Consider the following 57,671-nt stretch of genomic DNA (forward strand, 5'->3'; position numbering starts at 1 on the left):
AAGGGATCCTGGCTTTTGTTGAACTCTTCGCGGAACTGATAGTAGACCTCGGCGCAATTTGTTTCGGGAACAAACAGCTCGCGGGCAGCCTGCACATACTCTTCGGTACGCGTCTTTACAATGTTGTAGAGACTAATCAGATCGCTGTTGATATCAGCAAGGATATAACGAGAAAAGTCGGTGTTAAGAAACACCGACCCGGCACCCACAAAAGGTTCAACCAGACATTCGCCCTTAGGCAAATGCCGTTTAATATCATCAAGCAAGGGATATTTGCCCCCTGCCCACTTCAAAAAAGCGCGATTTTTCTTCATGCTGACTAACTAATTACACCTTCTCCGGCTGTGGAGAAAGCTCCGACAGCATCCAGCGCTTCAGGCAGTTCCCGCAACGGTTATCCATTGCGGGAAATAGCCTTGATTACTTCAGATCGGCCTGTACCTGACGCAGCGGTTTCGCCCAAGGATTTTTGGCCTGGACATCGGCTGGCAATGTAGATACCGCTTTTTTCGCTTCTTCTTTCGAAGCGTACACGCCAGAAACCAGGACATACCACGGCTGACCATTACGCGTCGTTTCATAGACAACGTAGTTTTTCAGGTTCTCTTTCTTCGCCCAACCGTTCAGGTTGTCGTAGTTAGAGGAACTGCTCAACTGCAGAGTGTAATGGCTTGACGGTGCCGATTTCAACGAACCAACATTACCCGCGCTCTTCGCCCCAGCAGCTGGTGTTGTCGTGGTTTGCGCCGGAGATGCCGTTTGTGCCGGCTCCGTGCTGGCAGTCGCATTCGGCGCTGGCGTTGCCGCTGGCGTAGAAGTCGCAGCCGGTGCCTTCGAGCTCGCCACTGGCGCTGCTGGTTCGGTACGCTTCGGTTGCTGTGCTACCGGCTTCGGTTCGGTTTTCACAGTTGCTTGCGGTTTTTTCGGTTCAATCACTGCCTGCTGACGCGGCGGACGCGTGGTGGTCGGACGTTCAGCGGTTTGCGTTTTTGCCGTGTCGCGCGATGCATTGCCATTGCGTACTGGCGCAACCGTTGCGGGTTCGGTCGGCAATGTCGAATTTACCGCCACATTGTTCAGCTGTTGCTGATTTTGCGGCTGGGTCAGGGCATTGTTCAGATCACCCTGTACTTCAACACGCTGTTGACCATCCGTTGCCGCCGGGGTTTGCCCCTGAGTCGGCGTAGAAGAAATCGGCGGCAGAGAAACATCCTGCTGAGTATTTTCCGCAGACGTGGTTCCCGGTGCTGGCTGCACGCCATTCGCCTGATCGGTCGCATTGCCAGCAAGATCAATACTCTTCTCGCCAGACGCTGTTTGATCGCTGGAAGAGGTCGAGGGGGCTTTTAACGCAGAACCGATACCGATGATCAACAGCAACAGAACCAGAATACCGACGCCCATCATCATATACTGACGAGAAGCAGGTTTGCTGGCTGCTTTTTTGCGCTTACGCGGACGACGCTCTACGCGCTCTTCATCCACAGCTTCATCTTCGGAATCATCAATTTCTTCTTCGATTTCCGGTTCCTCATTGCGCTCTTTTTGAGCACGAGTCGGACGGCGATCGTCAGTTTCATCAAGTTCAATATCATCAAAATTGATCTGCGGTTCGCCACGTTCAGTACGTTCAGAACGCTCAGAAGATTGACGAGAACGACCAGTACGACGATCGCTGGGATCGGGTTTCAGCTCGTCTTCTGGTTTGAATTCATCCATTTAACACCCCACTAAAAGGTTAATGCTTACCACGTTGCAATTAACCTGAAGCTAATAAACCGCCGGATAAGCGGCCTGACCTTTCTTGTTGTTACGCTAACTGACAATCAGCAATGGCGTTAAGAACGATATCGTGCGAAACACCGCCGCGAACTTCGCTCTTACCAATTGCCAGCGGAAGAATTAAGCGCATTTCTCCCGCAAGAACTTTCTTGTCACGCAGCATATGCGGTAAATATGCCTGCGCGGACATTTCGCGCGGCCCATTGACCGGTAACCCAGCCCGCGTGAGCAGGGTAATAATACGCTGCGTTTCGGCAGAACTGAACTGCCCGAGACGTTCCGATGTGCGCGCCGCCATTACCATACCCGCAGCAACCGCTTCACCGTGTAGCCAATTACCATAGCCCATTTCAGCTTCAATGGCATGACCAAAGGTATGTCCAAGATTGAGTAAAGCACGTAAGCCAGCTTCACGCTCGTCAGCGGCGACAACTTCTGCTTTCAGCTCACAGCAGCGGCGAATACAGTACGCCATTGCAGGGCCATCCAGACGAAGCAGCGCGTCGAGATTCTCTTCCAGCCAGTGGAAAAACTCGCCGTCAAGAATAATGCCGTATTTGATGACTTCCGCTAGCCCTGAAGCCAACTCACGCTGAGGAAGCGTTTTCAGACAATCGAGATCTACCACCACCGATGCAGGTTGGTAAAACGCGCCAATCATGTTTTTACCGAGGGGATGGTTTACCGCGGTTTTGCCGCCAACGGAGGAGTCAACCTGCGACAATAACGTCGTTGGGACTTGAATGAAGCGAACGCCGCGCTGATAGCTCGCCGCCGCGAAACCGGTAAGATCGCCCACCACGCCGCCGCCAAGTGCAACCAGTGTAGTATCGCGTCCATGCGGCTTTTGCAACAACGCTGTAAAGACGGTGTCGAGTACTGCCAGGCTTTTATACTGCTCGCCGTCAGGGAGGATAACGCTATCGACGTTAACACCCGCCTGTTCAAGTACGCCGCGGACCTTATCGAGATACAGAGGAGCCAGGGTTTCGTTGGTGACCAACATCACCTGCTCGCCCGATTTCAGCGGTAAGAATGAAGCTGGTTCGTTAAACAAACCAGATGCGATGGTAATTGGGTAACTACGTTCCCCGAGAGTGACGACTATCCTCTCCATAACGCGACATCCACCTTAATTACTGTACCCGCAGACGAGTGTATTTAAAGCCAGAATTAGTTGCTTTCCAGCATGTTAATAATCTGGTTTGCGACCACTTTAGCGCTTTGGTCATCAGTACGAATGGTCACGTCGGCAATCTCTTCATACAGCGGATTGCGTTCATTGGCCAACGCTTCCAGAACTTCACGTGGCGGTGTTTCAACGTGCAGCAACGGGCGTTTTTTATCACGCTGCGTGCGTGCAAGTTGCTTTTCGATGGTCGTTTCAAGATAAACGACAACGCCACGAGCGGAAAGACGGTTACGCGTTTCGCGGGATTTCACAGAGCCGCCGCCAGTAGCCAGCACAATACCCTGCTTCTCGGTCAATTCATTGATGACCTTTTCTTCGCGATCGCGGAAGCCTTCTTCGCCTTCTAAATCGAAAACCCAGCCCACATCAGCTCCGGTTCGTTTCTCAATCTCTTGATCGGAATCGTAAAATTCCATATTGAGTTGTTGAGCTAACTGGCGCCCAATAGTGCTTTTTCCGGCACCCATAGGCCCAACCAGAAAGATATTGCGTTTCTCTGCCATTTTTTCGGTACTACTAAGACTATTCGTTAATGATAAACCCGCTTCGCTCAGAGAGCGCAGCAGGACATGAACTGAAACCTCATAAGATATTGCGAGAGTCAGACTGAAAATTATCTCAATACTCCAGCAGGTTTGGCAACTGAATAAATCGCCCATCCCTCTGCATATCTGGTCGCTGCAGGCATACTGCCTTGCTATCACCGCTTTGGCGATAAATCACCGGGTAAGATTAGCGTAAAAAAGACAGCAAAATGCCGCCTGAATGATAAATCATCATCATAAAACGCAGGCAGCTAAGAGCACCAACTCTCAAATCGGTACTCCTTGTATGCTAAATACCTGCGCGCGTCAAATAGATGAAACACGTTCAACGTAAAAACATCACCGCTTTTGCGGCGGTTTACTCACTGGAAACCAGTCGTGGCGTGATAAACACCACTAACTCACGTCGTTCATCTTCTTTTCCGTCATGACGAAATAATTGCCCGAACCAGGGAATGTCACCCAACAGCGGTACGCTATCCTGACCCGATTTATTTTTACGGGTAAAAATGCCGCCTAGCGCCAACGTTTCTCCGCTTTTGACCTCGACTTGCGTTTCGATCTCCTGCTTATCAATTGCCAACACTTCGCCATCGGCTTGTTGAAGGACCTGCCCCGGAACGTTCTGGCTGATGTGTAACTTCAGCCGGATGCGACCTTTTTGTAACACCGTGGGCGTGACCTCCATTCCCAGTACCGCCTCTTTAAACTCCACCGATGTTGCACCACTTTCACCACTGGAAACCTGATACGGAATTTCGCTTCCCTGTTTAATGCTGGCAGGCTGGAGATGCGAAGCCAGTAAACGTGGACTAGCGATGATATCCAGTTGCTGTTTCTGTTCTAGTGCGGAAAGCTCCAGATCCAGCAAACGTCCGTTGATCCGCCCAATGTTAAAACCGATATGCGTCGTCGCCGTCGCCACCGCGAGATCGCTACCGAGCGTAGTCACTTGCCCAACGCCGCCAGCTTGTTGCGCATCGGCCAGCGTCCATTTCACGCCTAACTCGCGCAGACTTTTTTCATTAATGGTGACAATGTGTGCCGACAGTTCAACCTGGCCAACCGGCAAATCCATTTGCATGACCCACTGTTCCAGTGCAGTTAACGCCGCCTGGTTATCGCGCAGCAAAAGGCGATTGGTGCGTTTATCAACGGTCATGCTGCCTTTGGCGCTAAGTAGCTTCTCCCCCACTTTCGCCAACTCTCCGGCATCGGCGTATTGCAGGGTAATGCTGCGATTTTCCAGCGGCAGGTTTGCCTGCGCCCGAGCCTTCTCTGCCTCCTGGCGGGCGATATTTTCATTTTGCCAGGCAACGGAATGCACTGAAAGAATATTGCCTTCCTGACGCGTTATCAGCCCGGCGCTTTTCACTACGGTTTGTAGCGCCTGCTTCCAGGGAACATCCGTTAAATGTAGCGATACCGTACCGCTGACGTCTGGCGACACCACCAGGTTTAGCTTCTCCTGTTCGGCCAGCGCCTGCAAAACCTGAGCCACCGGAACGTCATCCACCATCAGCGTGACTTTTTGCGGCTTTGCCGCCTGCACGATGGGCATCATCATCAACAGTAGTGCGGCTATCCATTGCTTCATTTGTATCTCCTTGCCGTTGCCACAACCACTGTGGCGGTTCGCAATTTGTCCCGGTTCCCAGCGTTAGTGTGTCTGGCGTCAGCTGTAAAATTGTCCAGCCGTTTTCCAGCACATCGTTTTGCTGCACCCGTCGCCATTTCTTTTGCCCATCTTTTATTACGCCGATAACGCGCTCGCCTCTTCCTACCATTCCCTGATAGCGCCACTGGGTAAGTTCGCTAATCCGGCATAAATCTTCCGGTGGTTTAAACGGGTCGCGCATGCCGGTTAATAGCCATAATGCAACACCAGCCAGCAGCCAACGTTTAGCCATCATTCGCCCCCTCCAGTTGGAGCGTGAACAAGAGTTCATTACCTTCCACGCTTAACGAAAAACGGCTTACGCTGACATTGCGCTCTGCCAGTCGTGTAAATGCCGACGGCACCGCTTCCCAGAGCGTTTTCAACGCCAACTCGCCTCCCAGGGCTGACGGATGCCAGTAAACCAGTTGCGCGCCAGGCAACTGAAAATCCAGCGGCGAAAAGGGCAACGTCTTTTCTTCGCGGATGGGCGTGGTGTCTACCAGGCGATGCAGTGCAGCCCACTGCTGGTGATTACTTGCCCGCAATCGAATTAATGCGTCGCTCTCTTCCTGATGGGCCAATGAAAGAACGATGATTGTGAATAACACCAGCAACCAGACTGCCCAGCCAAACTGACGGGTACGAGGCGATGTGGCAAACCACCAGTCAAAGAGCGAGTTCATCGCTAACCTTCCTTGTTAACTGATACTCAAATTGCCAGCGCCCTTGTGCATCCTGCTGCGTGGCCCCTCGCTGGTTGAGCTGAAAAGAAGCATCCTGACGTAGTGACTTCTCCAACACATTTAGTGCGGTGATGTTCGACGTAAGTCCTTTGACTTCCAGCGTTCCCTGCTGCCAGCTCAGCGTGGTCAGCCAGGCTTTTTCTGGTAAAAGCGTCGCCAGCGCTTCCAGCGCTGGTTGCCAGTCGCGGGTAAATTGTCGCTGACGCTGACGTCGCAAATGCTGTTCGCGTAACTGTTGGCGTTCCAACAAACGTGGCTTAGTGACCTGTAAGCTACGGGCGAGTTGTTGTTCTCCCTCGAGCAAAACGGCGTCTACGCGTGCTTCGGCGTTATATGCCAGACGCTGCATTAGGGTTATCCCTACGGTCAGCAGCAGAGGGGCAACAAACATCTGCAACCAGAAGCGAAAAAAGGCCGCACGGCGTTGCTGTCGCCAGGGCAAAAAATTGATTGGTGGGTTCATTAGCGACTCTCCCCAAGCGCCAGCCCCAGCGCAATGGCGAAGTCTCCACCTGGTGGCGGCAGCGGCGGCTGACGAACAGAAACCGCCTCCCAGGGGTCAAATCCGCCTTCTCCGCATATTGCGATACTGTCGGGGTCCACAGATAACATCGCTGCAAGGTCATTCGCGCTTGTCATCCCCACCACCAGCTTGCGCCCCCAGCTATAACGCGTCGCCCACAACCACTGTTCGTGGTCACACCAGGCCAGACATTGCTTGTGAGGGGGTAAAAAAGGCAGAAATCGTTGTAAAGCGCAGGCATCCGGGGTAATCGCGCTAACGTGAACACGCAATCTTTCTGCCAGGGTAAGTAACGTTGCCAACTCTTTGCTTTGCGCGGCGGTCACGTTATAGGCCGGGCTTAGTGAATCTTCGCTATAATCGAAGCGCAGAGAGTCCGGTTCCATATCCAGCTCGCGTGCCATTGTGCCTGCCAGCCATGCCGTTTGCTCTCGCTCACCGAGAGACATAGCCGGGCGTGGAAATGCCCTCTGTAACGTTCGACCAGCAGGAAATGCCAGCATAATGTGATGTCGATGCGGCAGTTCACGACTCCACGGTAACAACGTTTTTGCCAGCCGCTCTGTATCGAGAATGCGTCCATCTTTGATAATGTCTGTCGCCAGCGGCAAACGCCACCAACGTTGCAAAAAGCATTCTTTAGCGCCACGCACGATAGCAACCGCCACCGCTTCTTGCTGTTGTAAATGCAAACCAATTTGCCAGATCTTAAATGCCATTGTGATGATCTCCTTATCACCCGCCACTCTGGCGGGTATATCAATGCGTCTGGCTTGCCTTTATACTACCGCGCGTTTGTTTATAAACTGCCCAAGTGAAACTAAATGGGAAATTTCCAGTGAAGTTCGTAAAGTATTTATTGATCCTTGCAGTCTGTTGCATTCTGCTGGGAGCAGGCTCGATTTATGGCCTCTACCGCTACATCGAGCCACAACTGCCGGATGTGGCGACATTAAAAGATGTTCGCCTGCAAATTCCGATGCAGATTTACAGCGCCGATGGCGAGCTAATTGCGCAATATGGTGAAAAGCGTCGTATTCCGGTTACGTTGGATCAAATTCCGCCGGAAATGGTGAAAGCCTTTATCGCGACGGAGGACAGCCGCTTTTATGAGCATCACGGCGTTGACCCGGTGGGGATCTTCCGTGCGGCAAGTGTGGCGTTGTTCTCTGGTCACGCATCACAAGGGGCGAGTACCATTACCCAGCAACTGGCGAGAAACTTCTTCCTCAGTCCGGAACGCACGATGATGCGTAAGATTAAGGAAGTCTTCCTCGCGATTCGTATTGAACAGTTGCTGACTAAAGACGAGATCCTCGAGCTTTATCTGAACAAGATTTACCTCGGTTACCGTGCCTATGGTGTCGGTGCTGCGGCACAAGTTTATTTCGGTAAAACGGTCGACCAACTGACGCTGAACGAAATGGCGGTGATTGCCGGGCTGCCAAAAGCTCCATCCACTTTCAACCCGCTCTACTCAATGGATCGCGCCGTCGCGCGGCGTAACGTTGTGCTGTCGCGTATGTTGAGCGAAGGGTATATCACCCAGCAGCAATACGATCAGACGCGTAGTGAGCCGATTAACGCCAATTATCACGCGCCGGAAATTGCGTTCTCGGCGCCGTATCTCACCGAAATGGTGCGTCAGGAGATGTATAGCCGTTATGGCGAAAGTGCCTATGAAGACGGTTATCGCATTTACACCACCATTACCCGCAAAGTTCAACAGGCCGCGCAGCAAGCGGTGCGTAACAACGTGCTGAACTACGACATGCGTCACGGTTATCGCGGCCCGGCTAATGTGCTGTGGAAAGTGGGTGAGACGGCGTGGGACACCAAAAAGATAACCAATACTCTGAAAGCGTTGCCGACTTACGGTCCGCTGCTGCCTGCCGCAGTTACCAGCACCAATCCGCAGGAAGCGACAGCGATGCTGGCTGACGGAACGTCCGTAACGTTGCGTATGGAAGGCGTTCGCTGGGCGCGTCCTTACCGTTCAGACACTCAACAGGGACCGACGCCGCGTAAAGTGACTGATGTGGTGCAAACGGGTCAGCAAATCTGGGTTCGCCAGGTTGGCGATGCCTGGTGGCTGGCGCAGGTGCCAGAGGTGAACTCGGCGCTTGTGTCGATCAATCCGCAAAACGGTGCCGTCATGGCGCTGGTTGGTGGCTTTGACTTCAACCAGAGCAAGTTTAACCGCGCAACTCAGGCGCTGCGTCAGGTGGGTTCGAATATCAAACCGTTCCTCTATACCGCCGCAATGGATAAAGGTCTGACGCTGGCAAGTATGCTGAACGATGTGCCGATTTCCCGCTGGGACGCCGGTGCTGGTTCTGACTGGGAGCCGAAAAACTCACCGCCGCAATATGCCGGTCCAATCCGTTTACGTCAGGGACTGGGTCAGTCGAAGAACGTAGTGATGGTGCGTGCAATGCGGGCTATGGGCGTCGACTACGCTGCAGAGTATCTGCAACGATTCGGATTCCCGGCGCAAAACATTGTTCATACCGAATCGCTGGCGCTGGGTTCCGCGTCCTTCACGCCGCTGCAGGTGGCGCGCGGCTACGCAGTAATGGCGAACGGTGGCTTCCTGGTGGATCCGTGGTTTATCAGCAAAATTGAAAACGACCAGGGCGGCGTGATTTTCGAAGCGAAACCGAAAGTAGCTTGCCCGGAATGCGATATCCCGGTGATTTACGGCGATACGCAAAAATCGAACGTGCTGGAAAACAGCGACGTTGAAGACGTGGCTATCTCCCGCGAGCAGCAAAATGTTTCGGTGCCGATGCCGCAACTAGAGCAAGCTAATCAGACATTAGTCGCGAAGACCGGCGCGCAGGAGTATGCACCGCACGTTATCAGCACTCCGCTGGCATTCCTGATTAAGAGCGCACTGAACACCAATATCTTTGGTGAACCAGGCTGGCAAGGTACTGGCTGGCGCGCAGGTCGTGATTTGCAACGTCATGATATCGGCGGGAAAACTGGGACCACCAACAGCTCGAAGGATGCATGGTTCTCGGGTTACGGACCAGGCGTAGTAACCTCAGTATGGATTGGCTTTGACGATCACCGTCGTAATCTCGGTCATACCACGGCTTCCGGGGCAATTAAAGATCAGATCTCTGGTTATGAAGGTGGTGCTAAAAGCGCGCAGCCTGCATGGGACGCTTATATGAAAGCCGTTCTGGAAGGCGTACCGGAACAACCGCTGACGCCGCCGCCGGGTATTGTGACGGTGAATATCGATCGCAGCACTGGGCAACTGGCCAGCGGCGGCAACAGCCGCGCAGAGTACTTCATTGAAGGTACACAGCCTACACAGCAGGCGGTGCGCGAGGTGGGAACGACCATTATCGATAATGGTGAGGCACAGGAATTGTTCTGATTAAAAAGGCGCTTCGGCGCCTTTTTAGTTTGCTGGCAAAGTGCGCGTTGTTCATGCCGGATGTGGCATGCAACATCTTGAAAACTCAATATATTGCAGGAATCCCGTAGGCCTGATAAGCATGGCGCATCAGGCAAGCTCTACGTATTTACAACCGTCCCTGCCCCTTTAACCACTCGCGCACCAGGAACAACGCGCTGACATTGCGCGCTTCATTGAAGTCAGGATCTTCGAGCAAATCCATCATATGCGCCAGCGGCCAGCGAACCTGCGGTAGCGGCTCTGGCTCATCGCCTTCCAGCGATTCCGGGTAGAGATCTTGCGCCACCACAATATTCATTTTGCTGGAAAAGTAAGACGGCGCCATGCTGAGTTTCTTCAAAAAAGTCAGATCGTTCGCACCAAATCCCACTTCTTCTTTTAGCTCGCGGTTAGCTGCTTCGTAGACGCTTTCACCGGGATCAATCAGCCCTTTCGAAAACCCTAACTCGTAGGATTCAGTTCCCACCGCGTACTCACGAATCAGGATCAGATGGTCGTCCACAATAGGCACAATCATCACCGCTTCCCTGTTGGTTGGACGCATTCGTTCATAAACACGCCGCACGCCATTGCTGAACTCCAGATCCACGCTTTCGACGGTAAACAGTCGGGAACGGGCTACAGTTTCAACATTCAGAATGGTGGGTTTTTGTAATGATTTTCTCATTGTGGAATCTTTGCAGTGAAATCAGTATTTATTGTGCGATATCGGACACCGTTTCGGCAATGTGAATTGCATGTTATTTACATTTATGCAACCTGATAAATAATCGTTCTCAAATCAAATTAAAAGTCAATAGGTTGAAATAACTCCAGGAATTTGCTGATATTCCGCCCTCAGAGGGTTTGCTATGATCAGCGGTTACTGGGATGCGCTTAATGATGCTCAAGTTCAACTCCACGCTTGCCGATAGCCAACCGCAGAATCCTATATTGTGTCCAGGGTGCGAATAATCACGCCTGACAAATTAAGTAAGATGGGGAAAGCATGAGCACCATTGTGATTTTTTTAGCTGCTTTGCTGGCCTGCTCACTACTTGCGGGATGGCTGATAAAAACCCGCACCAGGCGGCGACAATTGCCCTGGGCTAACGCCTTCGCTGATGCGCAAACGCGCAAACTTACTCCGGAAGAACGTAGCGCTGTTGAAAATTATCTCGAGAGCCTGACACAGATTTTGCAGGTTCCCGGCCCGACGGGTGCCAGCACGGCGCCTGTCTCTCTGACGCTGAACGCCGAAAGCAATAATGTGATGATGCTGACGCACGCTATCACACGTTATGGCATCTCTACCGACGATCCCAATAAATGGCGCTACTACCTTGACTCGGTAGAAGTCCACCTGCCGCCTTTCTGGGAGCAGTACATCAACGACGAAAACACCGTTGAACTGATTTATACCGACTCACTCCCATTAGTCATTTCACTCAACGGCCATACGCTGCAAGAGTATATGCAGGAGACTCGCGGTTACACGTTACAACCTATACCATCAACGCAGGCATCGATTCGCGGTGAAGAGAGCGAACAAATTGAGTTGCTCAACATTCGCCAGGAAACGCACGAAGAGTATGCACTTAGCCGCCCACGAGGATTGCGGGAAGCGCTGCTGATTGTCGCCTCATTCCTGATGTTCTATTTCTGCCTGGTGACCCCAGATGTATTTGTCCCGTGGTTGGTTGGCGGCGCGCTACTGCTGCTGGGCGCGGGCCTGTGGGGATTATATGCGCCACCTGCCAAATCTTCCCTAAGGGAGATTCACTGCCTGCGCGGGACACCGCGTCGCTGGGGGCTGTTTGGTGAAAACTCTCAGGAACAGATTAACAATATTTCGCTTGGTATTATCGATCTGGTCTACCCCGCGCACTGGCAACCTTACATTGCCCAGGATCTCGGACAACAAACCGATATCGATATCTACCTCGACCGTCACGTCGTGCGCCAGGGGCGCTATCTTTCGCTGCATGACGAAGTAAAAAACTTCCCGTTGCAGCACTGGCTACGCAGCACGCTTATCGCAGCCGGTTCGCTGATAGTCTTGTTTATGCTGCTGTTCTGGATCCCACTGGATATGCCGCTGAAATTCACTCTCTCGTGGATGAAAGGCGCGCAGACTATTGAGGCCACCAGTGTTAAACAACTTGCGGACGCTGGCGTACGCGTAGGCGATACCTTACGTCTAAGTGGTACAGGCATGTGTAATATCCGCACTTCCGGCACCTGGAGCGCGAAAACCAATTCACCGTTTTTGCCGTTTGACTGCTCGCAAATCATCTGGAATGACGCCCGTTCATTGCCATTACCGGAATCGGAACTGGTTAACAAAGCTACGGCGTTGACCGAAGCAGTAAACCGCCAGTTGCACCCGAAACCGGATGATGAATCTCGCGTCAGCGCCACATTGCGTTCAGCAATTCAGAAATCCGGCATGGTTTTGCTTGATGACTTTGGCGACATCGTACTGAAGACCGCAGATCTCTGTGCCGCCAAAGATGATTGTGTTCGGTTGAAAAATGCTCTGGTGAATCTCGGCAACAGTAAGGACTGGGACGCACTGGTGAAACGCGCCAACGCAGGAAAACTTGATGGTGTGAATGTATTACTCCGCCCGGTGAGCGCAGAATCGCTGGATAATCTGGTGGCGACTTCCACCGCACCGTTTATCACTCATGAAACGGCGCGAGCGGCACAATCACTGAATAGCCCAGCGCCTGGCGGCTTCCTGATTGTCAGCGACGAAGGCAGCGATTTTGTCGATCAACCGTGGCCAGCAGCCTCGCTTTATGACTACCCGGCGCAAGAACAATGGAACGCTTTCCAGAAGCTGGCGCAAATGTTGATGCATACACCGTTTAACGCCGAGGGGATCGTCACCAATATTTTCACCGATGCCAACGGCACGCAGCATATCAGCTTGCACCCTATTCCGGACCGTTCTGGCCTGTGGCGCTATCTCGGCACCACATTACTGCTACTGACGATGTTCGGCTGTGCCATCTATAATGGCGTGCAGGCCTGGCGTCGTTACCAGCGTCATCGCACCCGCATGATGGAGATTAAGGAATATTACGAAAGCTGCCTGAATCCGACGCTGCTCACGTCTTCAGAAAGCCTCATCGAATAACACGTTTGCGCGGCAGGTTATGCTACCCTGTCGCGCAAATTGCTTCACTCTGGAGATTTCCCCCATGCATATCAACATTGCCTGGCAGGACGTAGACACCGTTCTGCTGGATATGGACGGCACGTTGCTCGACCTCGCCTTCGATAACTATTTTTGGCAAAAGCTGGTGCCTGAAACATGGGGCGCGCAAAACGGTGTTACGCCACAGGAAGCAATGGAATATATGCGCCAGCAATATCACGACGTGCAGCATACGCTAAACTGGTACTGTCTTGATTACTGGAGCGAGCAACTGGGTCTGGATATCTGTGCGATGACCACCGAGATGGGGCCACGTGCTGTGTTGCGTGAAGATACTATTCCGTTTCTCGAAGCGCTGAAAGCCAGCGGCAAGCAGCGAATTTTGCTCACTAACGCCCATCCACATAACCTGGCCGTTAAACTTGAGCATACGGGTCTGGACGCACACCTTGATTTATTACTTTCCACCCACACATTTGGTTATCCGAAAGAGGATCAGCGGTTATGGCATGCGGTGGCCGAAGCTACGGGTCTGAAAGCTGAAAGAACGCTGTTTATTGATGACAGCGAAGCCATTCTCGATGCTGCCGCGCAATTTGGTATTCGTTACTGTCTCGGCGTCACCAACCCTGACTCTGGAATAGCCGAAAAACAGTATGAGCGCCATCCGTCACTGAATGACTACCGCCGCCTGATCCCCTCGCTAATGTGAAGGAGACGCCATGAAAGAAAAACCGGCTGTTGAGGTTCGACTGGATAAATGGCTATGGGCCGCCCGTTTTTATAAAACCCGCGCGCTGGCCCGCGAAATGATTGAAGGCGGTAAGGTGCATTACAACGGGCAACGCAGCAAGCCGAGTAAAGTCGTCGAACTGAATGCCACGCTCACTCTGCGCCAGGGAAATGACGAACGAACGGTAATCGTGAAGGCGATTACTGAACAGCGTCGCCCCGCCAGCGAGGCTGTCTTGCTGTATGAAGAAACTGCAGAAAGTGTAGAGAAACGCGAAAAAATGGCGCTGGCACGTAAACTTAATGCCTTAACCATGCCGCACCCGGACCGGCGCCCGGACAAAAAAGAGCGCCGTGACCTGTTACGATTTAAACACGGCGACAGTGAATAACTGTCACCTGCAAGAGAGATGATTATGCCGCAACATGACCAATTACATCGCTATCTGTTTGAAAACTTTGCCGTTCGCGGCGAACTGGTAACCGTTTCGGAAACCCTGCAACAGATCCTTGAGAATCACGATTATCCGCAGCCCGTTAAAAACGTGCTGGCAGAACTGCTGGTTGCAACCAGCCTGTTGACCGCTACGCTGAAGTTTGATGGTGATATCACCGTACAGCTGCAAGGCGACGGTCCGATGAATCTGGCGGTTATTAACGGTAACAACAAACAGCAGATGCGCGGTGTGGCGCGCGTGCAGGGCGAAATTCCAGAAAATGCCGACCTGAAAACGCTGGTCGGCAATGGTTACGTGGTGATCACGATTACCCCGAGCGAAGGTGAACGCTATCAAGGCGTGGTTGGTCTGGAAGGTGATAACCTGGCGGCCTGCCTGGAAGATTACTTTATGCGTTCTGAACAGCTGCCAACGCGTCTGTTTATTCGCACCGGCGACGTAGATGGCAAACCGGCTGCGGGCGGTATGTTGTTGCAGGTAATGCCTGCGCAAAATGCCCAGCAAGACGACTTCGACCACCTGGCGACGCTGACCGAAACCATCAAAACCGAAGAGCTACTGACCTTACCGGCAAACGAAGTGTTGTGGCGTTTGTACCACGAAGAAGAGGTGACGGTTTACGATCCGCAGGATGTTGAATTCAAATGCACCTGCTCGCGTGAACGTTGCGCAGGCGCGCTGAAAACGCTGCCGGATGAAGAAGTTGATAGTATCCTCGCGGAAGATGGCAAAATTGACATGCATTGTGATTACTGTGGTAACCACTATCTGTTCAATGCAATGGATATTGCCGAGATCCGCAACAATGCGTCTCCGGCAGATCCGCAGGTTCATTAATCGCCATGTCCGGCAGAGATGACTCTGCCGGATTTCATGACGCAATTGCCTGATGCGCTGCGCTTATCTGGCCTACGGTATAAATCGCAAGTTATTGTAGGTCGGCTAAGGCGCCGCATCTGACAAAAATCAGATGCGCGTTGTCACTCATTCAGATTCAAATCCAGCGTTTCACCATCCACCGTAAGATTGCGCCACGTTTTAGGCTTCGTCCCCAGTTTTCCTTCCTTCGCGGCAGTGAGTAATTTCTCTTTCGTTATTTCACGCGGAAGTAAACTCATCGCAAGCTCTTGCCATTCTTTCTTTTCAGAATCAAAGCCATAAACAATATATCTTTCGTCATTAAAAGCGAAAAGAATCCCCTCTGCCCTGCCATCACTATTCAGATCTTGCTCGACCAGTACGCAGGCATCTTTTTCAATACAGGTCATCACGTTATAGCGTTCTTTGATTAAGGCCGACCAGAATGTCGCATCCGGTTTACCTGAACCTGGGGCAATTAACACATTATCGGCTAATGCTTTTTCCGATACCTGCTGCTGAAGATGTTGCTCCCCATCAAACGCCATTAGCAGATTCCATGCGCGTTTCGGGTCTTTCATATACTCGGCATCGCTTTTCAGCGACTCAAACGCTGCACGTCCATAGCGACCGCTATGTTCGAGCATGTAGATACTTACCTGGTCTGGCGTGTTCTTGCCACTCTGATAACGCGCCATATGGCTGTTCACGCTAATGCGCATACTGTCCAGCACCGGCGAATTAAGAAGCACCAGTATCACCAGCACCAATAACGAAACCACAAGGTTCACCTTGCCCTGAAGAACAAGGGGATTTTGCCCTTTACGCCAGACAATACTGACGAAATACCCCAGCGACCAAACCAGTAACACCACCACAACCAACACGCCATGCAAGCGTTCCGTAGTCCAGCCGTACTGAGCGACCCGCAGCCATAACGCCCAGGCGGCGACTAACACATACAATGGGGCGACCAGCAGAGCGGTTTTAATCAGGCAACGCAACGGACCAGTCCAGGGAAGTGACGCTTTTTGCGGATCGCGGACAATGGTCATTAAGAGCAATTGCAAAAAGGCCAGCGTCAAAAGCAACCCGGCAGCAGAGATGTGGCGAGAAATCGCGTTCAGGCCCGCGAACGGTAGGGTGATAATAAACAGCAATGTCAACAATGACACCAACGGCAGCAAACCCGTGGCAATTAACGTGAACAGCTTTTGAATAGAATCGATTAAACGTGACTGTGTCCGCGCGAGGATCACCGCCAGCGCGGTAACCAGACCTGACGTAAGATAAATAAACCAGTCTGTTGCAAAAAAGAGCGTTTTGAAAAACGTGATGCCAACGAGTTTAAATAACTCACTCCACAGTAAAAGCACCAGCCACGTCAGGGCATTGGCGATAAAAATAACCAATAATATAAGTACATTATGCCATACCGACTGGTAAAAATAGCTATAGCGGGTACTGTCATTACGCTCACGCAGACTCTGTTGTATCCACGGCAGCAACATCATTCCCATCAGCAGCAGATAACACCCAAAATCCCAAAGCGCCTTTTCCGCTCTCCAGGGACTCATGCCATCAATTTGCCACTTCAGCCAGCCGCTCATCCCGAGAGTGGCAATCAACACTATCGCCAGCCATCCCCAAAGTCGCTTTTGTTTGAAGGACACTACAGAAAATAACAAAACGGATGAAAGCGCCACGGTTGCAGGCACGCCATAAACTATCCAACTGTTATTTTTACCGGCGAGCCAGGAGATCAGCAGGTAGCAAACTAAGCCCTGGAGTAATCCGGTAGCAACCATTCCTCTGCGTGTTGCGGGTGAAAGCTCAACGTTTTCCATGTTGGTTATCCAGAATCAAAAGGAGAGGTAATTATCGCATTCAGGCAGGACTAATTTGTTTTTTTCAGAAAATAATCAAAAAAAGTTAGTGTGGTGAATCGATACTTTACTCATTGAATTTGCATTAATTTCACTCAAGAATGTGATATCACTCGCAACATTTTCGCCATATAAACTAAGTTTTAACCTTTTAAGAACATTTTCCACACCTAAAATGCTATTTCTGCGATAATAGCAACCGTTTCGTGACAGGAATCACGGAGTTTTGTCAAATATGAATTTCTCCAGATGCGTAAATCTATGAGCCTTGTCGCGGTTAACACCCCCAAAAAGACTTTACTATTCAGGCAATACATATTGGCTAAGGAGCAGTGAAATGCGCGTTAACAATGGTTTGACCCCGCAAGAACTCGAGGCTTATGGTATCAGTGACGTACATGATATCGTTTACAACCCAAGCTACGACCTGCTGTATCAGGAAGAGCTCGATCCGAGCCTGACAGGTTATGAGCGCGGGGTGTTAACTAATCTGGGTGCCGTTGCCGTGGATACCGGGATCTTCACCGGGCGTTCACCAAAAGATAAGTATATCGTGCGTGACGATACCACTCGCGATACTTTCTGGTGGGCAGACAAAGGCAAAGGTAAGAACGACAACAAACCGCTCTCCCCTGAAACCTGGCAACATCTGAAAGGCCTGGTAACCAAACAGCTTTCCGGCAAACGTCTGTTCGTTGTAGACGCGTTCTGTGGCGCTAATCCGGATACTCGCCTTTCCGTACGTTTCATCACCGAAGTGGCCTGGCAGGCGCATTTCGTCAAGAACATGTTTATTCGTCCGAGCGATGAAGAGCTGGCTGGTTTTAAACCTGACTTTATCGTCATGAACGGCGCGAAATGCACCAACCCGCAGTGGAAAGAACAGGGTCTGAACTCTGAAAACTTCGTGGCGTTTAACCTGACCGAGCGCATGCAGCTGATTGGCGGCACCTGGTACGGCGGAGAAATGAAGAAAGGGATGTTCTCGATGATGAACTACCTGTTGCCACTGAAAGGCATTGCCTCCATGCACTGCTCCGCCAACGTTGGCGAGAAAGGCGATGTTGCGGTGTTCTTCGGCCTTTCTGGCACCGGTAAAACCACCCTTTCCACCGACCCGAAACGTCGTCTGATTGGCGATGACGAGCACGGTTGGGACGATGACGGTGTGTTTAACTTCGAAGGCGGCTGCTACGCGAAAACCATCAAACTGTCGAAAGAAGCGGAACCTGAAATTTACAACGCCATCCGTCGCGATGCGCTGCTGGAAAACGTCACCGTGCGTGAAGATGGCACCATCGACTTTGATGATGGTTCAAAAACCGAGAATACCCGCGTTTCTTATCCGATCTACCACATCGAAAATATCGTTAAGCCAGTTTCCAAAGCGGGCCACGCGACTAAAGTTATCTTCCTGACCGCAGATGCTTTTGGCGTACTGCCGCCGGTTTCTCGCCTGACTGCCGATCAAACTCAGTACCACTTCCTCTCAGGCTTCACCGCCAAACTGGCTGGTACAGAGCGTGGCATCACCGAACCGACGCCAACCTTCTCTGCCTGCTTCGGCGCGGCGTTCCTGTCGCTGCACCCGACTCAGTACGCAGAAGTGCTGGTGAAACGCATGCAGGCGGCAGGCGCGCAGGCATATCTGGTTAACACCGGCTGGAACGGCACTGGCAAACGTATCTCCATTAAAGATACCCGCGCCATTATCGACGCCATCCTGAACGGTTCGCTGGATAACGCAGAAACCTTCACTCTGCCGATGTTTAACCTGGCGATCCCGACCGAACTGCCGGGCGTTGATACGAAGATCCTCGATCCGCGTAACACCTACGCCTCTCCGGAACAGTGGCAGGAAAAAGCCGAAACGCTGGCGAAACTGTTTATCGACAACTTCGATAAATACACCGACACCCCTGCGGGTGCCGCGCTGGTAGCTGCTGGTCCGAAGCTGTAATCGGTTAAGTTAAGTGACGAAATCCCCCGTTTCGCGAGATACGGGGGATTTTTTATTGTCTGTCTGAATTAAATGGGCCAAACATATAATCCAGCGATTGACGCGTTTCACGAAAAAACGTATCCAGTTCAGGCTGCGCTTTTATCGCGTTGGCGGGAATAAAAATATCACTAAACTCTTTCGTCGCTTCTCTGGAAAAACTCTTTGGTAAATGTAGAAAAAGCCACAAGTAATCTTCTTCGTAGTGAATACCATAAAAATCTCCCCAGCGAAGTATGCCCTGCTGATGTGATTCATAAAAAACAATCCCCTCGCTATAAAGCTCATAACGTACGGGGTTCGTAAAAGTAACTTGCTTTGTTTTTGATTTAAAATCGTTAATTCTTCGGCTGATTAACAGGAACATTGACCAGAGGAAGGCCAACGTGAACACGAGAATTAACGCACTGATCCCGTTGATTTTAAAGTCATGAGAAGGATTCAACCATTGCGGGATCATGGGCAGGATTGCCAGCAAGCCCGCGGCCCCAATTCCCCATTTAAACCATTTAAAACGCTTTTTAATGTAACAGGTATAATGCTTAACGGCAGCGTTGAAGGTGGTTGGGGTGTAGTGGATTTGCACTGTGCCGAGGTAATGCGCGGTTTGTTGATCAAACTTGCTGATGCTCATCACATACGCAATACGCTTAAGTCGATAAAGCATCTCTTTGCGGATACCTTCATCTGAATGAGACGTGTATTCCTGAATCAATGCCAGCGCCTCTGGCGTGCCAATTTTCCATAATAGATGGCTGAACCATTTCGCAATTGCGCCAGAATCCGACCATGTATAATCGAGGTAATCAAACCCGTGGGCAAATACCTGCCTGACATAAGGAATCGTGGACGGATCTCCAATTTGCTGAAGTTTCATCGCCACTTCCTGATGATGGTAATGACCAGATGTAACTAATAGCAAATTAAGGGCATCAAGATGAAAGCGTGGATTATTCGCTGACAGAAGTTGTTCAGTAACAGTATTAATTCTTTCATAGTCCTGACCAGCAATGGCTTCCTGCACTACATCCCTGACAGATTGCGAATTAAGCATAATGATTCCATTCTTATTAATTATTTAAAAAAACGGGAGGCACCTTCGCCTCCCGTTTATTTACCCTTCTTTTGTCGCACCCTGCGCCCGCGTTACCGGCAATGGCAGCCAGGCGCGAATGGAAAGCCCGCCCCGCTCGCTGGTGCCAAGTTCCAGCATCCCGTTATGGTTATCGATAATCCGCTGCACAATCGCCAGCCCTAACCCCGTGCCGCTAATGGTGCGCGCGCTGTCACCACGGACAAAAGGCTGGAACAGATGCTTACGCTGTTCAGGCTCGATACCCGGACCGTCGTCTTCCACCTGGAACCAGGCGCGATTCGGCTCCGTTCCGCTGCTGACTTTGATCCAGCCATTGCCATAGCGGGCAGCGTTCACCACCATATTCGCCACCGCACGTTTGATTGACAGCGGATGCATTTTCACTTCTATGCAGCCAGGATAAAGCGCGGTATCTATTTCCCGCTCATAGCCACTTTCGGCAGCAATCACTTCACCAAGCACCGCATTAAGATCCGCTAACTCCATCGGCATTTCCTGCCCGGTGCGCAGATAGTCGATAAATTGCTCAATGATGGCGTTGCACTCTTCGATATCTTTATTGATTGATTCTGCCAGGTAGCCATCCTGCTCGCTCATCATCTCCGTCGCCAGACGAATACGCGTCAGCGGCGTGCGCAGGTCATGACTTACCCCCGCCATCAGCAGCGTGCGGTCATCCGCCAGTTGCTTAACGCCTGCCGCCATGTGGTTAAAGGCGCGGGTAACCGAACGCACCTCCGAAGCGCCATATTCACGCAGCGGCGGCGGAATAATCCCTTTACCGACCTGCAAAGCAGCATGTTCGAGATCGACCAACGGTCGGTTCTGAATACGAATAAACAGCCACGCGCCGCCTATCGCTAACAGCATTATCGCTAGCGTATAGCGGAATAATGGGGAGAAATCACCTTGATGAATTTCAGTTAGCGGCACACGCACCCAAATATTGGGCGACAGCCAGGTTTTCAGCCAGACGACAGGCGAGCTTTTGTTGACCTCGACGCGAACTTCCGTCGGACCACCGAGCTGCTGCGCCATCTGATGGCTTAAGAATTCGTAGTGTTGAGCCCAACGCAGCCCGGCTTCTTCTGCAGCTTCGTTGGAGTAGAGAGAGATCCCCAGCTCACGGTAGATCTCCCGACGAAAAGCGGGAGGCACAACCAACTGCGTGCCGTCCTCCAGTTGCAGTTTGTCGGTCATCAACATACGCACTTCGTACGCGAGGACTTTATTAAACTGCTGGAGGCTCGGCAAAATCGCGAAGTTCAGCACCACCAGATAAGTCGTCACCAGGCTGACGAACAGCAAGGTGACGATGAGCAATAACGTGCGGGCAAATGAACTTCGTGGCGAGAAGCGCAATCGCCTCATGCTTTAGAACCGTCCGGCACGAAAACGTAGCCCAGACCCCAAACGGTCTGAATGTAACGCGGATGCGCCGGATCTTCTTCCACCATACGGCGCAGACGAGAGATCTGCACGTCGATGGAACGTTCCATTGCAGAATATTCACGGCCACGGGCAAGGTTCATCAGCTTATCGCGGGAGAGCGGCTCACGCGGATGGCTGACTAGCGCCTTCAGTACCGCAAATTCACCGCTGGTGAGCGGCATCGGCTCATCTTCACGGAACATTTCGCGCGTACCGAGGTTTAGTTTGAACTTACCGAAAGCAATTACGGCTTCTTCCTGTGACGGCGCGCCCGGCAGTTCGTTCGCCTGACGGCGCAGCACTGCACGAATACGAGCCAGCAGTTCACGCGGGTTAAACGGTTTTGGAATATAGTCGTCAGCGCCAATCTCCAGGCCAACGATACGGTCCACTTCTTCCCCTTTCGCCGTCACCATAATGATCGGCATTGGGTTACTCTGGCTACGAAGACGTCGGCAAATCGACAAGCCATCTTCACCAGGTAACATCAAATCCAGTACCATAAGATGGAAAGATTCACGAGTCAGCAGGCGATCCATCTGTTCTGCATTAGCGACGCTTCGAACCTGGAAGCCTTGTTCGGTGAGATAACGCTCCAGCAGCGCGCGCAGGCGCATGTCGTCATCGACCACCAGAATCTTGTAGTTCTCTTGCATTCTTTGTACTCCCAAAGGTTCGCAACAATTTGTAAGCGTGTATTCTTAAAAAAGCTTACGTCTGTCACCAGCTAAATCTGGTATGAATTTCAGCCTAAATTGTTACAAAGCATATTAAACAGCAGCTTAAGTATACAATTTATTCGGCGAAACATTATTGATTCTGTTGATATGATCACGTTATACCCAATGTGCGCATTATCAAACAGACAAAGGGAATCAACGAGATGAAAACGCCCCTGGTTACCCGGGAAGGGTATGAAAAACTCAAACAAGAGCTAAATTATCTCTGGCGTGAAGAACGCCCGGAGGTCACAAAAAAGGTGACCTGGGCTGCAAGTCTGGGCGACCGCAGCGAAAATGCTGACTATCAGTATAATAAAAAGCGCCTGCGTGAAATCGACCGTCGCGTGCGCTATCTCACTAAATGCATGGAAAATCTCAAAATCGTCGATTATTCCCCACAGCAGGAAGGCAAAGTCTTCTTTGGCGCATGGGTAGAGATTGAAAACGACGATGGCGTGACTCACCGTTTTCGAATTGTCGGCTACGATGAAATTTTTGGTCGTAAAGATTACATCTCTATCGATTCCCCGATGGCCCGCGCATTGCTGAAAAAAGAGGTGGGCGATCTGGCGGTGGTGAATACCCCTGCCGGGGAAGCGAGCTGGTATGTTAATGCTATCGAGTACGTGAAACCGTAAGGAAGAGTCTTAACCTCCTGCCGATGGCTGGCATTTTTGCCAGCCAGTCCGTATAACTATCCCCTGATTTTTGATCCGAAAAGATGAACTCAAACCATGATGAATGATTCGTTCTGCCGCATTATTGCGGGTGAAATTCAGGCGCGCCCGGAACAGGTTGAAGCCGCCGTTCGCCTGCTTGACGAAGGGAATACCGTGCCGTTTATCGCACGTTATCGTAAGGAAATCACCGGCGGTCTGGATGACACGCAGCTGCGTAATCTGGAAACGCGTCTGGGATATCTGCGCGAGCTGGAAGAGAGACGTCAGGCTATTCTCAAGTCCATTTCTGAGCAAGGTAAACTCACCGACGAGCTGGCGAATGCCATCAACGCTACCTTGAGCAAAACCGAACTCGAAGACCTCTACCTGCCTTACAAACCGAAACGTCGTACCCGCGGGCAAATCGCCATTGAAGCAGGGCTTGAGCCGTTGGCTGACCTGCTGTGGAGCGATCCATCACACACGCCAGAAGTCGCCGCTGCACAATATGTTGATGCCGATAAAGGCGTGGCAGATACCAAAGCCGCGCTGGACGGCGCGCGTTATATCCTGATGGAACGCTTTGCCGAAGATGCCGCGCTGCTGGCGAAAGTGCGTGATTATCTGTGGAAGAACGCGCATCTGGTGTCGACCGTAGTGAGCGGTAAAGAAGAGGAAGGGGCAAAATTCCGCGACTATTTCGATCATCACGAACCGCTGTCAACGGTGCCTTCTCACCGCGCGCTGGCGATGTTCCGTGGTCGTAACGAAGGCATACTCCAGCTTTCGCTGAATGCCGATCCGCAGTTCGATGAGCCGCCAAAAGAGAGCTATTGCGAGCAAATCATCATGGATCATCTCGGCCTGCGCCTGAACAATGCCCCGGCGGATAGCTGGCGCAAAGGCGTGGTGAGCTGGACCTGGCGCATCAAGGTGCTGATGCATCTGGAAACAGAACTGATGGGGACCGTGCGCGAACGTGCGGAAGATGAAGCGATTAATGTCTTTGCCCGTAACCTGCACGATCTGCTGATGGCGGCCCCTGCCGGACTGCGTGCGACGATGGGCCTCGATCCGGGTCTGCGCACCGGGGTAAAAGTCGCGGTGGTCGACGCAACAGGCAAACTGGTAGCAACCGATACCATTTATCCGCACACCGGACAGGCCGCAAAGGCGGCGATGACCGTTGCCGCCCTGTGTGAAAAACATAATGTTGAACTGGTAGCGATCGGTAACGGTACGGCTTCCCGCGAAACCGAACGTTTCTATCTTGATGTCCAGAAGCAGTTCCCGAAAGTTACCGCGCAGAAAGTGATCGTCAGCGAAGCAGGCGCATCGGTTTACTCAGCTTCCGAACTGGCAGCGCAGGAGTTCCCGGATCTCGACGTTTCTCTGCGTGGCGCAGTATCTATCGCCCGCCGTTTGCAGGATCCGCTGGCGGAGCTGGTGAAAATCGATCCGAAATCTATCGGCGTGGGTCAGTATCAGCATGACGTCAGCCAGACGCAACTGGCCCGCAAGCTGGATGCAGTAGTAGAAGACTGCGTAAACGCCGTTGGCGTTGATCTGAATACCGCTTCTGTTCCGCTGTTAACTCGCGTAGCGGGCCTGACGCGCATGATGGCGCAAAACATCGTGGCCTGGCGCGATGAGAACGGCCAGTTCCAGAACCGACAGCAACTGCTGAAAGTCAGCCGTCTGGGGCCGAAAGCCTTCGAGCAGTGTGCGGGCTTCTTGCGCATTAACCACGGTGATAACCCGCTGGACGCGTCTACCGTTCACCCGGAAGCCTATCCGGTGGTGGAACGCATTCTGGCAGCAACGCAGCAGGCGCTGAAAGATCTGATGGGTAACAGCAGCGAACTGCGTAACCTGAAAGCGTCTGACTTTACTGATGAGAAATTCGGTGTGCCGACAGTAACTGACATCATCAAAGAGCTGGAAAAACCGGGTCGCGATCCGCGTCCGGAATTTAAAACCGCTCAGTTTGCTGATGGCGTCGAGACAATGAACGACCTGCAACCGGGTATGATCCTCGAAGGCGCGGTGACCAACGTCACCAACTTTGGTGCTTTTGTTGATATCGGCGTACATCAGGACGGACTGGTTCACATCTCTTCTTTGTCGAACAAGTTTGTGGAGGATCCGCATACCGTGGTGAAAGCGGGCGACATTGTGAAGGTGAAAGTGCTGGAAGTGGATCTTCAGCGTAAACGTATCGCCCTGACTATGCGTCTGGACGAGCAGCCTGGCGAAACCAACGCTCGTCGCGGCGGCGGTAACGATCGCCCGCAAAACAACCGCCCGGCAGCCAAACCGCGTGGGCGTGAAGCGCAGCCTGCCGGTAACAGCGCGATGATGGATGCGCTGGCGGCAGCAATGGGTAAAAAGCGTTAAACACCCTGATTGGCCTACTGTTCAAATTTTCACGAAATCGTAGGCCAGATAAGGCGTTCACGCCGCATCTGGCAACGAACGCCTTGCCTGACATAAAAGTGCCGGAGATATTCTCCGGCATATTTATTCCACAGCCAAACTCACAATATATTCCGTTAATATTTATCACCTCATTAACAACTGAAACCTTAATCAAACATTAACCCGCCCTAATAATTCGTCATTCGAATTATATTTTGGCTGCGATATAACCTTGAGCCACATCAACATTGAGTCAGATTATTATCTAAACCAACATTCGCACACATTTTAAGTATTGCTGATAGAAACCATTCTCATTATCATTGTACTGTTGATTATTTAATCTCTCCTTCGTTGGCAAATCATCTGGTCTCATGTCGCTGTCAAACGCCCCATGAGGTAGTTATCCAGTTAATGAGAAACAAGTAGGCACCTATGCAATACACTCCAGATACTGCGTGGAAAATCACTGGCTTTTCCCGTGAAATCAGCCCGGCATATCGCCAAAAACTGCTTTCTCTTGGCATGTTACCTGGCTCCTCTTTTAATGTGGTGCGCGTCGCTCCACTCGGCGATCCCATTCATATCGAAACCCGTCGTGTGAGCCTGGTATTACGGAAAAAAGATCTGGCCTTATTAGAAGTGGAAGCGGTTTCCTGTTAATACGGTGAGAATAACAATGAAAAAATTAACCATTGGCTTAATTGGTAATCCAAATTCTGGCAAGACAACCTTATTTAACCAGCTCACCGGAGCACGTCAGCGTGTAGGAAACTGGGCTGGCGTTACCGTCGAACGTAAAGAGGGTCAGTTCTCCACCACCGATCATCAGGTCACGCTGGTGGATCTGCCCGGTACTTATTCTCTGACTACTATTTCATCGCAGACGTCGTTGGACGAGCAAATCGCCTGCCACTACATTTTGAGTGGCGACGCCGATCTGCTGATTAACGTGGTGGATGCGTCTAACCTTGAGCGTAACCTGTACCTGACGCTACAGCTGCTGGAACTCGGCATTCCCTGCATCGTGGCGCTGAACATGCTCGACATTGCCGAGAAACAAAATATTCGCATTGAAATTGATGCGCTGTCGGCGCGTCTTGGCTGCCCGGTAGTTCCACTGGTTTCCACGCGTGGTCGCGGTATCGAAGCTCTGAAACTGGCAATTGACCGCTACAAAGCCAACGACAATGTAGAACTGGTGCATTACGCCCAGCCGCTAATCAATGAAGCCGACTCGCTGGCGAAAGTGATGCCTTCCGACATCCCGCTGAAACAACGTCGCTGGCTGGGCCTGCAAATGCTGGAAGGCGATATTTACAGCCGCGCCTACGCCGGTGAAGCGTCGCAGCATCTGGATGCAGCCCTTGCCCGTCTGCGTAATGAGATGGACGATCCGGCACTGCATATTGCAGATGCGCGTTACCAGTGTATTGCTGCTATCTGCGATGTGGTAAGCAACACCCTGACGGCAGAACCCAGCCGTTTCACCACTGCGGTAGATAAAATCGTGCTCAACCGTTTCCTCGGTCTGCCGATTTTCCTCTTTGTGATGTACCTGATGTTCCTGCTGGCTATCAACATCGGCGGGGCGTTACAGCCGCTGTTTGACGTCGGTTCCGTAGCACTCTTTGTGCATGGTATTCAGTGGATTGGCTACACGCTCCACTTCCCGGACTGGCTGACTATCTTCCTCGCCCAGGGCCTGGGCGGCGGTATTAACACCGTGCTGCCACTGGTGCCGCAGATCGGCATGATGTACCTGTTCCTCTCCTTCCTCGAGGATTCCGGCTATATGGCGCGTGCGGCGTTTGTGATGGACCGTCTGATGCAGGCGCTGGGCTTGCCGGGGAAATCCTTTGTGCCGCTGATCGTTGGTTTCGGTTGTAACGTACCGTCGGTAATGGGCGCGCGAACTCTTGATGCGCCGCGTGAACGCCTGATGACCATTATGATGGCACCGTTTATGTCCTGCGGCGCGCGTCTGGCTATCTTCGCAGTATTTGCGGCAGCCTTCTTCGGGCAGAACGGCGCGCTGGCGGTCTTCTCGCTGTATATGCTGGGTATCGTGATGGCGGTGCTGACTGGCCTGATGCTCAAGTACACCATCATGCGCGGTGAAGCGACGCCGTTTGTCATGGAGCTGCCGGTCTACCACGTACCACACGTTAAGAGTCTGATTATCCAGACCTGGCAGCGTTTGAAAGGCTTTGTCCTGCGCGCCGGTAAAGTGATTATCATCGTCAGCATTTTCCTGAGCGCCTTCAACAGCTTCTCGCTGAGTGGGAAAATCGTCGATAACATCAACGACTCGGCGCTGGCCTCTGTCAGCCGGGTGATCACTCCAGTCTTCAAGCCGATTGGCGTACATGAAGATAACTGGCAGGCAACGGTTGGCCTGTTTACTGGCGCAATGGCGAAAGAAGTGGTGGTCGGTACGCTCAACACCCTCTACACCGCAGAAAATATTCAGGATGAAGAGTTCAATCCGGCAGAATTTAACCTCGGTGAAGAGCTGTTCAGCGCGGTAGATGAAACCTGGCAGAGCCTGAAAGACACCTTCAGCCTTAGCGTACTGATGAACCCCATTGAAGCAAGCAAAGGCGACGGCGAAATGGGTACCGGGGCGATGGGCGTGATGGATCAAAAATTTGGTAGTGCAGCTGCCGCCTACAGCTACCTGATTTTCGTCCTGCTGTATGTACCATGTATCTCGGTGATGGGAGCCATCGCCCGTGAATCAAGCCGTGGCTGGATGGGCTTCTCCATCCTGTGGGGGCTGAATATCGCTTACTCGCTGGCAACATTGTTCTATCAGGTTGCCAGCTACAGCCAGCACCCAACTTACAGCCTGGTGTGCATTCTGGCGGTTATCCTGTTTAACATCGTGGTTATCGGTTTGCTGCGCCGCGCGCGTAGCCGGGTGGATATCGAACTGCTGGCAACGCGCAAATCGGTAAGCAGTTGCTGTGCAGCCAGCACCACTGGCGATTGCCACTAAGGATACAGCAATGGCTTCGCTCATTCAGGTGCGTGATTTGCTGGCGTTACGGGGCCGTATGGAAGCGGCCCAGATAAGCCAGACATTGAACACTCCACAGCCAATGATTAACGCCATGCTGCAACAACTGGAAAGTATGGGCAAAGCAGTTCGGATTCAGGAAGAACCCGACGGCTGCCTCTCCGGCAGTTGTAAAAGCTGCCCGGAAGGAAAAACCTGTCTGCGCGAGTGGTGGGCGCTGCGTTAACCTTGTTCCATCGCCTGTTTTGAAAAGCCCGGTATGCGTTTGCTACCGGGCTTTTTTTGCGTGCGGCTTTCCATAAACATGCAACTCTTGCAGCACGGCGTAAGTTCCTCTGAAAGTGTCTCGCAGGGATGAAAACTGGCTAATGCACAGGTGTGGAGTGGCGCGTAGAGTCGCGGCATTCAAACAACAGGTGAAGGAACGCCATGAGCAAAAAGCAGAGTTCCACCCCACACGATGCACTGTTCAAACTCTTTTTACGCCAACCGGACACGGCACGCGATTTTCTTGCGTTCCATTTACCGGCCCCCATTCACGTGCTCTGTGATATGAAAACCCTCAAGCTGGAGTCGAGCAGTTTTATTGATGACGATCTGCGTGAAAGCTACTCCGACGTGCTGTGGTCGGTGAAAACCGAGCAAGGACCAGGATACATCTATTGCCTGATTGAACATCAAAGTACCTCAAACAAACTGATCGCATTTCGTATGATGCGCTACGCCATTGCCGCAATGCAAAACCACCTTGATGCCGGATACAAAACGTTGCCGATGGTGGTGCCGTTGTTGTTTTACCATGGTATTGAAAGCCCCTATCCCTATTCGCTTTGTTGGCTGGATTGTTTCGCCGATCCCAACCTGGCCAGGCAGCTTTACGCCTCTGCATTTCCGCTGATTGATGTCACCGTCATGCCTGATGATGAAATCATGCAGCACCGACGCATGGCGCTGCTGGAGTTAATTCAAAAACATATTCGTCAACGCGACCTGATGGGGCTGGTAGAGCAAATGGCCTGCTTATTAAGTAGTGGATACGCTAATGACAGACAAATCAAAGGGCTGTTTAATTACATACTACAAACCGGCGATGCGGTACGTTTTAACGATTTTATCGACGGTGTGGCCGAACGTTCACCGAAACACAAGGAGAGTTTAATGACTATTGCGGAACGATTGCGGCAGGAAGGGGAACAATCCAAAGCCCTGCATATAGCCAAAATAATGCTTGAATCCGGAGTCCCGCTTGCAGACATCATGCGCTTTACCGGGCTGTCAGAAGAAGAGTTGGCGGCGGCGAGTCAGTAAAGTTCTGTCTCGCCATTTCAAAAGCCACCTACACCCTCTGCTTCAACGCCACCAGCAGGTGACAAAACTCGTCCGGATGTGAAATAAACGGCGCATGCGCCGCTTTGGCGAAGATGTATGACTCGCTGTGCGGCCAGAGTTTATCCAGCATCGGCACCACTTTGCGCGGCACCAGACCGTCGAGATAGCCATACAATCGCAAAAACGGCATGGGTACGTTTTGCAGCGGCTGACGGAGATCGACCGTTTTCAGAATTTCCAGCCCACCATTAAGCACGTCAACCTCCGGCATCGGTAACGCCAGAATGGTTTTCTTCAGCGCTCGCGCATCCTGGCGTGCCGTTTCTGTACCCATGGTTTGTAACGCAAGGAACCGTTCTACTGTGCGCTGAAAATCTTCACTCAGTTGCTGCTGGAAACCTGCCAGCACGTCCGGTTTTATCCCCGGCCAGCCGTCACGAGCGCTGAAACACGGTGACGATGCCACGGTAACCAACGCCTGAACACGCTCGGGATGGGTTAACGCAATCTGGCTTGCCACCAGTCCACCCAGACTCCAGCCCAGCCAGATGGCCTTATCCGGTGCCTGTCGCAGCACGACTTCGGTCATCTCAGCAAGCGACATCGCACCAAATCCCTGGCTGCGCCCGAAGCCGGGCAGGTCAACAAGGTGCAGCGTAAAATGCGAGCTAAGTTCCTCGTCAATGCAACGCCACACTTCGGCATTCAGTCCCCACCCGTGCAGTAGCACAAGATGAACATTCCCCTGACCTTTGGTCTGCCACCAGATGTTATTCATCCGCTATTGTTCTCTTTTTACTTACAAGGATGAACATATGCTAACAGTACCGGGATTATGCTGGCTATGCCGAATGCCGCTGGCGCTAGGTCATTGGGGGATTTGTTCGGTCTGTTCACGCGCCGCCCGTACAGATAAAACGTTATGCCCACAATGTGGATTACCCGCCACACACTCCCATCTTCCCTGCGGCCGCTGCCTGCAAAAACCGCCGCCCTGGCAAAGACTAGTCACGGTCGCCAACTATGCGCCGCCATTAAGTCCGCTTATCCACCAGCTTAAGTTTTCCCGGCGCAGCGAAATCGCCAGCGCCCTGGCACGTCTGTTACTATTGGAAATCTTACACGCCCGTCGGACTACCGGATTACAACTGCCGGATCGCATCATCAGCGTTCCGTTATGGCAGCGGCGTCACTGGCGTCGGGGATTTAATCAGAGCGATTTGCTGTGTCAGCCGTTATCACGCTGGTTGCACTGCCAGTGGGATAGCGAAGCCGTCGCACGAACACGGGCCACCGCTATCCAGCATTTTCTCAGTGCCCGGCTGCGCAAGCGCAACCTGAAAAATGCTTTTCGCCTTGAATTGCCTGTGCAAGGTCGCCATATGGTGATTGTGGATGATGTCGTTACCACCGGAAGTACCGTCGCAGAGATTGCGCAGCTGCTTTTACGCAATGGTGCGGCGACAGTCCAGGTCTGGTGCCTTTGTCGAACCTTGTAGAGCCTCGATGATGGGCGTATTATAACCAACTAAAATAGTCAACTATTAGGCCATTACTATGATCCGTATTTCCGATGCTGCACAAGCGCACTTTGCCAAACTGCTGGCAAACCAGGAAGAAGGGACACAAATCCGCGTATTTGTGATTAACCCTGGCACGCCTAACGCTGAATGTGGCGTTTCTTATTGTCCGCCGGACGCTGTGGAAGCCACCGACACCGCCCTGAAATTTGACCTGCTGACTGCGTATGTTGATGAGTTGAGCGCGCCATACCTGGAAGATGCTGAGATCGACTTTGTTACCGACCAGTTGGGTTCCCAGTTAACGCTGAAAGCCCCGAACGCCAAAATGCGTAAAGTGGCTGACGATGCGCCGCTGATGGAGCGTGTGGAGTATATGCTGCAATCGCAGATCAACCCGCAACTTGCCGGTCACGGTGGTCGCGTTTCGCTGATGGAAATCACCGAAGACGGTTACGCCATTCTGCAATTCGGCGGCGGCTGTAACGGTTGTTCTATGGTCGATGTGACGCTGAAAGAAGGGATCGAGAAGCAGCTGCTGAACGAATTCCCGGAGCTGAAAGGTGTACGCGATCTCACCGAACACCAGCGCGGCGAGCACTCTTACTACTAAGTTACCCTCTCTTTTGTAGATTGCCCGATGCGACGCTAAAGCGTCTTATCGGGCCGTCTGCCAGGCATTGGATCTACATTGACTCGGCAAATCCATCCCTTCGTTTCCCCGCGATAATATGACCAACCTCTCATAATTTAAATTTACCCCGCTCTGGTGATTCTCAAGCACACAATGTTACCCGTATCATTTACATGGGCACCAAACACACTCATAACATCTGACTACACTAATTAGTTTTAGAAGTCGTCAGCCATGGTGCTGTTATATCTCTGTTCCCAGTTGGGACGATCAGAATTTATCGTCAGAAGCCTGACGTTACCCATAACAAATGAAAGGCCAGGTAAATCATGCCATTAGTCATTGTTGCTATCGGTGTAATCTTGTTATTACTCCTGATGATCCGCTTCAAAATGAACGGTTTCATTGCTCTCGTCCTGGTGGCGCTTGCTGTTGGATTAATGCAAGGTATGCCACTGGATAAAGTTATTGGCTCTATCAAAGCCGGTGTCGGCGGTACGCTCGGCAGCCTTGCCCTGATCATGGGTTTTGGCGCGATGCTGGGCAAAATGCTGGCAGACTGCGGTGGTGCACAACGTATCGCCACCACGCTGATTGCCAAATTTGGTAAAAAGCACATCCAGTGGGCAGTGGTACTGACCGGTTTCACCGTTGGTTTTGCCCTGTTCTATGAAGTGGGTTTCGTACTGATGCTGCCTCTGGTGTTCACTATCGCTGCAGCGGCGAATATTCCACTGTTGTACGTTGGTGTACCGATGGCTGCTGCGCTGTCTGTTACTCACGGTTTCCTGCCGCCGCATCCGGGTCCGACCGCGATTGCCACCATCTTCCAGGCCGATATGGGTAAAACCCTGCTGTACGGCACCATTCTGGCAATCCCGACCGTGATTCTTGCTGGTCCGGTTTACGCTCGCGTGCTGAAAGGTATCGATAAGCCAATTCCGGAAGGTCTGTACAGCGCGAAAACCTTCAGCGAAGAAGAGATGCCGAGCTTTGGCGTCAGCGTCTGGACTTCTCTGGTGCCAGTTGTGCTGATGGCGATGCGTGCGATTGCCGAAATGATCCTGCCGAAAGGTCACGCTTTCCTGCCGGTGGCGGAGTTCCTCGGTGACCCGGTAATGGCAACGCTGATAGCTGTGCTGATTGCGATGTTCACTTTTGGTCTGAACCGTGGCCGTTCAATGGATCAGATTAACGACACGCTGGTTTCTTCCATCAAAATCATTGCGATGATGCTGTTGATCATCGGCGGTGGCGGTGCGTTCAAGCAGGTGCTGGTAGACAGCGGCGTGGACAAATACATTGCTTCCATGATGCACGAAACCAACATTTCTCCGCTGCTGATGGCCTGGTCGATTGCTGCCGTACTGCGTATCGCGCTGGGTTCCGCAACCGTTGCGGCAATCACTGCGGGTGGTATCGCTGCGCCGCTGATTGCAACGACAGGCGTTAGCCCGGAGCTGATGGTTATTGCGGTTGGTTCCGGTAGTGTGATTTTCTCTCACGTGAACGATCCGGGCTTCTGGCTGTTCAAAGAGTACTTTAACCTGACTATCGGCGAGACCATCAAATCCTGGTCGATGTTGGAAACCATTATCTCAGTGTGTGGTCTGGTAGGCTGCCTGCTGCTGAATATGGTGATTTGATAATACTGATGGCCGGATGCGGCGTGAATGCCTTATCCGGCTGCTCTAATTAGTAGGCCGGATAAGACGCGTCAAGCGTCGCATCCGGCATCAACCGCACTCTACTTCTTCTTCGCTGCCGCCCTGCGCCGCTTGTCCAGATCCTTCAGCAACTTGTTCACCCCATCATCGGCAAACATCGTCTCAAGCGTTGCGGAAAGCTTGCGTCGCCAGTTTTTGTACTGGTAGCTGGTTCCAGGAATATTTACCGGTTCGGCCATATCCAGCCAGTCTTCCGGCTGTAGCCCTAACAGGGCGCTGTTGCTGTCGGCAATATAGCGCTGCAAACCACGATTAAGCGTCGGCGTCATCGCCATCAGCGATGCCTTATGCCCGGCACGTTTAGGCAGACAACCGTATTTATGCAGTGCATCCAGCAGCCCCTGCTTCGCCAGTTCGCGATCCTGATACAAACCGCGTAGCACCTCTTCATCCGGATACAGGCCCAGCGTTTTGCCCAGCGTTAAATCACCGCTCTCCCAGTAACCGCGAAGCGTTGGCAGGTCGTGTGTCGCCGCAACTGCCATCGACTGCTCCGGGTACGCTTTCGGCGCGCGGAATGTCTTCTCGTGGTCGCTTTCGAAATAGAGCACTTTATAGGAGTAAACACCGCTACTGTGCAGCTTACCGACAATCTCTACCGGCACCGTGCCAAGATCTTCGCCAATCACCATGCAGCGATGGCGTTTACTTTCCAGCGCCAGAATAGCGAGCAGATCATCCACCGGATAATGAACATATGCCCCCTGATCCGCCGTCTCGCCATACGGTATCCACCACAAACGCAGCATCGACATTACATGGTCGATACGTAGCGCGCCGCAGTTTTGCATGTTCGCGCGCAGCAGCTCGATAAACGGTTCATAGGCGCGCGCGGTGATGATATGCGGGTCCATCGGCGGCAAGCCCCAGTTCTGCCCCAGCGGGCCGAGGATATCCGGCGGCGCGCCAACCGACGCTTTCAGGCAATACAGTTCACGGTCGCACCAGGTTTCAGCTCCGCCTTCCGCTACGCCAACTGCCAGGTCACGATACAAGCCAATCGGCATTTCATAGCCCTGGCTTATCTCCCAGCAGGCGGCAAACTGGCTGTAAGCCAGCCACTGCAACCAGAGATAAAAATCGACGTCATCGCGATGTTCTTCGCAGAACTGACGCACTTCTGGCGAATCCACGTTCTGATACATCTCAGGCCATGCTGGCCAGCCCCAGCGCATTTCGTCTTCTTTCACTTGCTGGGCATGTAGCGCATCAAAGGCTGCCTGCCAAAACAGGCTGTCGCCTTGCTCTGAAACAAACTGGCGAAACGCGGTCATCTGCTCATCATCACGTTGCGCGAAACCTTTCCACGCCATGCGCAATGCTGTCATTTTTAGGGCGGTAACCGTGGAGTAATCTACCCAGTCGGCATCCCGCGCCTGTTGCAGCGTCTGCTGCGTCGTCGGCATGTGCCACCAGGTTTGCGCCTCTTCGCTAAGCTGAAAATCTTCAACGGCGTTGACGTCGATATAAATCACGTTCAGCCAGCGGCGAGAAGACGGGCTATATGGGCTGGCGCTTTCCGGGTTTGCCGGATAGAGCGCATGAATCGGGTTCAGACCGATGAACGACCCGCCACGTTTTGCTACATCCACCAGCATCGCTTTGAGATCGCCAAAATCCCCAATACCCCAGTTTTTTTCCGATCGCAGCGTATAAAGCTGAACGCAGGCCCCCCACAGCTTTTGCTTGTTGAGCAATGCCTGCGGTTCGTAGCAGCGTTTCGGGGCGACAATCACCCGACAATGAGCACGCTGTTCATCCTGGGTGAGTGTCAGCGTGTGATAACCTTCCGGCAGCTTCGTCGGTAGATTGAACGCGTTACCACCGCTCACGTGGCCTTTGTACTGCGTACCTTCTTCGGTGGTCAGCAACCAGCTAAATTCGCCGCTGCCCTCTACCGCCATTGGCATTTTTTTCCCGGCGGTATACACCATGACATTTGGCACTGGTGTTACCGCCACTTTCGTGGCGGCACTTTGATGCATCGCATCAAGCAAACGCCGTTTGGTTTCGGCGCTAATCGACTGCGGTTTTCCGTGGGCATTGATGTAATTGGGGCTGATCCCCGCCGCCAACGCGGCTTTATCCAGACGTTTGCTTTCCATCGCGCTTCCTTAGCGTTTTGCCTGCCAGATACGAGCCTGATAATCACGGATTGAGCGATCCGAGCTGAACATACCGCAGCGAGCGGTATTGAGGATCGCCGCGCGAGTCCAGGCTTCCTGGTCGCGGTACAGCACATCCACGCGTTTTTGCGCTTCAACATAAGCCGCAAAGTCCGCCATTACCAGATACGGATCGCCGCCCTGCTTACCGAGGCTATGCAGCATCTGGTCAAACGCGTGTTTATCGCCATCGCTATATTTGCCGCTTTCCAGCTCCTTCAATACCGCATCAAGGACCTTATCTTTCTTCCGCCATTTCACCGGGTCATAGCCCTTCGCTTTCAGCGCCTTAACCTGCTCCACGGTATGACCAAAGATAAAGATATTCTCTTCACCGACTTTCTCGGCGATCTCCACGTTTGCGCCATCCAGTGTGCCTACAGTGAGCGCACCGTTAAGCGCCAGTTTCATATTGCCAGTACCAGAAGCTTCTTTACCTGCGGTGGAGATCTGTTCGGAGATATCCGCCGCCGGGATCAGCATTTCCGCAGCAGATACACAATAATCTGGCAGGAATACAACCTTCAGCTTGTCGCCCACCTGCGGATCGTTGTTGATCACGTCAGCCACTTTGTTGATCGCAAAGATAATATTCTTCGCCAGGTAGTAGCCCGGTGCCGCTTTCGCGCCGAAGAGGAAGACGCGCGGTACGCGGTCAGCCTGCGGGTTTTCACGAATTTCTTTGTACAACGCCAGAATATGCAGCAGATTCAGGTGCTGGCGTTTGTACTCGTGCAGGCGTTTGATCTGAATATCGAAAATCGCCTGAGGATTGATTTCAATACCGGTACGAACTTTCACAAACTCCGCCAGACGGACTTTATTCGCCTGTTTGATCTCGCGATATTGCTGACGGAATTTCGCGTCATCAGCGAATTTTTCCAGATTAATCAGTTGATCAAGATCGTTAGCCCACTCTTTTTTCAGTGATTTATCCAACAATGCTGCCAGTGCCGGGTTGCACTGTTTGATCCAGCGACGTGGCGTAATACCGTTGGTGACGTTATGGAATTTTTTCGGCCATAGCTGGTGATATTCCGGGAACAAGTCTTTCACCACCAGATCCGAGTGCAGCGCCGCCACACCGTTCACCGCAAAGCCGCTTACCACACAAATATTGGCCATGCGAACTTGTTTGTCATGCACCACCGCCAGCTTTGCCCACACCGCTTTATCGCCCGGCCAGGTTTTTTCCACCAGTTTCTTAAAGCGATTGTTGATTTCATTGATTATCTGCATATGGCGCGGCAGCAGGGCTTTTACCAGTTTCTCATCCCAGCACTCCAGAGCTTCTGGCATTAGGGTATGGTTGGTATACGCAAAGGTATTGCTGGTGATTGCCCATGCGTCATCCCAGCTCATCTGGTGCTCATCGATTAGCACACGAAGCAGCTCCGGAATAGCGATAGTCGGGTGGGTATCGTTCAGCTGAATAACTTCGTAATCCGCCAGTTCGTGCAGTTTACGCCCCGCCAGATGGTGACGACGCAGAATGTCGGCAACCGAACAGGCACACTGGAAATATTGCTGCATCAGACGCAGTTTTTTACCGGCAGTATGGTTGTCGTTTGGATAGAGAACTTTAGTCAGTTTTTCAGCGTCAATGCCCTGTTGTTCAGCACGCAGGAAATCGCCGTCGTTGAATTTGGTGAGGTTAAACGGATGCGCATGTGTCGCTTGCCATAAACGCAGCGGCTGCGCCACACCATTTCGGTAGCCCAACACAGGTAAATCCCACGCCTGGCCGGTAATGGTAAATGCGGGCTCCCAACGTCCGTCTTTCGTGACCTTGCCACCAATCCCAACCTGCACGTCAAGCGCTTCATTATGGCTGAACCACGGATAGTTACCGCGATGCCAGTCATCTGGCGCTTCCATTTGTTGACCGTCAACAAATGACTGACGGAACAGACCATATTGATAGTTCAGACCATAGCCTGTTGCAGACTGTCCGACGGTCGCCATTGAGTCGAGGAAACATGCCGCCAGACGGCCCAGACCGCCGTTGCCCAGCGCCGGGTCAGTCTCTTCTTCCAGCAAATCTGTCAGATTGATGTCATAAGACTTCAGCGAATCCTGAACAGCCTGATACCAACCGAGATTTAACAGGTTGTTCCCCGTCAGACGACCAATCAAAAACTCCATTGAGATGTAGTTGACATGGCGCTGATTCGTCGTCGATTTGGCAAAAGGCTGGGCGCGCAGCATTTCCGCCAGCGCTTCACTCACTGCCTGCCACCACTGGCGAGGGGTCATCTCAGCTGCCGAAGTTAAACCATAACGCTGCCATTGACGTGACAGGGCTTCCTGAAATTGCTTTTCATTAAAAATGGGTTGTGACATAGGAGTTCCAGTTTTCTTAGACATTAAACACAACGTTATCGTTAGTTTGCCAGGCTCCATGTTGACCTTCCTCATCCTACTGGGGATTAGGCGGGGAGGAGTGACGGGGATGAGCAAGAAAATGTGATCGCGAACACTTAAAGGTAGTGCAATCAACTGCAAAAGCACTGGCCCAGTGCCAAAGGGCGCAAAAAACCGACTATTAACAGTAAGAAAGGGCCGTTGCGTATTATCAAAAAGCGGAAAGTCACTCTATAAATTAAGTAAAGCAGCGAAATAGTTTCAGCAATGAAATACTAATCGTGATTCATCTCATTCTTAATAGATTTATTAAGATCATCTTTTTAGATAGACCTTTCATCATGAATTAAGGAAGCATCATTGCTTTAATAACGCTTTTGAACCACGAGAAAACACCATAAGATCCAGTATCTACGCTGAATCAGCGTAGTTTTTAGGTGAACCATTAATAAAGGTTTTGAATTGTGACAGAGTGCAAATTCAGACACATAAAAAACCGTCATCGCTTGCATTGCACAGATTTCTGGCCGACCTTATAACCATTAATTACGAAGCGCAAAAAAAATAATATTTCCTCAATTTCCACAGTGAAGTGATTAACTATGCTGATTCCGTCAAAATTAAGTCGTCCGGTTCGACTCGACCATACCGTGGTTCGTGAGCGCCTGCTGGCTAAACTTTCCGGCGCGAACAACTTCAGGCTGGTGCTGATCACAAGTCCTGCGGGCTACGGAAAGACAACGCTCATATCCCAATGGGCGGCAGGCAAAAACGATTTGGGCTGGTACTCGCTGGATGACGGCGATAACCAGCAAGAACGTTTCGCCAGCTACCTGATTGCCGCAATTCAACAGGCCACCAACGGGCATTGCCCCGCCAGTGAAGTGATGGCGCAAAAGCGGCAATATGCCAGTCTATCCTCACTTTTTGCCCAACTGTTTATCGAACTGGCAGAGTGGCACCAGCCGCTCTACCTGGTTATTGACGATTATCATCTGATCACTAACCCAGTGATTCACGAGTCAATGCGCTTCTTTATTCGTCATCAACCGGAAAATCTAACCCTGGTGGTTTTGTCGCGCAATCTTCCGCAACTGGGTATTGCCAATTTGCGTGTACGTGACCAACTGCTGGAAATTGGCAGCCAGCAACTGGCGTTTACCCACCAGGAAGCCAAGCAGTTTTTTGATTGCCGTCTGTCTTCGCCCATTGAAGCCGCTGAAAGTAGCCGGATTTGCGATGACGTATCTGGTTGGGCAACGGCTTTACAATTAATCGCCCTCTCCGTCCGACAGAATACCCACTCTGCGCACAAATCCGCACGTCGCCTGGCGGGCATTAATGCCAGCCATCTTACTGATTATCTGGTCGATGAAGTGTTGGATAACGTTGATCTGGCGACGCGCCATTTTCTACTGAAAAGTGCCATTTTACGCTCGATGAACGATGCGCTAATCACCCGCGTGACCGGTGAAGACAACGGGCAAATGCGCCTCGAAGAAATTGAGCGTCAGGGACTGTTTTTGCAACGGATGGATGATACCGGCGAGTGGTTCTGCTATCACCCGTTGTTTGGCAACTTCCTGCGCCAGCGCTGCCAGTGGGAACTGGCGGCGGAACTGCCGGAAATTCACCGTGCTGCCGCAGAAAGCTGGATGGCGCAAGGTTTTCCCAGCGAAGCTATTCATCATGCGCTGGCGGCAGGCGACGCTTTGATGTTGCGTGATATTCTGCTGAATCACGCCTGGAGTTTGTTCAACCACAGCGAACTGTCGCTGCTGGAAGAGTCGCTTAAAGCCCTGCCGTGGGACAGCCTGCTGGAAAATCCACAACTGGTGTTATTGCAAGCCTGGTTGATGCAAAGCCAACATCGCTATGGCGAAGTGAACACCCTGCTGGCGCGTGCCGAGCATGAGATCAAGGATATCAGGGAAGGTACCATGCACGCAGAATTTAACGCTCTGCGCGCTCAGGTGGCTATTAACGACGGCAATCCGGATGAAGCCGAGCGGCTGGCAAAACTGGCGCTGGAAGAACTGCCTCCGGGCTGGTTCTACAGTCGCATTGTCGCAACCTCCGTACTCGGCGAAGTGTTGCACTGCAAAGGCGAATTGACCCGTTCACTGGCGTTAATGCAGCAAACCGAACAAATGGCGCGTCAGCACGATGTCTGGCACTACGCTTTGTGGAGTCTGATTCAGCAAAGTGAAATTCTGTTTGCCCAAGGGTTCCTGCAAACTGCATGGGAAACACAGGAAAAAGCGTTCCAGTTGATAAACGAGCAGCATCTGGAACAGTTGCCGATGCATGAGTTTCTGGTGCGCATCCGTGCACAGCTGCTATGGGCCTGGGCGCGACTGGATGAAGCCGAAGCGTCGGCGCGTAGCGGGATTGAAGTCTTGTCGTCTTATCAGCCGCAGCAACAGCTTCAGTGCCTGGCAATGTTGATTCAATGCTCGTTGGCCCGTGGCGATTTAGATAATGCCCGTAGCCAGCTAAACCGTCTGGAAAACCTGCTGGGGAATGGCAAATATCACAGCGACTGGATCTCTAACGCCAACAAAGTTCGCGTAATTTACTGGCAGATGACCGGCGATAAAGCGGCTGCCGCCAACTGGCTGCGCCATACTGCGAAGCCGGAATTTGCCAATAACCACTTCCTGCAAGGTCAATGGCGTAACATCGCCCGTGCGCAAATCTTGTTGGGCGAGTTTGAACCTGCGGAAATAGTCCTCGAAGAACTGAACGAAAACGCCCGCAGTCTGCGGTTAATGAGCGACCTCAACCGTAACCTGCTTTTACTCAATCAGTTGTACTGGCAAGCCGGGCGTAAAAGCGACGCCCAGCGTGTGTTGCTGGATGCATTAAAACTGGCGAATCGCACCGGATTTATCAGCCATTTTGTTATTGAAGGCGAAGCGATGGCGCAGCAGTTACGTCAGCTGATTCAGCTCAATACGCTGCCGGAACTGGAACAGCACCGCGCGCAGCGTATTCTGCGGGAAATCAATCAACATCATCGACATAAATTCGCCCATTTCGATGAGAGTTTCGTTGAACGTCTGCTAAATCATCCGGAAGTACCAGAACTGATCCGTACCAGTCCGCTGACCCAACGCGAATGGCAGGTACTGGGGCTGATTTACTCCGGTTACAGCAACGAACAAATTGCGGGTGAACTGGAAGTGGCGGCGACCACCATCAAGACGCATATCCGTAATCTGTACCAAAAACTCGGTGTCGCCCACCGTCAGGCTGCCGTACAGCATGCACAGAAACTGTTGAAGATGATGGGGTATGGAGTGTGAGTTTAGCCGGATAACGCGTCGGATCCGGCTTACATCTTTACATCATTCAACGCTAACCCGCGTTACGCCATCTGTTTTTATCAGACTAAACTGCACCGGCAAGAAACGCTCCACCACGGTGATATTGGTCAGCAGATGGCATGAGGGATGGGCGACCGTAAACTCTCCCGCGCCCGCCAGCGCCATCGGCAACACTAGCTGGTCAGCGAGATATTCCCCCACCGCCGCCGGGCTTGCCAGGTAACGTTTCACCTCTTTCACCAACTGCGCGGCTACCACTTCGGCACTGACACGTTTTTCACCAACGGCAAAAAAGCGCTCGGTAATGTGTTCACTAACGACCTCAAGCGAGACGGTATTACCCGGCCCCTGCTCGCGCGGCAATGACTGAATAGACTGCTCATGCAGAGAAAAACTTGCTGCCAGCGTAGCGATTTCACGCTCACCAACATGGCGCGGCACGCCAGCTAATAACACCTCACCACGCAGTCGCATAATGTTCCCGCGCTCGCCAAGTTGCAAAGTGTTAAACGATGCCACGGGCAAGACTTCCGTTGCCACTACACCGCCTCCGGCGGGGTAAAAACCGTGGCGTAATAGTGTGGTTTGCTGATGAACTCCTATTTTCGCCAGCAGCGGCTCCAGCACCCGGCGGATAAAATCCGCAGGCGGCGCCGACGGGTTATCGGTGCCTCCGCTCACTTCAACACGCGATGGCCCATCGGCAAACCACAGCGCGGGCAGCACCGTTTGCAGCACCAGCGTACAACTTCCGGCGCTACCGATAGCAAAGCGGTAATCGCCACCGCGCACGGTGCCGGGCCGGAAGACCAGACGCTGCGACCCCAGTTCCGCGCCTTCTACCGTTGCCCCGCAAATTTCCATCGCCGCCTTTACCGCGGTCAGATGCTGGCGCAACAGCCCCGGTTTCGCCCGCCCGGCACGAATGCCGGTGATGGTAAATGGCTTGCCGGTTATCATCGACAGACTCAGCGCCGAGCGCAGGATCTGCCCGCCCCCTTCTCCCTGTGCACCATCCAGCGCAATCATCCTTTTCATCACTTATCCTTTTACGCACACTACCTGACGCAGGGTGTAAACCACTTCCACCAAATCGCTTTGTGCCGCCATCACCGCATCAATATCTTTATACGCCATCGGAATTTCGTCGATTACTTCGGCATCTTTACGGCATTCCACATGAGCGGTGGCACGAATCTGATCTTCCACGCTAAACAGTTTTTTCGCTTTGGTACGGCTCATCACGCGTCCGGCACCGTGGCTGCATGAGCAAAATGACTCTTCATTTCCCAGTCCTCGGACGATAAAGCTTTTCGCCCCCATCGAACCGGGAATAATTCCATACTGCCCGGCACGTGCAGACACCGCGCCTTTACGCGTCACATAGATCTCTTCGCCAAAGTGTTGTTCTTTTTGCACATAGTTGTGGTGACAGTTGATCTCTTCCTTCGCCTGAGTTTGCGGCAGTCTTACCGTTTTCTGCGTAATGCTCTGCAACGCCGTTACCACGTTTTCCATCATCGCATCGCGGTTGAGGCTGGCAAAAAGCTGCGCCCAGGCCACGGCTTTCAGGTAATCATCAAAGTATTCCGTACCTTCCATAAAGTACGCCAGATCACGCGACGGCAACGTTTCAAGCTGGTCCTGCATCTCTTTTTGCGCCAGATCGATAAAGTAAGTCCCGATGGCATTACCAATTCCGCGTGAACCGGAGTGCAGCATAATCCACACCTGATCCGACTCATCAAGGCAGATTTCAATAAAGTGGTTACCCGTTCCCAGCGTTCCCAGGTGTTTGTAATTATTGGTGTTCAGGAAACGCGGATATTTTTGCGTTAACCACTGATAACCGGCTTCCAGCTCGGCCCATTTAGCGTCGACGTTAACAGGAGGATTTTCCCATGCGCCTTTATCACGACGGCTACGATTATTGGAACGCCCGTGCGGCACGGCAGTTTCAATCGCCTGACGCAGCTCCGCCAGGTTTTCAGGCAGGTCCGCTGCCGTTAACGCGGTACGTAGCGCGTTCATTCCGCAGCCGATATCCACACCCACCGCCGCCGGAATAATCGCCCCTTTGGTCGGGATCACGCTACCAATGGTGGAACCTTTACCCAGGTGTACATCAGGCATTACCGCAATATGTTTGAAAATAAACGGCATCTTCGCCGTATTAATAAGTTGCTGACGCGCATCGACTTCTACCGGTACGCCTTTGGTCCACATTTTTACCGGGGCATTTTCAGTGGTCAGTAATTCGTAATTCATTATGTTTTTCTCTTTTCGTTGTTTGCTGTCCTGATAATTGCAACCGTCGTGCCAGAAAATTAAATCAGCGGATTAAATTTATAATTGATTGTTTTTATTTAATTAAAAGTACAAAGTCCGTAAACGGAGATTTTCTATAAAGTCACTTAACCGATAATGAAATATCGTCTTTTATAAGGATATCTAAGATGCGTAAAACAGTGGCTTTTGGCTTTGTCGGAACCGTACTGGATTATGCCGGGCGCGGTAGCCAACGCTGGTCAAAATGGCGCCCGACGCTCTGTTTATGCCAGCAAGAATCGTTGGTCATCGATCGGCTGGAATTGTTACACGACGCCCGCTCGCGCTCGCTATTTGAAACGCTTAAGCGCGATATCACCAGCGTTTCGCCAGAAACAGAAGTAGTGGGCGTTGAGATTGAACTGCATAACCCGTGGGATTTCGAAGAGGTTTACGCCTGCCTGCATGATTTCGCCCGGCATTACGCTTTTCAACCTGATAAAGAAGACTATTTAATTCACATCACCACCGGCACGCACGTGGCACAGATTTGCTGGTTTCTGTTGGCAGAAGCGCGTTATCTACCCGCCCGGCTGGCGCAGACCTCGCCTCCGCGCAAAAAAGAGCAGCCCGATAGTCCAGGCGCGGTGACGATTATCGATCTCGATTTAAGCCGTTATAACGCCATCGCCAGCCGCTTTGCCGAGGAACGCCAGCAAACGCTTGATTTTCTTAAGTCCGGCATTGCCACGCGTAACCCCCACTTCAACAGCATGATTGAGCAGATCGAAAAAGTGGCGATCAAATCCCGCGCACCGATCCTGCTTAACGGCCCGACCGGCGCAGGTAAGTCGTTTCTGGCGCGACGCATCTTCGAGTTAAAACAGGCACGGCATCAGTTTAGCGGCGCGTTTGTAGAAGTGAACTGCGCCACCCTGCGCGGCGATACCGCAATGTCTGCGCTGTTTGGTCATGTGAAAGGCGCGTTTACCGGGGCGCGGGAATCGCGGGAAGGTTTATTACGCAGCGCCAACGGCGGTATGTTGTTTCTCGATGAGATCGGCGAACTGGGCGCAGACGAACAGGCAATGCTGCTGAAAGCCATTGAAGAGAAAACCTTTTACCCGTTTGGCAGCGATCGCCAGGTGAGTAGCGATTTTCAGCTTATCGCCGGAACGGTGCGCGATTTGCGCCAGTTGGTTGCCGAAGGCAAATTTCGCGAAGACCTGTACGCGCGGATCAATCTCTGGACCTTCACCCTGCCGGGGCTGCGCCAGCGTAAGGAAGATATTGAACCTAACCTGGATTATGAAGTGGAGCGCCACGCCTCACTCACCGGCGACAGCGTGCGCTTTAACACCGAAGCGCGGCGCGCCTGGCTGGCTTTTGCGACATCGCCTCAGGCGACATGGCGCGGTAATTTTCGCGAACTTTCTGCCAGCGTTACGCGCATGGCGACATTTGCCGATAGCGGACGTATCACTCTTAAAGCCGTAGAAGATGAGATTAACCGTCTGCGCTATAACTGGCAGGAAAGTCATCCTTCGGCACTTACGCACCTGTTGGGCGCAGAGGCGGAAAACATTGATCTCTTCGACCGGATGCAACTGGAAAACGTCATTGCCGTTTGTCGCCAGGCGAAATCACTTTCCACCGCTGGTCGTCAGCTTTTTGACATTTCGCGCCAGGGCAAAGCCAGCGTCAACGACGCGGATCGGCTACGCAAATACCTGGCGCGTTTTGGTCTGACCTGGGAATCTTTGCAGGATCAGCACAGCTCCAGTTGAATATGGTGGTCCGTCAGCACCTGCATCACGCCCGCAGGAGGCATGGTGTCGGTGTAGACGGCATCGACCATGCTGATGCTGCCCATATTGACCATTGCGTTACGGCCAAATTTCGAGTGGTCGACAACCAGCATGACGTGGCGCGAGTTCTCAATAATGGCGCGTTTGGTGCGAACTTCGTGGTAATCGAACTCCAGCAGCGAGCCGTCGCTGTCAATACCGCTGATCCCGAGAATGCCAAAGTCCAGACGGAACTGGGAGATAAAATCGAGCGTTGCTTCACCGATTATCCCGCCATCGCGGCTGCGTAATTCGCCACCGGCGAGAATGATGCGAAAATCGTCTTTCACCATCAGCGTGTTAGCGACATTGAGATTGTTGGTGACAATGCGCAAATTGCTGTGATTAAGCAGCGCGTGCGCCACCGCTTCCGGCGTGGTGCCAATATCGATAAACAGCGTCGAGCCGTTGGGGATTTGCTCCGCCACTTTACGGGCGATGCGCTCTTTTTCTTCGGTCTGGGTGGCTTTACGATCGTGCCACGGCGTGTTAACCGAACTGGAAGGCAGCGCCGCACCGCCATGATGGCGCAGGATCAGGTTTTGCTCTGCCAGTTCGTTGAGGTCGCGACGAATAGTCTGCGGGCTGACGGAGAAGTGCTCCACCAGTTCCTCGGTGCTGACATAACCCTGCTGTTTAACCAGTTCGATAATACCGTTGTGACGTTGTGTTTGTTTCATTTATAAATCCCTGGAATTATTTTCGTTTTCGCGCATTGAGCGAATCAACAAAAGCCATCGCTAAACCCACGGCTAACCCGGCGATGTGTGCTCCGTTCGCCATCGACATCCCAAACAAATCAAACCATCCGGCGACAATCCAGATCAGCGCAAAGATAATTAACCCACGTTGCAGGTAAATGCCACTTTGCGGATCGCGTTCGCCACGTAGCCAGACGTAGCCCATCAGCGCATACACCACGCCAGAAAGCCCGCCAAACCACGGCCCGCTGAATTTTTGCTGCACATAGCCGCTTAACAGGGCGCTAATTAGCGTAATGACAATTAACTTACCGCTACCGAGACGTTTTTCCACCGCGCCGCCAAGATACCACCACCAGAGCAGGTTAAAGAGGATATGCATTAGTGAGAAGTGCATTAACGCATGGGTGAAGTAGCGCCAGAACTCAAATTTCAGTGTCGGATCAAATGGCCAGGCCAGCCATAACATCACTTCCTGATCGCCGAGAATTTGCATGGCGATAAACACCACCACGCAGGCGATCATCATCACCCAGGTTACCGGGCCAGCACGTTCACGCAAGGTGGCAAAGAAAGGAAAGCGACGATAGTGCAGACCACTACCAGTATGGCCTGACTGCCAGCTGGCGGCGAGATAACGCGGATCTGCCGGGTTTTCGAGAAAACGCGCCAGCTCCGCCCGCACACGTTCGGCCTGGGATTCATCCGCCAGCCAGACATCGCTTTGGTTATGTTGCTGAATCGTGAGGATAACACCCTGCGTCGCCATGTAATCGACAAACGCCTGCGCCACGCGGGGGTTAGCAAAAGAGGTAATCATCAACATTGTTGCTGTCGCTTATTCCACACAAAAGGGGACAGTATAAAGCCTTACGCGCCGTACGCCACCTCTGTGGGAAACTGACGCTGCCAGGCTTCAAAACCGCCATCAATGCTGTAGACCATATCGTAGCCCTGTTGCAACAGATACTGCGCCGCGCCTTTGCTGCTATTACCGTGGTAACACATCACCATTACCGGAGTGTCAAAGTCGTTATCACGCATAAACGCGCCCAGCGTATCGTTGGTCAGATGAAAAGCCTGCGCCGCATGCCCCATTGCGAAACTCTGTGGATCGCGAATATCGACCAGCACCGCCTCTTTTTCCTGCAACTTCTGGTACGCGTCGGCAACGTTAATACATTCGAACTGATCCATGCGTCTCTCTTTCTTTACAAACAAGTGGGCAAATTTACCGCCCAGTTTACGTCGAAGCGGCAGATAAACGCCATAATGTTATACATATCACTCTAAAATGTTTTTTCAATGTTACCTAAAGCGCGATTCTTTGCTAATATGTTCGATAACGAACATTTATGAGCTTTAACGAAAGTGAATGAGGGCAGCATGGAAACCAAAGATCTGATTGTGATAGGTGGCGGCATCAATGGTGCTGGTATCGCGGCAGACGCCGCTGGACGCGGTTTATCCGTGCTGATGCTGGAGGCGCAGGATCTCGCTTGCGCGACCTCCTCCGCCAGTTCAAAACTCATTCACGGTGGCCTGCGCTACCTTGAACACTATGAATTCCGTCTGGTCAGCGAGGCGCTGGCCGAACGTGAAGTGCTACTGAAAATGGCGCCGCATATCGCCTTCCCGATGCGTTTTCGCTTGCCGCATCGTCCGCATCTGCGCCCCGCGTGGATGATTCGGATTGGTCTGTTTATGTACGATCATCTGGGAAAACGCACCAGCCTGCCGGGATCAACCGGTTTGCGTTTTGGCGCAAATTCAGTGTTAAAACCGGAAATTAAGCGCGGATTCGAATATTCCGACTGTTGGGTAGACGACGCCCGTCTGGTACTCGCCAACGCCCAGATGGTGGTACGTAAAGGCGGCGAAGTGCTTACCCGTACTCGCGCCACCTCTGCTCGCCGCGAAAACGGCCTGTGGATTGTGGAAGCGGAAGACATCGATACCGGCAAAAAATATACCTGGCAGGCGCGCGGTCTGGTGAACGCCACCGGCCCGTGGGTGAAACAGTTCTTCGACGACGGGATGCATCTGCCTTCACCTTATGGCATTCGCCTGATCAAAGGCAGCCATATTGTGGTGCCGCGTGTGCATACCCAGAAACAAGCCTACATTCTGCAAAACGAAGATAAACGTATTGTGTTCGTGATCCCGTGGATGGACGAGTTTTCCATCATCGGCACCACCGATGTGGAATACAAAGGCGATCCAAAAGCAGTGAAGATTGAAGAGAGTGAAATCAATTACCTGCTGAATGTGTATAACGCGCACTTTAAAAAGCAGTTAAGCCGTGACGATATTGTCTGGACCTACTCCGGCGTGCGCCCGCTGTGTGATGATGAATCCGATTCGCCGCAGGCCATTACCCGTGATTACACACTTGATATTCATGATGAAAACGGCAAAGCGCCGCTGTTGTCAGTATTTGGCGGCAAGCTGACGACCTACCGCAAACTGGCGGAACACGCGCTGGAAAAACTGACGCCGTATTATCAGGGTATTGGCCCGGCGTGGACGAAAGAGAGCGTGTTACCGGGTGGCGCCATCGAAGGCGACCGCGACGATTATGCCGCCCGCCTGCGCCGCCGTTATCCGTTCCTGACCGAATCTCTGGCACGTCATTACGCGCGCACTTACGGCAGTAACAGCGAGCTGCTGCTCGGCAACGCGGGGGCTATAAGCGACCTCGGGGAAGATTTCGGTCATGAGTTCTACGAGGCGGAGCTAAAATACCTGGTCGATCACGAATGGGTCCGCCGCGCCGACGATGCCCTGTGGCGTCGCACGAAACAAGGTATGTGGCTGAATGCGGAACAACAGTCTCGTGTGAGTCAGTGGTTGGTGGAGTATACGCAGCAGAAATTGTCGCTGGCGTCGTGATTTAACGTAAGCGGGCTAGACTGATGACAAACACAAAAACTGCCTGATGCGCTACGCTTATCAGGCCTACGTGGTTTATGCAATGTATTGAATTTGCATGGTTTTGTAGGCCGGATAATGCGTTCACGCCGCATCCGGCATGAACCAAGCGCACTTTGTCAACAATCTGACCTACTTTTGGATTCAGGGAATTACCGCAAAGCCCACGCCATCATACCCAACGTAACAAAACTAAGACACGTTCCCCACTCACTCCACTTCCGTATCTGGCTTCTATTTTTGCTGCGCCACTGGCAGTAATATCCCAACGCAAAACCAAGCTGCGCGCTTATTGGACCGACAAAGCCGGTCCAGGGCTGGGACCAAAATGGCGAAAAATTCAGGGGTAGCCAGACAACACTCAGAAAGAACTTGCGGATATTTTCCAGCAAAGCTGATTTCTCTGGCGCAATATAAAAAATAATATTCCAGAGAATTAACCAGAAATAGACCGGTGTGAATACCAGCCAGCAGTGAGGTCTGTTTTTTAGTTCCGATGGTGTTCTGCGGGCAAATTGCCAACCGACGTAACACATTGCACAGAAAGCAAGCGTATATTCAGCCAATAACCAAAGTTGTAATTCCAGAAGTGAAATACGCCTGATCATGAGCGGGATAGAGAACAGTATCTCCCCCAGAAAACTCAATGTGATAACACAAGCAGCCAGCGCAACCACCGTCGGCCATATCAATAACGGTACAATAATAAAGCCGAGAAATAGCGGAGAAATATGAAGTCTGATTTTATTCATCTTTATTGGCCTGATGATTCGGGTGATGCGTCATACATCGCGCATAAACACTCATCAATCATCCAGTCGTCTTCCCAGACCTGATATCGCGTACCCTGTTCGGGCTGCTTAAGCGGGTTCTCAATCGCTTGCCGCGCGCGTTCTTTCAGGATGGATTGATTGTTGACGGCCCAGGTATTGATTTGGGCGGTAATAGCTTTATCGTCATCATCCTGCTCAAAGCTACTATTCTGGATATTCTCTTCCCTGTTATGCCACAGTAAACATGCCACTGACACTGTGGGCTGGTAACCGGGTACAGTGATAACGGCATCAAGCAATGGCGCAAGGGCGATATCGGCACGGAAAAACATCTCCAGTATGAACTGTAATTCGACTGCTTCATCGCCAGATACCCAATCAGCCATATACTGGCAGGCAAATCGCTGGAATATCGCCAGTTCATCTGCACGCCAGTTTGCTTTATTAGCAAGATTTATACGGCGTAGAGTAAATACTTCGTGAATATTGTCAAAATACCCCTGCGCAACAAATTCCAGTAAACGCGGCAGAAAATAACGGACTTCATCGCTGTTTTGCGGATCAGGTCCAGGACTACTATTCCAGGCATTGATTAAGGAATACGGGATCGCTCGTAACGATGTATTCCTTAATGCCTTTTGTTCCTGCTTACTCAGGCAATATTCACAACAAACCACAAATTGCTTCGGCACCGGATAACGGCGAAAGGTGTGATAAATCTGCTCAATTAATGCCTGCATGGCGGGACTGGGTTGCATTGTGAATCTCCTTATTCATTACGGTCCATCGTCCACAGCAATTGATAATCAACAAGCGCACAAAGACTTTCGTCAATCAGATAGCCCAACTCCGTGTGTCCACCGCTGGTAAGCGATGGGGAGCATTCAATCACCGCCGCTGCACGTTCTGCCAGCGCGTGACATGTTTGTGCAATCCAGGCGTTAATTTGCTGCGTTATCACTTCGCCATCCGGCTTACGCGAGATAAAAGCGTTACGTAATTCACCGTTTGGGCGCTTGATATACAAAAAATAGGCCAGCGAAACGATAGCCCAATAGCCAGGCGTGTTCAGCGCCTCATCTAATAAGGCCGTTATAGGTAGTCCAGCAAAATGAAACATTACGAGGGCAGATTCAAGATCGGTCAATGTTGGGGTAAGTAATAGATCGTGAATATACTGGCGGGAAAAATCGGTGAGTACATCACGCTCCTCCGACTGCCAGGTGTCCAGGGAAATTGCGCCAATACGTTTCAGGCATAACTCTTCATTTATGGCAGGACTATGACCGTGAGCCAGTAATTCCAGCAGTCTCGGAAGTAGGTAGCGGATTTCATCATTCTGTTGTTCAAAGGGCCTCGCGCTACTGTTCCATTCATATATCATTTCAACGGTTAATTGACGTAATGGTGTTTGCCGTAACGCCTGCGCCATCTCTTCGCTGACACAGCAAGGAACGCAAATATTGAACTGCTGCGGTGCAGGATAAAAATGAAATATCTCCCAGGCATGGGCAATAATATTCTGCATGGCGGGGCTGGGTTGCATAATTACCCCCTCGCCCGCTGGTCGCATGTAAACGGTTGATAAACAAAACGAGCATTCGCCGCGTTCAGACGAATAATGGCGCTACGAGAGAGGGAAAAGCTGGGGCGAATGCAATAATTACAGTCCCGACAGCTTTCTTCTGTGCAATTTTCCACTGTGTAATGACGAGCGTAGAGTTTCAGTTCGGCCTGCTTATCGCGGAAACCGCGTAAGCTGTTATCGTTATGAAATTTCCAGGCTTCTTTAAAGACCTGAAAGATATAGACATCCTCAATCCAGGAATCACATTGTTTAAGCGGGCGCTTTGCTATGATCATCCGCTCATCCGGGTTTAGCATCGCCGTAAAATGAACGGTGAAGTCATTTGTTGTGTTCAGGTCACATTGAACATCGGGTACATCACTGATATAGGGGTCAAATCCAAAGTCAGCACCACAGGCACTAAGACGACTGATCGTAGCGGTATCGAGGTAAAATCCCGGCCATACATTTCTGGACGTTAAGCCAATATTTAATGTGACATTATATCGAAGCAATCCCCCAAGACCGGCAGCACCGGCGAACTTTTCCCCTTCGTCCAGGACCTGGTTTATGAGTTGCTGAACAATGCCTTCATCCCAGTATGCCGATTTGCAGTTGGCAATCGTAATATCCACGCCTGTGAAAGGATCAGTACCGGCGAGGCTTGCAAATAATGTATCAACTAACTTCATTTTTATTACCCGCCTTAATGCAACGTTTTATACATCGGCACATATCCCACGTCTTCCACCAGGCTCTGCCCCTGTGGCGTTAAAAACCATTCGACCAGTTTTTGTGTTTCTGACGTTGTATTTTCTCTCGTCACCATTAATGCATCGACGATATATGGATATTTTCTGTTGCGAATGTTTTCCACCGTGGGTGCAATACCATTAATCGCTAGCAATTTTATATTTTTATCAGTGTTCATTTGCGTGGCGTAATAGCGGAAGGTGTAGCCTATTGCGTTGTTTGTATTACGGTATTCGGCAACGACTTTAATCATGCCTTCCATCACGCTTGCCACTTCTGTTTCCTGCGGCGAGATCATGCGTACATTTTTCATCACCAGTGATTGCATCACCGTCTGACTGCCTGAGTCTTCCGGGCGTTGCCAGGTCTGGATCTCTTGATCATCTCCCCCAACAATACGCCAGTTAGTAATTGCGCCACTGAAGATGTCTCGCACTTGTTGTTCTGTCAGGGAATTAACTGGATTATCTGCATTGACGATAAAAACGAACGCTTCGCGGGCAAAGGGGGTGTATATCAAAGTGATGCCCGATTCCTCTGCACGTTTTTTCTGCCCACCGGAAGGTTGCGCCACGAAAATAATATCAGCATCACCTTTAACAATCCTGTTATATGCATCGGGGGTACGAGAGTTCTCCAGATATTCCCTGGTGTGGAAATCTTCCGGTATAACGCTTAACGCATAAAAGGCAGAAGCATAAATTGGGTACGCTGCTGTGGCACCATCGAGTCGCGGCCAGTTTTGTGTAAACTGAATTTGTGGTTTACCACGCAGTGGCGTCAGTTGATTATTGAGTTTATCGGGTCGCCAGGCCCAGATATCAATATCTTCGCGAACACCGACGCCAGGATTAAGCTGTTTGTATAAATGAGCCTGATAACCAGCGACAAACCCCAGCAGGAGAAGAATAAACAGGAGTGAATTACGGCAACGTAGCCCGAATGTGCCGGTTAAAGGATGTCTTGTCGGCCAGGCGTATCCCAGCACAAAACTGATATGCGCCCCAACGGGAATAATGACCATCCACCAGTACTCACCACCGACTAATGAGACTAACAAAACGCCCAGCCAGGGAAGCATAAGATCTGCCAACCAGCCTGAACCCATCTGGCGAAATTGATAATCTGCCAGATGTAGCATGATTATCCAGCCAACCAGGGTTAATAGTGCGGGTAAGAGAAAAAAGCATTGTCGCCAGACGGCTATTTCTCTGTTTTCTGGTGCGCTATCGCCCGCCCACACTCGACCCGAGAAAAATATCACTATCGCGCCCAGCGCCAGCATAAAAACGTTGAGCAGAAGGTAAATTGTTGGTGTGAGGAGTAGATTACAAAACTCAAGAATAGTGGCAACCCCGGCGCCCAGCATGGCAATAACCGCTGCCAAAAATTGCGTCAGTATGGGAATACCAAAAAAAGTCATTACCAACGAGGTCAAAATCCATTTTCTGTTTTGCATCATTCTGTCCATTCTTTCTGAATGGCGAAATTATACTCCTCCAGTATCCTCGCCCCCGCTGGACACTTTTCCGAAATAAAGGCGAAAAAAACGGGACCTTTTGGCCCCGTTCTATTTTTAGCGAAATTACAATCTCACCGGATCAATATGCCAGATAAGATCGGCGTACTCTTTGATAGTCCGGTCAGAAGAGAAATAGCCCATATTGGCGATGTTCAGCATCGCTTTGGCTGTCCACTCTTCCGGACGCTCGTACAGTTCGTCAACTTTATCCTGACAATCGACATAGCTGCGATAATCCGCCAGCACCTGGTAGTGATCGCCAAAGTTGATCAGCGAATCAACCAGATCGCGGTAGCGACCCGGATCTTCCGGACTGAACACGCCGCTGCCAATTTGCGTCAGCACCTGATGCAACTCTTCATCTTTCTCGTAGTATTCACGCGGTTTGTAGCCCTGACGACGCAGTTCTTCCACTTCTTCCGCAGTGTTACCAAAAATAAAGATATTGTCCGCACCGACATGATCCAGCATCTCGACATTCGCACCGTCCAGCGTACCGATAGTCAACGCACCGTTAAGCGCAAATTTCATGTTACTGGTGCCGGAGGCTTCCGTCCCAGCCAGCGAAATTTGTTCGGAAAGATCGGCTGCCGGAATGATCAGCTGCGCCAGGCTGACGCTGTAGTTCGGGATAAACACCACTTTCAGCTTATCGCCAATCTGTGGATCGTTGTTGATCACTTTCGCTACGTCATTGATCAAATGGATAATGTGCTTCGCCATGTAATAAGCCGAAGCCGCCTTGCCGCCAAAAATATTCACACGTGGAACCCACTTCGCATCTGGATCGGCCTTGATACGGTTATAGCGGGTGATCACGTGCAACACATTCATCAATTGACGTTTGTATTCGTGAATACGTTTGATTTGCACATCAAACAGCGCCTTCGGATTCACCACCACATTCAATTGTTGGGCGATGTACTCCGCCAGACGCTTTTTGTTATCCAGCTTCGCCTGATGAACAGCATGATTGACCATCGGAAAATCACAATGCTGTTGCAACTCGTTTAATTGACTCAGATCGGTACGCCAGTTACGACCGAGGTGTTGATCCAGCACGCCTGAAAGCGACGGATTCGCCACCGCCAGCCAGCGACGCGGAGTCACACCGTTGGTAACGTTGGTGAAACGTCCAGGGAAGATCTTTGCAAAGTCAGCAAACAGCGATTGCACCATCAGATTAGAGTGCAGCTCCGATACGCCGTTAACTTTGTGACTGACCACAACAGCCAGCCAGGCCATCCGCACACGACGCCCATTCGATTCATCAATGATCGACGCCCGTCCCAGCAGGTCGGTATCGTTCGGATACTGCTCCTGCAAGGTTTTCAGGAAGTAGTCGTTGATTTCAAAGATAATCTGCAAATGGCGCGGCAGAATTTTACCCAGCATATCGACCGGCCAGGTTTCCAGCGCCTCGCTCATCAGCGTGTGGTTGGTGTATGAGAAGACCTCGCAGCACACTTCAAAAGCGTCATCCCAGCTAAATTTGTGCTCGTCAATCAGCAGACGCATCAGCTCAGGAATCGACAGTACCGGATGGGTGTCGTTGAGGTGAATCGCGATTTTATCCGCCAGATTATCGTAGGTTTTATGCAACTGATAATGGCGACTTAAAATGTCCTGAATAGTCGAAGATACCAGGAAATATTCCTGGCGCAAACGCAGTTCACGTCCGGAATAAGTGGAGTCATCCGGGTACAGTACGCGGGATACGTTCTCGGAGTGGTTTTTATCTTCCACTGCCGCGAAGTAGTCACCCTGGTTAAATTTACCAAGATTAATTTCGCTACTGGCTTGTGCGCTCCACAGACGCAAAGTGTTGGTCGCGTCAGTATCATAACCGGGGATGATTTGGTCGTAAGCTACGGCCAGAATTTCTTCGGTTTCAATCCAGCGCGTTTTCTTACCTTCTTGCTGAATACGTCCGCCAAAACGCACTTTGTAGCGCGTATTGTGGCGTTTAAATTCCCACGGATTGCCGTACTCCAGCCAGTAGTCCGGAGACTCTTTCTGACTGCCGTTAACGATGTTCTGTTTGAACATACCGTAGTCATAACGGATGCCGTAACCGCGCCCCGGCAACCCTAAAGTCGCCAGCGAATCCAGGAAGCAGGCCGCCAGACGTCCCAGGCCACCGTTACCGAGACCTGGGTCATTTTCTTCATCAATCAACTCTTCGAGATTCAATCCCATCGACTCCAGCGCCCCCTGGACATCGTCATAAATACCTAACGACAGCATGGCGTTGGAGAGAGTACGACCAATCAAAAATTCCATCGACAGGTAGTAAACCTGGCGAGTTTCTTGCGACAGCTGGGCGCGATTCGAGCGTAACCAGCGCTCCACGAGACGATCGCGCACAGCAAATAACGTTGCGTTCAGCCATTCATGTTTATTGGCGACGACCGGGTCCTTTCCAATCGTAAACATCAGCTTATAAGCGATAGAATGCTTAAGAGCTTCTACGCTAAGCGTGGGCGATGAATATGTAAACGGAGCATTCATATAGGCGTTTCCTGAAAACTATTTCAAGCGATAGTAAAGCTCACGGTACGACTTCGCCGCGACCTGCCAGCTAAAATCCATTGCCATAGCCTGACGTTGCACAAACCGCCACAGTGAAGGGCGAGACCACAGAACAAAAGCGCGTCGAATAGCCCGTAACAGCGACCAGGCATTACTATCTTCAAAGACAAACCCACTGGCGACGCCATCTGCAAGGTTCTCAAGAGAACAGTCAGAAACCGTATCAGCAAGCCCACCGGTACGCCGCACCAGCGGCAGCGTACCGTACTTCAATCCATAAAGTTGCGTTAAGCCGCACGGTTCAAAACGGCTGGGAACCAGAATGACGTCCGCGCCGCCCATAATGCGATGCGAAAATGCTTCGTGATAACCAATCTGCACACCAACCTTGCCGGGATGTTCCGCCGCTGCAGCAAGAAAACCTTCCTGCAATACCGGATCGCCCGCGCCGAGCAGCGCCAGTTGTCCGCCCTGTTCCAGAAGACCCGGTAAGGCTTCCAGCACCAGATCCAGACCTTTCTGGCTGGTCAGACGGCTCACCACTGCAAAAAGCGGCACTTTATCGTCAACCTTAAGCCCCATTGCGATTTGCAACTGGCGCTTATTCTCCGCTTTATCCTCCAATGAATCGCGGGTGTAACGCGAGGCTAAAAGTAAGTCCGTCTCGGGACTCCATATTTTCTCGTCCACGCCGTTCAGTACGCCGGAAAGTCGTCCTTCACGATGACGCTGCTGGAGTAAACCTTCCATACCGTAGGCAAACTGTGGTTCAGTAATCTCACGAGCGTAGGTCGGACTAACCGCTGTAATGTGGTCGGCGTAATACAATCCGGCCTTCAGGAAAGAGATCTGCCCGTTGAACTCCAGCCCGTGAACATTAAAGAATGACCATGGCAATTGGATGTCATTCATGTGATGTGCATAAAACATGCCTTGATAGGCCAGGTTGTGCACAGTAAACACCGACTTCGCCGGACGCCCATTTGCCGCCAGATACGCAGGCGCAAGACCTGCATGCCAGTCGTGCGCGTGCACAACATCAGGGCGCCAGAATGGGTCAAGCCCGCTTGCCATCTCCGCTCCAACCCACCCGAGCAGTGCAAAACGCAATACGTTGTCGGTGTAAGCAAATAAGTTGGTATCGTGATACGGGCTTCCGGGACGATCGTAGAGATGCGGTGCATCAATCAGGTAAATGCCAACCCCGTTGTAATGCCCAAACAGCAGCGTGAAATGTCCGGCAAAGGTATCACGGCGAGATACCACCTTCGCATCGGTCACGCCACGGCGAATATCGGGAAATGCAGGCAACAGTACGCGAGCGTCAACGCCGTCTGCGATTTGTGCTGCGGGTAATGCCCCAATAACATCAGCCAGACCGCCGGTTTTAAGCAGCGGGAACATC

47 protein-coding genes (2 of these 47 cut by a window edge) are annotated in these 57,671 nt (G+C 51.8%); 18 read left to right on the forward strand and 29 right to left on the reverse strand.

From position 1 onward, the window contains the following. The 9 genes from dam to hofM all read right to left on the reverse strand — a co-directional run. Window positions 1-314 carry the 5' portion of an adenine-specific DNA-methyltransferase gene (gene dam, locus FEM44_RS07885; RefSeq protein ID WP_130217642.1) on the reverse strand. Its footprint begins 523 nt before the window's first position, so 314 of the gene's 837 nt are visible here — the first part of the coding sequence; it begins with the start codon at window positions 312-314; the stop codon falls past the left edge of the window. Between the two features lie 106 nt (window positions 315-420). Then, entirely contained in the window at window positions 421-1,719 is a 1,299-nt protein-coding gene (gene damX, locus FEM44_RS07890) for a cell division protein DamX (protein WP_135522511.1), read from the reverse strand. A 91-nt stretch (window positions 1,720-1,810) separates the two neighbouring features. Continuing rightward, the gene (gene aroB, locus FEM44_RS07895; protein WP_130208963.1) at window positions 1,811-2,899 is read right to left on the reverse strand and encodes a 3-dehydroquinate synthase; all 1,089 of its coding nucleotides are present in this window, start codon (window positions 2,897-2,899) and stop codon (window positions 1,811-1,813) included. Between the two features lie 56 nt (window positions 2,900-2,955). Further along, entirely contained in the window at window positions 2,956-3,477 is a 522-nt protein-coding gene (gene aroK, locus FEM44_RS07900; protein ID WP_001507994.1) for a shikimate kinase AroK, read from the reverse strand. A gap of 400 nt (window positions 3,478-3,877) precedes the next feature. Beyond that, window positions 3,878-5,116, reverse strand: a complete 1,239-nt coding sequence (gene hofQ / locus FEM44_RS07905; RefSeq protein WP_135522510.1) for a DNA uptake porin HofQ — start codon at window positions 5,114-5,116, stop codon at window positions 3,878-3,880. Further along, the gene (locus FEM44_RS07910; protein ID WP_130221396.1) at window positions 5,028-5,432 is read right to left on the reverse strand and encodes a DUF2531 family protein; all 405 of its coding nucleotides are present in this window, start codon (window positions 5,430-5,432) and stop codon (window positions 5,028-5,030) included. Before FEM44_RS07910 ends, hofQ begins: the two co-directional genes overlap by 89 nt. Next, entirely contained in the window at window positions 5,422-5,862 is a 441-nt protein-coding gene (locus FEM44_RS07915) for a HofO family protein (RefSeq protein ID WP_135522509.1), read from the reverse strand. The genes FEM44_RS07910 and FEM44_RS07915 overlap by 11 nt, the downstream gene beginning before the upstream one ends. Then, window positions 5,846-6,385, reverse strand: coding sequence for a PilN domain-containing protein (locus FEM44_RS07920; protein ID WP_135522508.1), 540 nt, complete (start codon window positions 6,383-6,385; stop codon window positions 5,846-5,848). Before FEM44_RS07920 ends, FEM44_RS07915 begins: the two co-directional genes overlap by 17 nt. Beyond that, window positions 6,385-7,164 carry a DNA utilization protein HofM gene (gene hofM, locus FEM44_RS07925; protein WP_135522507.1) on the reverse strand — a complete coding sequence of 260 codons (780 nt, stop codon included), beginning with the start codon at window positions 7,162-7,164 and terminating at the stop codon, window positions 6,385-6,387. The genes FEM44_RS07920 and hofM overlap by 1 nt, the downstream gene beginning before the upstream one ends. 119 nt (window positions 7,165-7,283) lie before the next feature. Between hofM and mrcA the strand changes: the two genes are divergently transcribed. Next, the gene (gene mrcA, locus FEM44_RS07930) at window positions 7,284-9,836 is read left to right on the forward strand and encodes a peptidoglycan glycosyltransferase/peptidoglycan DD-transpeptidase MrcA (RefSeq protein ID WP_135522506.1); all 2,553 of its coding nucleotides are present in this window, start codon (window positions 7,284-7,286) and stop codon (window positions 9,834-9,836) included. Between the two features lie 148 nt (window positions 9,837-9,984). Here the strand turns inward: mrcA and nudE are convergent, their stop codons facing one another. Next, window positions 9,985-10,545, reverse strand: coding sequence for an ADP compounds hydrolase NudE (nudE, locus tag FEM44_RS07935; RefSeq protein WP_126511443.1), 561 nt, complete (start codon window positions 10,543-10,545; stop codon window positions 9,985-9,987). A gap of 321 nt (window positions 10,546-10,866) precedes the next feature. Between nudE and igaA the strand changes: the two genes are divergently transcribed. From igaA to hslO, 4 genes are all read left to right on the forward strand, one after another. Beyond that, on the forward strand, window positions 10,867-13,002 hold the full coding sequence (gene igaA / locus FEM44_RS07940) for an intracellular growth attenuator protein IgaA (RefSeq protein ID WP_138158957.1): 2,136 nt from the start codon (window positions 10,867-10,869) through the stop codon (window positions 13,000-13,002). Window positions 13,003-13,066: 64 nt separating this feature from the next. Then, window positions 13,067-13,735, forward strand: a complete 669-nt coding sequence (gene yrfG / locus FEM44_RS07945) for a GMP/IMP nucleotidase (RefSeq protein ID WP_130221392.1) — start codon at window positions 13,067-13,069, stop codon at window positions 13,733-13,735. A gap of 10 nt (window positions 13,736-13,745) precedes the next feature. Further along, the gene (hslR, locus tag FEM44_RS07950) at window positions 13,746-14,147 is read left to right on the forward strand and encodes a ribosome-associated heat shock protein Hsp15 (RefSeq protein ID WP_000660493.1); all 402 of its coding nucleotides are present in this window, start codon (window positions 13,746-13,748) and stop codon (window positions 14,145-14,147) included. Window positions 14,148-14,171: 24 nt separating this feature from the next. Further along, entirely contained in the window at window positions 14,172-15,050 is an 879-nt protein-coding gene (gene hslO / locus FEM44_RS07955; protein ID WP_135522504.1) for an Hsp33 family molecular chaperone HslO, read from the forward strand. Between the two features lie 143 nt (window positions 15,051-15,193). On the opposite strand, the gene FEM44_RS07960 is transcribed toward hslO, so the two are convergent. Then, window positions 15,194-16,918: a DUF4153 domain-containing protein gene (locus tag FEM44_RS07960; protein WP_135522503.1), complete on the reverse strand. Its 1,725-nt coding sequence runs from the start codon at window positions 16,916-16,918 to the stop codon at window positions 15,194-15,196. A gap of 376 nt (window positions 16,919-17,294) precedes the next feature. Here FEM44_RS07960 and pckA point away from each other — a divergent pair, with 376 nt between their 5' ends. Continuing rightward, window positions 17,295-18,917 carry a phosphoenolpyruvate carboxykinase (ATP) gene (gene pckA, locus FEM44_RS07965; RefSeq protein WP_001309803.1) on the forward strand — a complete coding sequence of 541 codons (1,623 nt, stop codon included), beginning with the start codon at window positions 17,295-17,297 and terminating at the stop codon, window positions 18,915-18,917. Between the two features lie 52 nt (window positions 18,918-18,969). Here pckA and FEM44_RS25460 read toward each other — a convergent pair whose 3' ends face one another. From FEM44_RS25460 to ompR, 3 genes are read right to left on the reverse strand one after another with little or no spacing between them, the layout of a single operon-like run. Next, window positions 18,970-20,010, reverse strand: a complete 1,041-nt coding sequence (locus tag FEM44_RS25460) for a hypothetical protein (RefSeq protein WP_240726810.1) — start codon at window positions 20,008-20,010, stop codon at window positions 18,970-18,972. A 60-nt stretch (window positions 20,011-20,070) separates the two neighbouring features. Continuing rightward, window positions 20,071-21,423, reverse strand: coding sequence for a two-component system sensor histidine kinase EnvZ (gene envZ / locus FEM44_RS07975; protein WP_135522502.1), 1,353 nt, complete (start codon window positions 21,421-21,423; stop codon window positions 20,071-20,073). After that, window positions 21,420-22,139 carry an osmolarity response regulator transcription factor OmpR gene (ompR, locus tag FEM44_RS07980; RefSeq protein ID WP_001157751.1) on the reverse strand — a complete coding sequence of 240 codons (720 nt, stop codon included), beginning with the start codon at window positions 22,137-22,139 and terminating at the stop codon, window positions 21,420-21,422. The genes envZ and ompR overlap by 4 nt, the downstream gene beginning before the upstream one ends. Window positions 22,140-22,366: 227 nt before the next feature. Here ompR and greB point away from each other — a divergent pair, with 227 nt between their 5' ends. From greB to rpnA, 6 genes are all read left to right on the forward strand, one after another. Continuing rightward, window positions 22,367-22,843 (forward strand): transcription elongation factor GreB, encoded by a 477-nt coding sequence (greB, locus tag FEM44_RS07985; protein ID WP_000856744.1) that lies wholly within the window; start codon window positions 22,367-22,369, stop codon window positions 22,841-22,843. 96 nt (window positions 22,844-22,939) lie between these two features. After that, on the forward strand, window positions 22,940-25,261 hold the full coding sequence (locus FEM44_RS07990) for a Tex family protein (protein WP_135522501.1): 2,322 nt from the start codon (window positions 22,940-22,942) through the stop codon (window positions 25,259-25,261). 456 nt (window positions 25,262-25,717) lie between these two features. Beyond that, complete coding sequence (gene feoA / locus FEM44_RS07995; protein WP_001200455.1) at window positions 25,718-25,945, forward strand: ferrous iron transporter A; 228 nt, start codon at window positions 25,718-25,720, stop codon at window positions 25,943-25,945. Between the two features lie 16 nt (window positions 25,946-25,961). After that, window positions 25,962-28,283 carry a Fe(2+) transporter permease subunit FeoB gene (gene feoB, locus FEM44_RS08000; protein WP_130258698.1) on the forward strand — a complete coding sequence of 774 codons (2,322 nt, stop codon included), beginning with the start codon at window positions 25,962-25,964 and terminating at the stop codon, window positions 28,281-28,283. Window positions 28,284-28,293: 10 nt separating this feature from the next. After that, complete coding sequence (gene feoC / locus FEM44_RS08005; protein WP_104807804.1) at window positions 28,294-28,530, forward strand: [Fe-S]-dependent transcriptional repressor FeoC; 237 nt, start codon at window positions 28,294-28,296, stop codon at window positions 28,528-28,530. Window positions 28,531-28,733: 203 nt separating this feature from the next. After that, window positions 28,734-29,612, forward strand: a complete 879-nt coding sequence (gene rpnA / locus FEM44_RS08010; RefSeq protein WP_135522500.1) for a recombination-promoting nuclease RpnA — start codon at window positions 28,734-28,736, stop codon at window positions 29,610-29,612. 28 nt (window positions 29,613-29,640) lie between these two features. Here the strand turns inward: rpnA and bioH are convergent, their stop codons facing one another. Further along, window positions 29,641-30,411 (reverse strand): pimeloyl-ACP methyl ester esterase BioH, encoded by a 771-nt coding sequence (bioH, locus tag FEM44_RS08015; RefSeq protein WP_135522499.1) that lies wholly within the window; start codon window positions 30,409-30,411, stop codon window positions 29,641-29,643. 37 nt (window positions 30,412-30,448) lie between these two features. Here bioH and gntX point away from each other — a divergent pair, with 37 nt between their 5' ends. From gntX to gntT, 3 genes are all read left to right on the forward strand, one after another. Next, window positions 30,449-31,132, forward strand: coding sequence for a DNA utilization protein GntX (gene gntX, locus FEM44_RS08020; protein WP_135522498.1), 684 nt, complete (start codon window positions 30,449-30,451; stop codon window positions 31,130-31,132). A 58-nt stretch (window positions 31,133-31,190) separates the two neighbouring features. Continuing rightward, window positions 31,191-31,766 (forward strand): Fe-S biogenesis protein NfuA, encoded by a 576-nt coding sequence (nfuA, locus tag FEM44_RS08025; RefSeq protein WP_000619389.1) that lies wholly within the window; start codon window positions 31,191-31,193, stop codon window positions 31,764-31,766. A gap of 350 nt (window positions 31,767-32,116) precedes the next feature. Next, the gene (gntT, locus tag FEM44_RS08030; RefSeq protein WP_001131744.1) at window positions 32,117-33,433 is read left to right on the forward strand and encodes a gluconate transporter; all 1,317 of its coding nucleotides are present in this window, start codon (window positions 32,117-32,119) and stop codon (window positions 33,431-33,433) included. A gap of 101 nt (window positions 33,434-33,534) precedes the next feature. Here gntT and malQ read toward each other — a convergent pair whose 3' ends face one another. Next, window positions 33,535-35,619: a 4-alpha-glucanotransferase gene (gene malQ / locus FEM44_RS08035; RefSeq protein ID WP_135522497.1), complete on the reverse strand. Its 2,085-nt coding sequence runs from the start codon at window positions 35,617-35,619 to the stop codon at window positions 33,535-33,537. Between the two features lie 9 nt (window positions 35,620-35,628). Further along, window positions 35,629-38,022, reverse strand: coding sequence for a maltodextrin phosphorylase (gene malP / locus FEM44_RS08040; protein WP_135522496.1), 2,394 nt, complete (start codon window positions 38,020-38,022; stop codon window positions 35,629-35,631). A 623-nt stretch (window positions 38,023-38,645) separates the two neighbouring features. Between malP and malT the strand changes: the two genes are divergently transcribed. Further along, complete coding sequence (malT, locus tag FEM44_RS08045) at window positions 38,646-41,351, forward strand: HTH-type transcriptional regulator MalT (protein ID WP_135522495.1); 2,706 nt, start codon at window positions 38,646-38,648, stop codon at window positions 41,349-41,351. A 42-nt stretch (window positions 41,352-41,393) separates the two neighbouring features. Here the strand turns inward: malT and rtcA are convergent, their stop codons facing one another. Together rtcA and rtcB are read right to left on the reverse strand one after the other, a co-directional pair. Beyond that, window positions 41,394-42,410, reverse strand: a complete 1,017-nt coding sequence (gene rtcA / locus FEM44_RS08050) for an RNA 3'-terminal phosphate cyclase (RefSeq protein WP_135522494.1) — start codon at window positions 42,408-42,410, stop codon at window positions 41,394-41,396. Window positions 42,411-42,413: 3 nt separating this feature from the next. Continuing rightward, window positions 42,414-43,640: an RNA-splicing ligase RtcB gene (gene rtcB, locus FEM44_RS08055; protein WP_135522493.1), complete on the reverse strand. Its 1,227-nt coding sequence runs from the start codon at window positions 43,638-43,640 to the stop codon at window positions 42,414-42,416. A 188-nt stretch (window positions 43,641-43,828) separates the two neighbouring features. Here rtcB and rtcR point away from each other — a divergent pair, with 188 nt between their 5' ends. Continuing rightward, entirely contained in the window at window positions 43,829-45,427 is a 1,599-nt protein-coding gene (gene rtcR / locus FEM44_RS08060) for a DNA-binding transcriptional regulator RtcR (protein WP_135522492.1), read from the forward strand. On the opposite strand, the gene FEM44_RS08065 is transcribed toward rtcR, so the two are convergent. Genes FEM44_RS08065 through glpE form a run of 3 tightly spaced genes read right to left on the reverse strand, consistent with a single transcriptional unit; the run spans window position 45,409 to window position 47,385 of the window. Beyond that, window positions 45,409-46,167, reverse strand: a complete 759-nt coding sequence (locus FEM44_RS08065) for a DeoR/GlpR family transcriptional regulator (RefSeq protein ID WP_138158959.1) — start codon at window positions 46,165-46,167, stop codon at window positions 45,409-45,411. The two genes, rtcR and FEM44_RS08065, sit on opposite strands and share 19 nt — an antisense overlap. Before the next feature lie 16 nt (window positions 46,168-46,183). Beyond that, the gene (gene glpG / locus FEM44_RS08070) at window positions 46,184-47,014 is read right to left on the reverse strand and encodes a rhomboid family intramembrane serine protease GlpG (RefSeq protein ID WP_135522491.1); all 831 of its coding nucleotides are present in this window, start codon (window positions 47,012-47,014) and stop codon (window positions 46,184-46,186) included. Window positions 47,015-47,058: 44 nt separating this feature from the next. After that, window positions 47,059-47,385 (reverse strand): thiosulfate sulfurtransferase GlpE, encoded by a 327-nt coding sequence (glpE, locus tag FEM44_RS08075; protein ID WP_064527639.1) that lies wholly within the window; start codon window positions 47,383-47,385, stop codon window positions 47,059-47,061. A 189-nt stretch (window positions 47,386-47,574) separates the two neighbouring features. On the opposite strand from glpE, the gene glpD reads away from it, so the two are divergent. Continuing rightward, the gene (gene glpD, locus FEM44_RS08080) at window positions 47,575-49,080 is read left to right on the forward strand and encodes a glycerol-3-phosphate dehydrogenase (protein WP_135522490.1); all 1,506 of its coding nucleotides are present in this window, start codon (window positions 47,575-47,577) and stop codon (window positions 49,078-49,080) included. 191 nt (window positions 49,081-49,271) lie between these two features. Here the strand turns inward: glpD and FEM44_RS08085 are convergent, their stop codons facing one another. The 7 genes from FEM44_RS08085 to glgA form a co-directional block, all read right to left on the reverse strand. Then, window positions 49,272-49,871, reverse strand: coding sequence for a hypothetical protein (locus FEM44_RS08085; RefSeq protein WP_135522489.1), 600 nt, complete (start codon window positions 49,869-49,871; stop codon window positions 49,272-49,274). Window positions 49,872-49,873: 2 nt separating this feature from the next. Beyond that, window positions 49,874-50,650 (reverse strand): hypothetical protein, encoded by a 777-nt coding sequence (locus FEM44_RS08090; protein WP_135522488.1) that lies wholly within the window; start codon window positions 50,648-50,650, stop codon window positions 49,874-49,876. 11 nt (window positions 50,651-50,661) lie between these two features. Continuing rightward, window positions 50,662-51,438, reverse strand: a complete 777-nt coding sequence (locus FEM44_RS08095) for a hypothetical protein (RefSeq protein ID WP_135522487.1) — start codon at window positions 51,436-51,438, stop codon at window positions 50,662-50,664. A gap of 2 nt (window positions 51,439-51,440) precedes the next feature. Then, the gene (locus FEM44_RS08100; RefSeq protein WP_135522486.1) at window positions 51,441-52,151 is read right to left on the reverse strand and encodes a hypothetical protein; all 711 of its coding nucleotides are present in this window, start codon (window positions 52,149-52,151) and stop codon (window positions 51,441-51,443) included. Window positions 52,152-52,165: 14 nt separating this feature from the next. Then, window positions 52,166-53,674 (reverse strand): PstS family phosphate ABC transporter substrate-binding protein, encoded by a 1,509-nt coding sequence (locus FEM44_RS08105; protein WP_135522485.1) that lies wholly within the window; start codon window positions 53,672-53,674, stop codon window positions 52,166-52,168. Between the two features lie 123 nt (window positions 53,675-53,797). After that, a complete protein-coding gene (gene glgP, locus FEM44_RS08110; RefSeq protein ID WP_135522484.1) occupies window positions 53,798-56,245 on the reverse strand; it encodes a glycogen phosphorylase in 2,448 nt (815 codons plus the stop codon). A gap of 18 nt (window positions 56,246-56,263) precedes the next feature. Further along, window positions 56,264-57,671, reverse strand: partial view of a glycogen synthase GlgA gene (gene glgA / locus FEM44_RS08115; RefSeq protein ID WP_135522483.1) — the 3' portion only. The gene runs 26 nt beyond the window's last position; only the last 1,408 of its 1,434 coding nucleotides appear in the window; its start codon lies off the right edge, out of view; the stop codon is at window positions 56,264-56,266.

Source organism: Escherichia sp. E4742, assembly GCF_005843885.1.
In the GTDB taxonomy this organism is placed as follows: Bacteria; Pseudomonadota; Gammaproteobacteria; order Enterobacterales; family Enterobacteriaceae; genus Escherichia.

Coding starts and splice junctions, on each gene's coding strand:
- damX (WP_135522511.1), bottom strand. CDS start 1,719: ATGGATGAATTCAAACCAGAAGACGAGCTGAAACCCGATCCCAGCGAT.
- aroB (WP_130208963.1), bottom strand. CDS start 2,899: ATGGAGAGGATAGTCGTCACTCTCGGGGAACGTAGTTACCCAATTACC.
- aroK (WP_001507994.1), bottom strand. CDS start 3,477: ATGGCAGAGAAACGCAATATCTTTCTGGTTGGGCCTATGGGTGCCGGA.
- hofQ (WP_135522510.1), bottom strand. CDS start 5,116: ATGAAGCAATGGATAGCCGCACTACTGTTGATGATGATGCCCATCGTG.
- FEM44_RS07910 (WP_130221396.1), bottom strand. CDS start 5,432: ATGATGGCTAAACGTTGGCTGCTGGCTGGTGTTGCATTATGGCTATTA.
- FEM44_RS07915 (WP_135522509.1), bottom strand. CDS start 5,862: ATGAACTCGCTCTTTGACTGGTGGTTTGCCACATCGCCTCGTACCCGT.
- FEM44_RS07920 (WP_135522508.1), bottom strand. CDS start 6,385: ATGAACCCACCAATCAATTTTTTGCCCTGGCGACAGCAACGCCGTGCG.
- hofM (WP_135522507.1), bottom strand. CDS start 7,164: ATGGCATTTAAGATCTGGCAAATTGGTTTGCATTTACAACAGCAAGAA.
- nudE (WP_126511443.1), bottom strand. CDS start 10,545: ATGAGAAAATCATTACAAAAACCCACCATTCTGAATGTTGAAACTGTA.
- igaA (WP_138158957.1), top strand. CDS start 10,867: ATGAGCACCATTGTGATTTTTTTAGCTGCTTTGCTGGCCTGCTCACTA.
- yrfG (WP_130221392.1), top strand. CDS start 13,067: ATGCATATCAACATTGCCTGGCAGGACGTAGACACCGTTCTGCTGGAT.
- hslR (WP_000660493.1), top strand. CDS start 13,746: ATGAAAGAAAAACCGGCTGTTGAGGTTCGACTGGATAAATGGCTATGG.
- hslO (WP_135522504.1), top strand. CDS start 14,172: ATGCCGCAACATGACCAATTACATCGCTATCTGTTTGAAAACTTTGCC.
- FEM44_RS07960 (WP_135522503.1), bottom strand. CDS start 16,918: ATGGAAAACGTTGAGCTTTCACCCGCAACACGCAGAGGAATGGTTGCT.
- pckA (WP_001309803.1), top strand. CDS start 17,295: ATGCGCGTTAACAATGGTTTGACCCCGCAAGAACTCGAGGCTTATGGT.
- FEM44_RS25460 (WP_240726810.1), bottom strand. CDS start 20,010: ATGCTTAATTCGCAATCTGTCAGGGATGTAGTGCAGGAAGCCATTGCT.
- envZ (WP_135522502.1), bottom strand. CDS start 21,423: ATGAGGCGATTGCGCTTCTCGCCACGAAGTTCATTTGCCCGCACGTTA.
- ompR (WP_001157751.1), bottom strand. CDS start 22,139: ATGCAAGAGAACTACAAGATTCTGGTGGTCGATGACGACATGCGCCTG.
- greB (WP_000856744.1), top strand. CDS start 22,367: ATGAAAACGCCCCTGGTTACCCGGGAAGGGTATGAAAAACTCAAACAA.
- FEM44_RS07990 (WP_135522501.1), top strand. CDS start 22,940: ATGATGAATGATTCGTTCTGCCGCATTATTGCGGGTGAAATTCAGGCG.
- feoA (WP_001200455.1), top strand. CDS start 25,718: ATGCAATACACTCCAGATACTGCGTGGAAAATCACTGGCTTTTCCCGT.
- feoB (WP_130258698.1), top strand. CDS start 25,962: ATGAAAAAATTAACCATTGGCTTAATTGGTAATCCAAATTCTGGCAAG.
- feoC (WP_104807804.1), top strand. CDS start 28,294: ATGGCTTCGCTCATTCAGGTGCGTGATTTGCTGGCGTTACGGGGCCGT.
- rpnA (WP_135522500.1), top strand. CDS start 28,734: ATGAGCAAAAAGCAGAGTTCCACCCCACACGATGCACTGTTCAAACTC.
- bioH (WP_135522499.1), bottom strand. CDS start 30,411: ATGAATAACATCTGGTGGCAGACCAAAGGTCAGGGGAATGTTCATCTT.
- gntX (WP_135522498.1), top strand. CDS start 30,449: ATGCTAACAGTACCGGGATTATGCTGGCTATGCCGAATGCCGCTGGCG.
- nfuA (WP_000619389.1), top strand. CDS start 31,191: ATGATCCGTATTTCCGATGCTGCACAAGCGCACTTTGCCAAACTGCTG.
- gntT (WP_001131744.1), top strand. CDS start 32,117: ATGCCATTAGTCATTGTTGCTATCGGTGTAATCTTGTTATTACTCCTG.
- malQ (WP_135522497.1), bottom strand. CDS start 35,619: ATGGAAAGCAAACGTCTGGATAAAGCCGCGTTGGCGGCGGGGATCAGC.
- malP (WP_135522496.1), bottom strand. CDS start 38,022: ATGTCACAACCCATTTTTAATGAAAAGCAATTTCAGGAAGCCCTGTCA.
- malT (WP_135522495.1), top strand. CDS start 38,646: ATGCTGATTCCGTCAAAATTAAGTCGTCCGGTTCGACTCGACCATACC.
- rtcA (WP_135522494.1), bottom strand. CDS start 42,410: ATGAAAAGGATGATTGCGCTGGATGGTGCACAGGGAGAAGGGGGCGGG.
- rtcB (WP_135522493.1), bottom strand. CDS start 43,640: ATGAATTACGAATTACTGACCACTGAAAATGCCCCGGTAAAAATGTGG.
- rtcR (WP_135522492.1), top strand. CDS start 43,829: ATGCGTAAAACAGTGGCTTTTGGCTTTGTCGGAACCGTACTGGATTAT.
- FEM44_RS08065 (WP_138158959.1), bottom strand. CDS start 46,167: ATGAAACAAACACAACGTCACAACGGTATTATCGAACTGGTTAAACAG.
- glpG (WP_135522491.1), bottom strand. CDS start 47,014: ATGTTGATGATTACCTCTTTTGCTAACCCCCGCGTGGCGCAGGCGTTT.
- glpE (WP_064527639.1), bottom strand. CDS start 47,385: ATGGATCAGTTCGAATGTATTAACGTTGCCGACGCGTACCAGAAGTTG.
- glpD (WP_135522490.1), top strand. CDS start 47,575: ATGGAAACCAAAGATCTGATTGTGATAGGTGGCGGCATCAATGGTGCT.
- FEM44_RS08085 (WP_135522489.1), bottom strand. CDS start 49,871: ATGAATAAAATCAGACTTCATATTTCTCCGCTATTTCTCGGCTTTATT.
- FEM44_RS08090 (WP_135522488.1), bottom strand. CDS start 50,650: ATGCAACCCAGTCCCGCCATGCAGGCATTAATTGAGCAGATTTATCAC.
- FEM44_RS08095 (WP_135522487.1), bottom strand. CDS start 51,438: ATGCAACCCAGCCCCGCCATGCAGAATATTATTGCCCATGCCTGGGAG.
- FEM44_RS08100 (WP_135522486.1), bottom strand. CDS start 52,151: ATGAAGTTAGTTGATACATTATTTGCAAGCCTCGCCGGTACTGATCCT.
- FEM44_RS08105 (WP_135522485.1), bottom strand. CDS start 53,674: ATGATGCAAAACAGAAAATGGATTTTGACCTCGTTGGTAATGACTTTT.
- glgP (WP_135522484.1), bottom strand. CDS start 56,245: ATGAATGCTCCGTTTACATATTCATCGCCCACGCTTAGCGTAGAAGCT.